A 55377-nucleotide genomic window follows, 5' to 3' on the forward strand; every position below is an offset into this window, starting at 1 on the left:
TGGGCCCCACCCACCCGCCCAGCAGAAACCCGGCCGCCAGCGGCAGCGCCGCGCCCCAGTCGACCGGCCCGAAGATCGCGAACCCGAGCGCCGCCACCGCGTTCGCCAGCCCCGTCATGACGTTCTTCATCGCGTTCACCTTGGGCGCGGACTGGTCGAGCATGGCCGCCAGGACGGCGAACACCAGAATGCCCCCGGCCGCGCCGAAGTACCCCACGTAGATCGTCACGGCGAACAGCCCCACCCGCCCCAGAAACCCGTGCTCGCCGCGCACCCGTCCGGACGGCGGCCGGGCCAGCAGCAATGACGCCATCGCGATCAGCCACGGCGCGATCAGCTCGAACGTCCTGGTAGGGGTCACCAGCAGCAGGAGGGCGCCTGCCGCGCCGCCGAGCGCGGCCACCGGGCCGAGCTTGAGCACCCGGCCGCCCTCGCCGGCGAGTTCGGGCCGCGAGCCGGCGGCCGCGCCGACGCCGGTGAAGACGAGGGCGACGGTGTTGGTGACGTTCGCGGCCAATGGGGGCAGGCCGAAGGCCAGCAGGGCCGGGTAGGAGATGATCGAGGCGAGGCTCACGACCGTGCTCACCACGCCGGCCACGATGCCGACGGCGAGCAGGCCCAGCACCTCTCCGAAGATCACGCGGACATGCTATGTGTCGTCCGATTTGTCCCAGCGGCCGGGGTTACGACGGCACCACGTGGCCGCCGCCGGCGGGGCGCTCGGCGTGTGGGCATAGCTTAGGACGGGTGCAGGTTGAGCAGCTTCACCCATGGCCCTCCACGGTCGCCGAAGCGCAGGCCATTCAAGACCGGCTCCGCGGACACGTCGAGCTCACAGGACCCGGCGCCTTCACGCTGGTGGCGGGCCTGGACGTGCACTACCACGGCCCGGGCGACGGCCTGACGGCCGCGGTGGTCGTCATGGACGCCGCGAGCCTGGCCGTGGTGGAGCAGGTGGCGGTCCATGGGAGAGCGGCGTTTCCGTACGTGCCCGGCCTGTTCGCCTTCCGCGAGCTCCCCGCGCTGGTCGAGGCGCTCGAGCAGCTCACGGTGACGCCGGACCTGCTGGTCTGCGACGGGTACGGGCTCGCGCACCCGCGCGGGTTCGGCCTGGCCTGCCACGTCGGCGTGCTGACGGGACTACCGGCGCTGGGCGTGGCCAAGACGCCGTTCGTCGGCACGCACGAGCCGCCGGGGCCGGAGCGCGGAGCATGGACGCCGATCGTGCACGCGGGGGCCACGGTGGGGCGGGCGCTGCGCACGCAGCGCGGCGTCAAGCCGGTGTACGTCTCCCAAGGACACCGCATCGCCCTGGACACAGCCACGGACCAGGTCCTCCGCCTCGCCCCGCGGTACCGCCTGCCCGAGCCGATCCGGCGCGCCGACCACCTGGCCAGGCACCCGGACTGATCGGCCCTTACGCCGGCCCGCCCTTCATGCTCACGCTTCTTCGCTGAGCTCGATGGCGGCGGCGGGGCAGACCGCGGCTGCCTCGCGGACCAGCGCGTGCTGGTCGGCGCTGGGCTCGGGCTCGAGCAGGATGACGATGCCGTCGTCCTCGCGCTGGTCGAACACCTCCGGCGCGAGCAGCACGCACTGGCCGGCGCCGCAGCACTTGTCCTCGTCGACGATGACTTTCATCTCGGGCTCCCTCCTTGTCGATCAGGATTACCAGCGGACCGGCACGGTACGCAGGCCGCCCACCGCGAGCCCTTCCACCCGCTCCAGCTCCGCCACGGGCACGGCCAGGTCCAAGGTCGGCAGCTTGCGCAGCAGCACCTCGAGCACGACCTGCAGCTCGGTGCGGGCCAGCGCCTGGCCCAGGCAGGAGTGAGCGCCGGCGCCGAAGGCCAGGTGCGGGTTCGGGCTGCGGGTCAGGTCCATCTCGGCGGCGCCGTCGAAGGCGCTCTCGTCGCGGTTGGCCGAGGCCATGCTGCACACCACGGTGGTGCCTCGGGGCAGGACCGCGCCGCTGACCTCGGTCTCGTCGCGCAGGTAGCGCGGCAGGCCGAACCCGGAGTTGGCGTCGAAGCGCAGCGCCTCCTCCACCGCGGTGCGGATCAGCTTCGGGTCGGCCAGCAGCGCATCCCACCTGGAGCGGTCGGCCAGCAGCATGGAGACCATCTTGCCGATCATGTTGGCGGTGGTCTCGTGCCCGGCCACCAGCAGCGCCATGCCGGTGACCAGGATCTGGATGTCGGTCAGCCCGCCGTCCTCGGGGCCGCCGGTCGCGATCAGCTCGCTGAGGATGTCCTCGCCCGGCTGCTCCCGCTTGGCGGCGACGTGGCCGGACATGTACTGGAAGAACTCGGCCTGGGCAGCGTCGATCTCGTCCTTGCTGTAGCGGGTGAGGTTGAGGAACGTGTCGGACCAGTACGAGAACCGCTCCCGGTCCGCGGCCGGCACGCCGAGCATGTCGCAGATGACATACACCGGCAGCGGGAAGCCCAGGCTCGCCTTGAGGTCGCCCGGGGCGCCGCGCTCGACCATGTCGTCGATGAGCTCCTCGGCGATCTGGGCCATCGTGGGACGCAGGGCGGCCATCCGCTTGGCGGTGAACCACTTGCCGACCAGACGCCGCCAATGCTGGTGCTCCTCGCCGCCGTCAGGGATGATCATCGCCATGTCGCTGTTGAACACCCCATCCCCTTCCGCCGATATGCGGGCCGCGTCGGGGGCGTTGAGCTGGCGGGTGAAGCGCGGGTCGGCCAGCACCTGCTTGACGTCGTCGTAGCGGGTCAGCAACGTCGCCTGGTCGCCGCTGGGCAGCTGCACATGGGCCACCGGGCACTTGCCGCGCAACTCGGCCCATTCCGCGGGCGGCTCCAACGCCGCGTCGGCGGGGATCGGGTAGTTCAGGACCTGCTCGTTGAGACTCATTCGACAACTCCTCATGAACGGATGGATGGGTCGCCCGTGAACGGCCGGCTGTTCGCCGCCGTCACGCGGGCGCGAAGGGCTGGGTGGTCTGCCAGCTGCCGAGTGCCTGTTGCCGCAGGACGCGGACCTGCTTGGCCATGTTCCAGCCGAGCACACCGGTGACCTGTCCGCCCTGCCGGTAACGCGCGGCGAATCGGTGCTGCGCCGGGTCGCCCTCGGCGATGTCCACCTCGGCCGCCGCCGACGGCAGGCCGTGGGCCTGGATCTTGACGTCGTACTGGTCGGTCCAGAAGTACGGGATCGGCGTGTACGGGCGATCGGCGCCGAGGATGTTGGCGGCGACCACCTGGGCCTGTTCGGTGGCGTTGGTGCGGTTCTCCAGGCGCAGCCGCCTGCCGAGCCCCTCGTGCTCCCAGGAGGCCACGTCCCCGACGGCGTAGACGCCTTCGGCGGCACGGCAGCGCGAGTCGCACTCGATCCCGTCGGTCATGGTGAGCCCGCTGCCGGCCAGCCAGCCGGTTGCCGGGCGGGAGCCGATGGCCACCACGACCACGTCGGCGGGCAGGAGCTCGCCGGTGGCCAGCCGCACCCCCGTGACCCGTCCGCCGGCGCCGGTCAGACCTTCGACCACGGCGCCGAGCCGCAGCCGTACCCCGCGCTCCGCGTGCGTCCGGGCGAGCATCGTGCCGACCACGTCGCCGAGCTGGTCACCCAGAAGGGTGTGCCCCATTCCGGCAAGGGTGACGTCCAGGCCCATGGTGCGGGCGGTGGCGGCGGTCTCCGCGCCCAGCACGCCCTCCCCCACGACCACGAGCCTTTCGGCGGCGGTCAGGTCCTGGCGCAGGGCGAGCGCGTCGTCCAGGCCGCGTAGCACGTGCACGCCTGCCAGCCCGTCCTGGCCGGGGAGCCGGCAGGGGGTGAGGCCCGTCGCGATGACCAGGGCGTCGCCACGCAGCACGCGGCCGGAGGCGGTGGTGACGGCACGCGCCGCCACGTCCAGCACGACGGCAGGCTCGCCCAGCACGAGCTCGGCCTGGAGGGCCTCCAGCTGCGCGTGGGTGCGGAGCTGCGCGCGGGACGGCTCCCATGCGCCTGCCAGGACCTGCTTCGACAACGGCGGCCGGTCGTAGGGCTGATGGCGTTCGGCGTCCAGCAGCGTCAGCCGGCCCTGGTAGCCGTGCCGCCGCAGCGCCTCCGCCGTGCTCAGGCCGGCGGCCGACGCGCCGACGACCAGGACGCTCCCGGGCGCGGTCACAGGGCGTCGCTCCGCAGGTAGGCGGCGGCCCGGCCGACACGTCTCCGCATATGTCGTGCTCCTTTCGGTCGTCCCGTGCCTTCAGATTACCCTACAGCTGTAGGTAAACCTACGACTGTCGGTTGTAGGTAAACTGAGAGACGTGGCCACGACCAGAAACAGCAACACCCCAGCGGGCGACCGGCGCGTGCGCCGCACCCACGCGGCCCTTGCACGCGGGCTGATCGAGCTCGTCGAGAAGCAGGACCTGTCCAGAATCAGCGTCGCCGACGTCGCCGAACGTGCCGGAGTGAGCCGCTCGACCTTCTACGACCACTACCGTGACGTCCACGAGCTGGCCGAGTCGGCCTGCACCGCGATGATCGACGGCTTGATCGACTCCTTGCCCGTCCCCGGCCCCGACTCGGCGGACCATGCACAGGACGCGGCGCAGTCGCTGGCGGCCTTCTTCGCCAGTCTCGCCGAGCACGCCGGGCTCTACCGGGCCCTGCTGGGGCCGCAAGGCAGCGCCCGCGTCTCCGACCACATCCGCCGCCGCATCACCGCCGCCGTCTACGACCACACACACAGAGCCGCAGACGGCGCACTCCCGGAGCGCGCCTTGTCGTTGGACAGCCCGCACGACGTCCGCGCCGCCTTCACCGCCGGGGCGATCATCGGCGTGGCCGCAGACTGGCTCCAGCGCGGATGCCCGTGTCCCCCCGCCGAGATGGCGGCCCTGACCTGGCCACTCTTCGCGGGGCTTTATCAGGTCGACGCGGGCACGGTCACCTGAGCACGGTCACCTCCTGAGCCCGCCCCGGCCCACCGTGCTCCCCCTCGATCTCCCCGCCCCCGAGCGCGCGCGTCGGTTCAGCGGCGCACCGCCCATACGAGCAGCCACACGCTGAGCCCGAAGAGTCCCATGCCGAGCGGCACGTGCGCGGCCACCGCGCCCGAGCCGCCGAGCATGGACTGGACGAAGCCGAGCAGCAGCACCGCCAGGCTGACCAGGGCGGGCCAGGCCGCGCCGCGTCCCGGCCGCCACAGCAGCACGGCCGCGACGAGCTGCGCCAGGCCCAGCACGTGCACGGCGAGCGCCCCCATGCCATGCATGCCCGGCCCTCCCCCGCTCATCAGCTGGCCGGCCGTCACGGCCTGGACGAGCACGGCCAGCGTGTTGAGCGTGGCGGCGATCTTGAACGCGGTCAGGTACCCGCTTCCCTTGGCGACCTGGGTTACCACGTGGACACTCCTTCGACCTCGCAGGAATGCCTCCAGGATCTTGCCTCAGGGCACGCCGGGCATCCCCCGCCCGTCGACATCGCCGCTACGCCTCAGGGCGTACGCGGGTCGCCGGCCACCCGATCTTCATCGGGCCGGTCTTCAGCGGGGAGGTGGGCGCCGGAGGAGGCCAGCGGGGGCAGGATCGCCTGGGCGTCGGCGCCGCCGAACCAGAGGCCGATCATGAACAGCGCCGTCGCCTCCAGCAGCATCGCCCGGTCGAGTCCGCCGCCGTCCAGCGGCGTGCAGCCGAGATCGGCGACCAGCGTGCGAACGGCCGCCAGTGCCGCCGGATCGTCGCCGCACAGCGGCACGGCGAGCGGCCGCCCGTCGAAGACCGGCGGCGTCATCCGCCACACGTCCACATGGCACAGGTTGAACGCCTTCACCACGTGACCGCCCGTGAGGTCGCGGATCAGGCCGGCGAGCGGGCGCGTTGGGTCGTACTTGGTGAGGTCGGCGGCGTTGGTGACGTCGATGACGGGTTTGCCGCGCAGCGCCGCGCCGCACGCACCGAGCACGTCGACGAGCCCCGCCTCCCTGACCGCCACCGTCACGACCTCACCGAACTCCGCCGCCTCCGCCCATTTCCCCGCGCGGACCGGCTCCCCCCGCCCGGCGGTCATCCGCTCTGCCTGGGCGGCGGTCCTGCGCAGGTCCCTTCCGCTGATCATCACCTCATGTCCTGCCCCGGCCCACTGCGTGCCCAGCGCGTCGGCCATGCCGCCCGCGCCCAGGATCCCGATCCGCATGGACGTCCTCCTCCTGTGAAGGGTTTTACTGATAGGAGGACGGTAGAAAGCTCGTCACACACCATTCGGTGCCTATCGGAGGCTCTCGTTGTTCCTCGCCGACTGCCAGGCCAGACTCGCCTTCGACCTGATCGGCAACACCTGGAGCGCCGTCGTCGTCTGGGCCCTGCGCCACGGCCCCCGGCGGCCGGGGCGGCTGCGGGAGGAGATCGGCGGCATCAGCACCAAAGTCCTCACCGAGACGCTGCGCCGCCTGGAGTTCAACGGCCTGGTGGCGCGCCGCACGTACGCCGAGGCCCCGCCCCGCGTCGAGTACGAGCTCACCGACCTCGGCCGCACCCTCCTGGGGCCGATCGAGAGCTTCGGGGAATGGGCCTTCACCCACGCTGACGAGGTCATGGCCGCACAGGATCGCTGGGACGCGATTCCCTGAAGCACCCGCGACGCCGCAGGTCAGCCGTACAGTTGCTCCAGCACCGCGGCCACGCCGTCCTCGTCGTTGGACAGCGTGCGCCGCTCGATCGCGGCCATCTCGTCCGCCGTGTGGGCCGTCGACAGGGCGAGCAGCTTGACGATGGGCTCGTCCTCGTCGAAGACCGAGCGGACCTCGCGGTAGTACATCAGGTCGTCGGGGGTCCGCCTGGTGTAAGCGGCCTCGGTCAGCACCGCCCAGCCGGTCTCGACCGCCAGCCCCACCCCGGGCAAGGCGTCGGCGAGGGCCTGGGCGTGACCCGTGCTCACATCCGCATCTCCGACGGGAGCCGGGTGGCGGCGTTCATGAGCTCCAGGCCGAGGAGCCGCCCGGAGTCCTCGTAGTCGAGGACGGCGTCGTCCGCCACGACCTGACGTACCGCCTCACCTGGGATTACTTCGTGCTTCATCGCGATATAGGCGATGTCGTGTTCTTTGTCCCAGGTGACGTACACCGTCCGCGCTTGCGGCCCCGACGGGGCGTCGTCCCAGCTCAGCAGCCCTGCCTTGGCCTCGTGCGAGGCCGCCACCGCGGCCCGGGTCATCGCCAGCGCCAGCTCGACCGCACCCAGCGAGTCGAGCGCTGTGACTTTCCTCTCATGTTCCCACCCGTCGAGCCCGTCGATCCGGTAGGGGCACGACCACTCCCCCGTCGGCTCCTCATACGGCACGCCGACCGTGACGACCACGTCACGTGGGGGTTCGCTGCGCAGCACCAGCACCCGATGGGCGATCTCGTACATGTCTGCTGATCTACCCCGGAGGCCACTCCTGGAAGACTGACCAACGGGAACGGTCTCCCTGCTGTTCACTGCGGCGGCCCGTCCCATATGGTCGCCGAAGGAACACGCGAAGGGGCCCTGTGATGAACGAGTCGTTCGGTACGCGCCTGCGAGCCAGGCTCGACGAATGCGGACCGTTGTGTGTGGGCATCGATCCGAGCCCGGCGCTGCTCGACGCCTGGGGGCTGGACGACTCGCCGTCCGGTCTCGAACGCTTCAGCCGCACGGTCGTCGAGACCGTGGCCGACGTGGCGGCCGTGGTCAAGCCGCAGTCGGCGTTCTTCGAGCGGTGGGGCAGCCGCGGCATCGCCGTTCTGGAACGCACCATCGCGGATCTGCGCGAGGCCGGCACCCTGGTGCTGCTGGACGTCAAGCGCGGCGACATCGGCAGCACCATGGAGGCCTACGCCGAGGCGTACCTGGACCGGGGCAGTCCGCTGGCCGTCGACGCCGTGACGCTGAGCCCGTACCTGGGGTTCGGGTCGCTGGAAGGGGCGATCACCTCGGCTGTGGCCAACGACGCGGGCGTGTTCGTGCTGGCCCGCACCTCCAACCCGGAGGCAGCCGGGATGCAGCAGCTCGTGGCCGGCCAGGTGCTGGCCGGCGCGGCCGCGGCCAACGCGGGCCACACGCCGTTCGGGCCCGTCGGGGTGGTCATGGGAGCCACGCTTCCCGAGCTGGAGCACTCGCTGACCGACCTCAACGGGCCCATCCTCGCGCCCGGGCTGGGGGCGCAGGGTGCGACTCCTGCCGACGTGGCCCGGCTGTTCGGGTCGGTACGGCACGCCGTGCTGCCCTCCGTCTCCCGGGCGGTGCTCGCCGACCCCAAGCGGCTGCGTTCCCGTACGCTCCACTACCGGGACGAGTGCGCCGCCTACCTGTCGGGCGACCTCACGGCGGCCCGCCGCAGGTCCTGACCGGAGAGAGCGGTTGACGGCCGCGAGCACCACCCTCGGCTCAACGACCCGCCAGCGCACCACCCGCCCGACACACCAAGCGACCGCGGCCCGGCCTGCGGGGCGCGGGGGTGGGGGTCGGAGGTGTCAACCGGTGGGGCCGGCGTCGGGGCGGGTGACCTCCTCGGCGTCCCGCTGCGGGTCCTCCTGCGAGTCCTTCCCCGCACCCACCCGGGACTCCTCCTGGGTGCCGGCCTGAGATCCGGCCTCAGAGCCCTCCGTCCCTGCGGGCTGGTCCTGTATCTCCGGCGGGTCGGCCGGAACGGGACGACGGGCTCTCGGGGTTTCGGCGCCGGACCGCTCCGCGACGACGTCGCTCTCCCCCTCCACGCCGCCCACGGCTTCCGGCAGTTCTTCGGGGTTCTCATTCATAAGCCACCACCTGCCCCGCCAACCCCCCACGAACCTGCTTGTTATGGTCCGGGGATGATCAATTACGCGCACCGCCCCACTGCCCGCGTCGTCCTCGCCGACCCCAGCGACCGGGTCCTGCTGTTCAGGTTCACCCCACCGGATCCGTGGCCGAAGGAGCCCGCCTGGCACCTGCCCGGCGGCGGCATCGAACCCGGCGAGACCCCGGCGCAGGCGGCGGCGCGGGAGGCGCTGGAGGAGACCGGCCATGTGCTGAGCCCGGCCGACCTGGGAAACCCGGTGGCGGTGAACGAGGGCCCGTGGTCCAACCTGGGCCGCCACTTCTACACGGTGCACACGTACTTCTTCGCCCGCGTCCCGGCTCCCACCGTCGCGCCCACCGCCCTGGAGGACTACGAGCAGGAGGAGTGGCTGCTCGGCAACCGCTGGTGGAGCGTGACGGAGCTGGCCGAGACGACGGAACGAATCTTCCCGCCCGGACTCGCCGGCATCCTGCCCGGCCTGCTGGCCGGGGTGCACACCACCAGCCCGGCCACGCTCCCTTGGACCCACGAGAACTGATCGGGGAATTTCTTCGAGAAGGATGTAGAGAACCCGGATGCGGCTCCGACCCAGTCACGAGAACGACGAAAGACGAAAGACGAAGGAGCACATCATGGGCAAGCTCATCTACTGGGTCCACACCTCCGTCGACGGCTTCATCGAGGGCCCGAACGGCGAGTTCGACTGGCCGGAGATGGGGCCGGAGCTGTCGGCGTATGGGGACGAGATCCAGGCGCCGGTCGGCACCTTCCTGTACGGCCGCGTCGTGTGGGACATGATGTCGAGCTTCTGGCCGGATGCCGAGTCCATCTCGGACCACCCGCACGACCTCAAGTTCGCGCCCATCTGGCGCCGCACCCCGAAGGTCGTCTTCTCCTCGACTCTGAAGGAGGCGGGCTGGAACACCAGGATCGTATCCGGCAACCTCTCCGAGGAGGTCGCGGAGCTGAAGCGCCAGGCGGACCAGGACCTGCTGCTGAACGGCGGCTCTCAGCTGGCGTCCGCCCTCACCGAGCTGAGGCTGATCGACGAGTACCACATCATGGTGCACCCGGTGGTGCTCGGTGGCGGCAAGCCCGTGTTCCCGCCGCAGAAGGACCGGGTCGATCTGCGACTGGTGGACTCGCGGACGTTCGACGCGCGGACGGTGCTGCTGCGTTACGAACGGTCCTGACACCGGGGCGCGGTCAGGGGAGGAAGTCCTCGATCTCCCAGCGCGTGGGCATCGACGTGCTGGCGCCCTCGCGCTGCACCGACAGCGCCGCCGCCGCGGAGGCGAAGCGCAGGGCGTCCGCGACGGGCAGCTGTTCGGCCCTGGCCACGGCCAGCGCGCCCACGAACGTGTCCCCGGCCGCCGTCGTGTCCACCGCCTTCACCTCGACCGCCGGCACCCGCACCCGCTCCCCGGACCGGGATCCGTACAGAGCGCCCTCGGAGCCCAGCGTGATCACGGCCTCCTCGACCCGTTCGAGCAGCGCGTCCAGGGCGGCGTCGGGGGCGGTGGCGCCGGTGATGGCGGCGGCCTCGTGCTCGTTCGGGACGATCAGCGTGACCGCGTCGAGCAACGCGTCCGGGAGCGGCTGGGCGGGCGCCGGGGTGAGGATGACGGGCACGCCCGCGACCTGGCCGGCCTCCGCCGCCGCCACCACGGCCGCCATGGGCAGCTCCAGTTGCAACAGCAGCGCCTCCGAACGCGCGATCAGGGCCAGGTCATCGCCCGAGGGGCCGGTGACGGTGCCGTTCGCGCCGGGCACGACGATGATCGAGTTGCCGCCGGCGTCGTCCACCACGATGTGCGCGATGCCGCTGGGGCCTGGTACCTGGCGCAGGCCGCGTACGTCAACCCCGGCCTCCGACAGCGTGGCCCGCAGCTCCGCCCCGAAGCCGTCGTCGCCGACCGCCCCGAGGAACGCCACCTCCGCACCTGCCCGGGCGGCGGCGATGGCCTGATTGGCTCCCTTACCGCCAGGGATGGTGCGGAAGCGGTGGCCGGTCACCGTTTCACCCCGCTTCGGGGCTTCGGAGACGTAGGCGACCAGGTCCATGTTGGCGCTGCCGAAAACCGAGATCATGGGTGCATCATCTCCTGAGTACGCCGTGCCAGCTCCACGAGGCTCACCCCGTCGAACCCGGTCAGGCTGCTGGCCAGGCTGTCGCGCATCCGCCACTGGTCCGGCACGCCGCCGTTGAGCGCCCCGGCTATGGATCCGGCCGTGGCGGCCGCCGAGTCGGTGTCCCAGCCGCCCGCGACCGCTCCGGCGATCGTGGCGGTGAAGTCGCCCCGGCCGTGGATCAGGGCGGCGGCGACGAGGGCGGCGTTGTTGATCGTGTGGACCCAGTGGAGCGAGCCGTGGCGCTCGTACAGGCGGTCGACGACCCGTTCGAAGTCCTTTTCCGCAGCGGCGTCCTCGGCGGCCAGCCGTACCGCCTCGTGCAGGCGCGAGCCCGCGGGCACGACGGACAGGCCCGCCGCCACGACCTCCTCCGGCGACGTGGCGACCAGCGAGGCGGCGCACATCGCGGCCGCGAACATCGCCCCGTAGATCCCGTTCGCGGTGTGGGTGAGGCGGGCGTCGCGCCAGGCGTACTCGGCCGCCGTGGCTGGATCGCCCGGGTTGACCCAGCCGTAGACGTCCGCCCTGATCAGGGCGCCGATCCATTCGCGGAACGGGTTGCGGTGGGAGGCCGTGTGGGGCGGCTCGACTCCGTCCAGGAGGTTGCGGTAGGCGACGCGCTCGGCGGTGAACGTACGGCCCGCAGGCAGCTCGTCGAGCCACAGCTTGGCCACGTCGTCGGTGGTGAAGGCGCGGCCGTGGCGCTCGAGGACGGTCAGGGCCAGCAGCGGGTAGTTGAGGTCGTCGTCTTCGGGGATGCCGTCGATGTTCTCGGCGAGCGAGTTGACGGCGCTGCGGCGGTTCCAGGGCCAGCGGCGGGCGATGTCGTCCGGCAGGCCCTTGGCGGTGAACCAGCCACGGATGGGCCAGTTGCCGGTGGCCTCGGCGATCTGCCTGATGCCTTCGCGCGGGATCTTCTCGACGGGCTTGCCCAGCACGCATCCGGCCGCCCGCCCGAGCCACGCCCCCAGCACCCGCGCCGGGTCGGCGACCGCGCCGCTCACGGCCGGCACTCCTTGGCCGCCCGCGTCGACGGCTTCCGCCCCAGGGACGGACGGGTGGGTGGGCCGAGCCGGGCAGGCGGCGATGATGGCGGGCAGGTCCGACGGCTCGGCCGATGGCGACGGGACGGCCGCCAGTTCGTCCAGCAGGTCCTGGGCCAAGCCGCGCAGCCGGGCGGCCTCCGGGTCCGAGGCGCCGGCTCGGGGCGGCGCGTCGTGGCCGCCCGCCGCGTGCCATCGATCGGCGATCTCCTGGACGGCCCCGGGGTCACGGCCGTCCTCGGCGGCCTGGCGGAGCTCGTGTCCGATCAGGTCCTCGGGCTGGACCCAGGTGAGGCGGATCATCGGCGGTCGAGGTCGGCGAAGGCGGTCTCGTGGGCGCGGCGCCGTGCCAGGTCGTCGGCGTGCACCCGGCTCGCCACTTCCGCGATCGCGAGCCCAGGAGCCACCAGGTCGGTACGGCTGGCCGCCCCCACCCGCTCGAGCCACTCCGCAGGCACGGCGTTCAGCCCGCCGAGCGCGCCCGCGATGGCCCCGCCCATGGAGGCGATCGAGTCGGCGTCACGACCGTAGTTGACGCCGCCGAGCACGGTGTCGCGGTAGTCGCCCTTCGCGATCATCAGGAGGCCCAGCGCGAGCGGCAGCTCCTCGATACTGTGCAGCCGGCTCGGCCGCCGCGCCCCCAGGCCCTGGTCGCGGTAGGTGTCGGCGACCGTGTCATACGGCCGCACGGCGGCCCGCAGCGCCTCGAAGGACCCGTCCCAGTGCCCGAGCCCGGCCGCGGTCTCGCAGACCGACTCGATGGCGGCCCTGGTGCCGTCCTTGGCCAGCCGCAGGCAGGCGGCGACCACGGAGTCGGCGGTGGCGCCAGGGCGCATGGCCTCGGCGACGGCTGCCGCCATGACGCCGGCGGCCTCGCGGCCGTAGCTGGACTGGTGGGCCCCGGTCAGGTCGATGGCCTCGGCGTAGGCGGCGTCCGGGTCGGCGGCGTTGACGATGCCGACGGGGGCGACGTACATGGCCGCACCGCAGTTCACGATATTTCCGACACCGGCCTCGCGCGGGTCCACGTGCCCGTAGTGCAGCCTGGCCACGATCCACTTCTCGGCCAGGAAGACCCGCTGCAGCGGCAGCGCGTCGCTCTCCAGCTCGGGGATCCAGCGGCGCTCGCCCATGAGCTCGGGCACGAGGTGGTCGGCCATCGCGTACGCGTCGAGGTGGCCGCCGACCTTCTCGTACACGCGGATCAGGGCATGCGTCATCAGCGTGTCGTCGGTGATGTGGCCGTCGCCCTTGTGGTACGGCGCGATGGGGCGGGCGTTGCGCCAGTCCTCGTTGAACGGCGGGACGATGCCTTCGACGCGGCCGCCGTACCGCTCGACGATCTGTTCGGGGGTCCAGCCCTCGGTGGCGCCGCCCAGCGCGTCACCGACCGCCGCCCCCGCCACGCAGCCGGTCGCCCTGTCCTCAAGCGGCGTCATGCGATTCCCTCCGTGAAATGACTCGTCAGTTCGATCAGATCTGTGCCCGCCAGATCGGGCAGGCAACAACCGGCCAGCGTACGGGCCGAGGCGGTCCACCCTTCCGGGATCGCCTCGTACCCGCAGCATGCCCCAGCCAGCGCCCCGGCCAGCGCGGGCGCCGAGTCGGCCAGCGCGGCCAGGCACGCCGCCGCCGGCACGGCACTGGCGAGATCGCCGCCGGCCGCCTCGGCCAGCGCCAGCGCCACGGGAACCGTCTGGGCGGCGCCCACGCCGTAGCTGTAGACGTGGTCGAGCAGCGCCGCGTCCAGCGCGGGCACCGCGGCGAACGCGTCCCCCGCCTTCCGTGCGACGGCCAGTGCCACGCGGGCGTTGTGCCCGATCGCGGTGTCCGGCGGCAGCACGGCCAGCGCCGCCTCCACGGCCTTGCCGACGTCGCCCGACGCCACGGCCTCGGTCACGGCGGCGGCCATGGCCTGGGCGGCGAGGATCCCGTCGGCGGCGTTCGTCACCTCGGCGTCGCGCGTGGGGTCCCTCCCCAGGGCTCCGAACGCGACGGCCCTGATGGCGGCGGCGTCGTCGAAGTGGTGCGGGTTGTCGTGCCCGGACGCGGGCGGCTCGACGCCCTTGGCCAGGTTGTCCAGTGCGGTGGCCACCGAGATGCGCGCCCGCACGCCGTCCCGCGGCAGCTCGCGGAACGCCTCCGCCCGCGGCCGGTCGATCGTGAGCACCGTCCAGGCGAGCCACTCGGCGTCGTCGGACGGGCCGATGGCCAGCGGCGCCGTGGGCTGGTTGAGCGCGAACGGCACCGGCAGCGTGGTGACCTTGTGCTCTTCCGCGAACGCGTCCAGCTCCCTGTGCAGGCGCCGGCTCCAGGGCGCGTGCAGGGCCGCGCGATGCCTGGCCGCGGGCCAGCCCGCGGCGTCACCGACGGCGAGCCCGGCGAAGGCACCCCTGATCCTGTCCCCCGACATCGTGATCTACAGTCCTCTCGCCAGCTCGTCGGCCACGTCCAGCACGTGTCTTCCGGCCAGGACGGGCAGGCACTTGCCCGTCACTGGCCCGATCCTGGCGGCCCACCGCCCCGGCACGCCACCCTCGCCCTGCCGGGCTCCGGCGATGGCCCCCGCTATGGCCCCGATCGTGTCGGCGTCTCTGCCCACGCTCACGCCGAACGTCACGGCCGCCTCGACGTCCCCGTCGCCCACCAAGAACGCCGCGAGTGCCAGCGCCACCGCCTCGGGGGCGATGTCGGTCCATGGGTAGTGCCTGACGACGACAGCCTCGTGCAGCGCCTCGATGAGCTCCAGGTCGGCCGCCGCACGCGTTGCGCCGGACTCCGCCGACCCTCCACTCGCCGCACCGGCGCCGGAGGACTTGGGACCGAACGAAGCACTGCCGCTCACGGACCAGGAGCCCGACGAGCCACCGCCGGTCGCGGGCAGAGAACCGTCGCCCACCTGCGCCTCTGGAGCGCCGGGTCGGCGCGACGTTGCGCGGCGGAGGTCGGCGCCCGTGGGCGGCGACCAGCCGAGCACTTCGCACACCCGCACGATGTTCCTGGCCGTCCACGAGTCGGCCGGGATGACCGAGAGCGCGGCAAGCACCACGTCCCGAACCGATGCCCCGCCCATCGCCGCGGCCACCGCGCCGGCGACGGCGCGACCGCCGAGTATGCCCTCACCGGACCCGCTGACCAGCCCGTCCTGCTCCACCAGCCGAGCCGCCTCCGCCGGGTCGCCAGGGCAGAACACCCCGTACGGCGCGGCGCGCATCGCGAGCCCGTCCGACCATCCATGCGCGTGCACCAGCCCGGTCAGCGGCGGTTCCAGGCCGCGTCGAAGCGCTTCGACGGTGCCCAGCTCGGAGAACCCGGCGCCCCGCATCGGCCCGGCCACCCGCGGAATGATCTCCGTCCGGTACGCCTGCGCCACCAGCTCAGGCGTCAGCCCGTGTCCGTGCCGCACCAGCAGCGACGCGGCGAAGATGGCGTACTCGGTGTCATCCGTCCCCCCGCCCTCGATCTCGGTGAGCATCCCCCACCGTCGCCGGATCTCCGCCGGCGACAGGTTCTCGGCGGGAGCCCCGAGGGCGTCGCCGGCCGCCAGGCCGAGCAGACACCCCCGGGCCCTGTCCCGGTAAGACGTCACCGCTGGTACCGCTCCAGCACCTTGTTGCCCTCGTCGACGAGCCGCTTGGCCGCCTCGTCGATGGTGATCTTGTTGGCGTAGAACTCCTGCAGCACGGGCGTGGCGACCTTGTTCTTCCACTCGTCGAACCCGTTCACCTTGAGGAACGGCGCCACGACGAGGTTCTTGGCGGAGGCGGTGGCCACGTCCCAGCCGTTCTCCTGGGTCGTCATCGCCGGGTCGGCGGCGGCCGCCTGGGAGGTCGGCAGCAGCCAGTCGCCCTTGGCGAGCTTGGCCTGGTTGGGGCCGTTCAGGAAGAAGGCGATGAACTTCATGGCCTCGTCAGGGTGCTTGCTGTCCTGCGCGATCGACAGCGTCTGGGAGACCGCCCCCTGCTGGGCCGAAGTGCCCTTGGGCCCGGGCAGCGTGACCCACTCGAACCCGTCGGGCGCCTGCTCGGCGACCTGCTGGCGGAGGAACACGCCGGCCGGCAGCATGGCGAACTTGCCCTTGTAGAAGGCGGGCAGCGGGTCCGCGGTGCCCTGGCCGAGCGCGGCCGGGTCGGCCGACTTGTCCTTGTAGAGCTGGTCGTGGATGCGCTGGAGCACCTCGCGCTCCTCGGGCCCGACCTTGACCGTGGTCTTGCCGTCGGCGGTCTGGAAGAACGTGCCTCCGTAGGTGAGCGCCAGGTTGAGCGTCTTGTTGACCGGCGACTTCATCGGCCAGGCCACGCCGAACGCATCGCCCTTGGTCATCTTCTTGGCGGCCGCGGAGAACTCGTCCCACGTCCACGGATTGTCCGCGGCGGGAATGCGGACCCCGGAAGCCTCGAGCAGCTTCTTGTTGGCAATGATGACCTGCGACTCCTGCAGGAACGGCACGCCGTAGACGCCCTGCTCGCCCTTGCCGCCGTCGAAGGTGACGGTGTCCCAGGCGGCCTGCGGGATGTCGCTCTTCAGCTCGGCGGGCAGCTTGTCCGTCAAGTCCAGCAGATAGCCGTCGGTGGCGTAGCCGGACAGCGCGGGCGAGTCGTTGTGAATGACGTCGGGCGCGGTGCCGCCGGCGAACTGGGTCACCAGCTGGTCGTTGACGTTGTCCCAGCTGCCCTGGACGTACGTGACCTGAATGTTGGGGTTGGCCTTGTTCCATTCATCCACGAGCTGCTTGTTCGCGGCGACGGATTCCTTCTGCCACGCCAGGCTGAGGAAATTGATCTTGACTGGCTCGCTGGGGGCGGAGGACGACGATCCGCCGCCGCCTCCGCTGCCGCACGCGGCGGTGAGCGCGACGATCGCCGCGGCCGCCAGAGCGGACTTGATTCGCATGTGAGCCTCCTAGCCCTTGACGGCGCCGGCCATCAGGCCGGACTTCAGTCGCCGCTGAATGATTGCGAAGAAGATCAGGCTCGGGATCGTCGCCATGAGCGACGCCGCGGCCAGCGGGCCGAGCCTGGCCACCCCCTCCGGGCCGGTGAACCTCACCAGCGTGAGCGGGAGCGTCATGACGTCGGGGTTCTGCAGGACGACGAGCGCGAACATGAACTCGTTCCAGGACGAGATGAACGCGAACAGCAACGTGGCCACCACGCCCGGCGCGAGCAGCGGCGCCACGACCTTGACGATCGAGCGCAGCCGGGTGGCGCCGTCCACGGCCGCGGCCTCCTCCAGCTCGACCGGCACCGCGCGCACGTAACCCTGCAACATCCACAGCGCGAACGGCAGCGTGAAGGTCACGTGCACGACCACCAGGCCGGGCAGCGTGTTCACCAGCTCCAGATCACGCAGGATCATGAAGAGCGGGATGATGATCAGGATGAACGGGAACACCTGGCTGACCAGCACCCACCCGATCGCGATCTTGTTGACCAGGCCGCGATAGCGGGCCATGGCGTACGCGGCGGGCAGCGAGATCAGCACCGTGATCACACTGCTGGCCAGCGCCACGCCCAGGCTGCGCACGGCCGCGCCCACGAGGTCCTGCTCGCCGAACGCGTCGGTGAAGTTGGCGAGGGTCGGCTCGCGCGGGATCCACGTCGGGTCGGCCAGCGCCATCTCCTGCGGCGTCTTCAGTGCCGTGGACAGCAACCAGACCAGCGGGAAGGCCAGGAAGACGATGTACGCGGCCAGCGCGGCGTACTGCGACGCGCGTCTCATCGGGCCTCCCTCATCTGGCGCCACAGGTACAGGCCGAGCACCGCGAGCACGACGATCGCCATGGCCAGGCCGAGCATCGAGGCGTAGCCGGCGAACCGGTAGCGGAACGCCTCCTCGTAGGCGAACAACATCGGCAGCCGCGTCTGGCCGCCGGGTCCGCCCTGCGTAAGCACGTAGACCAGGCCGAACTGGTTGATGTTCCACACGAAGTCGAGCGAGGTGATCGCCACGATCACCGGGCGCAGCTGCGGCAGGGTGATGTTCCAGAACCGCCGCCAGCGGCTCGCGCCGTCCACCTCGCCGGCCTCGTACAGCTCCTTGGGGATGCTCTGGAGGCCGGCCAGCAGGACGACCGTGGTCTGCGGCATGCCGGTCCAGACGCCGACCACGATGATCGCGGGCAGCGCGAGCGAGAAGTCGGCCAGCCAGTTGATCTCGGTGCCGAGCAGGCTGTTGAGTATGCCCGCGTCGGGGTGGTAGACGAGCCGCCACATCAGGCCGATGACCACCGGCGGCATGGCCCACGGCACCACCGCCAGCACCCGGGCCACGCCCCTGAACCGCAGGTTCTCGTTGAGCAGCAGCGCCAGGCCCAGCGCGGCCAGGAACTGCAGCGCGGTCACCGAGACGGCCCAGATCATGCCGATGCGGAAGGAGGACCAGAAGTCGGCCGCGCTCAGCAGCTCCCAGAGGTTCTCCAGGCCGACGAAGCTCGTCTCGTGGTTGCGGGTGTTGCGGGCGTCGGTGAAGGCCAGGCCGATGCCGTAGAGCAGCGGGCCCACGCTGAACAGCAGCACCGGCACCAGGGCGGGCAGCATGAGCAGCCACATCTCGCGGGTCTTGCGCGAGATTCCCCTGGGCCGCCCGTGCGAGCGGCGCGGCGGCGCGGGCCTGGTCGCGGTCGCCGTCACGCCGCGCCCCCTTCCTCTGGGCGCGTGGAGGCGCGTATGACGAGGCGGGGCGGCACGGTGACCACCCGGGGCTCGCGGTCGCCGCCCTGCAGCCGGTCGAGCAGCAGCTCGGCGGCGGCCTTGCCACGCTCGGCCGAGCCGAGCGACACGCTGGTCAGCGACGGCCAGGACGCCGCGGCCAGGTCGGTGTCGTCCATGCCGACCACCGCCACGTCGTCAGGCACCCGGCGGCCCGCGGCCCGCAGCACGTCCAGCGCGCCGAGGGCGATCAGGTCGTTGGCGCACATCAGCGCGTCCACGTCGGGGACCCGGGCGAGCAGCGCCGCCACCGCGCGGGCCCCTTCCGCGCGGTAGAAGTCGCCGATCTGCACGAGGTCCTCGTCGTAGGGCAGGCCGAGGTCGCCGAGCGCCTCCTGGTACGCGGCCCCGCGGGCGGCGCCGGGCACCGTGTCGAGGGGGCCGTTGATCATGCCGATGCGGCGGCGGCCGAGCTCGTGCAGATGGTCGATGGCGAGCTTGACGCCCGTGCGCGAGTCGGCGCGTACGTTGTCCACCCGCGTACCCTCGGGCACCGAGCCGATGATCACGACGGGGGCCCTGGCGGCGGCCAGCATCTCCAGGTGGGCCTCGGTGACCCGCAGCGGGCTCATGATCAGCCCGTCCACGTACCGCTCGCCCAGGCTGTGCAGCACGTCGATCTCGTCGGCCACGACGGCGTCGGTGGAGTGCAGCACGAGCCGGTATCCGGCGGCCTTCAAGACCGGCTGGATCTCGCGCAACATCGCCAGGTAGGCGGGGTTGCCCACGTCGGCCATGGCGAAGGCCACCTGGTGGGTACGGCGGGACTTGAGCGACCTGGCCACGGCGTTGCGCACATAGCCGAGCTCGTCGGCGGCCGCCATCACCTTGCGCACCGTCTCCTGCCTGGTCGGCAGGCCGTTCAGCACCCGCGAGACGGAGGCGATCGAGACTCCGGCACGCTCGGCGATCGTGTTGATCGTGGGTCCGTCGCCCAAGGTAGTCCCTTCCATCGGTGTAAACGTTTACAGTGCCTTTCCTGTAAACGTTTACGGCGTGGCCATATGAAATCTGGATGTAACTTGCAGGTCAAGTCACGATCGCATAACACCAGGTCATCGCCCTCAAAGGCAAACCGCCACCCCCGGGACGGCAGCCGGCCCCATTTCCCGCACGCCGCCACGTGCCCTCTGCCCCTCGCCGCTCGCCGCACGTCGGCGGCGGTCGTCGTGGGAAGGGACCGAAGAACACGGTGAGCGGCAGCACGTGCGGGAAACCGATCGAGTGGCACGCTGGGGGTGGCGCGAGCAAGGGATCAGTCGCGGACCGGCTCGGGGACGGGAGTGGCGGGGATCGAGAGGCGGAGCAGGGAGCGGATGGCGGGCATGCCGGCGAGCGTCACCACGGCGGCCAGCACCGCGGGGATGATCAAGGCGACCGGCAGCGACGACGCCTCCGCCACGTACCCCAGCACGGCCGGCCCCAACAGGAGCCCGGAATACCCGAAGGCCGTCACCATGGCCAGGGCCCGCCCGACCCGGCCGCCGGCCGCGCCCACCGCGCTGAACAGCACCGGCACCACGGTGGCCAGTCCTACCCCGGCCAGTGCCCACCCGGTCCACGCGCACGCCACCCGCAGCGTCTCCCCGGTCAGCGGCGCGACGAGGACGAGCACGTACCCGACGGTGGCGAACAGCCCGGCCAGCTGGATGGTGCGCACGGAGCCGAGCCGCGCCCTGATCGGGTCACCCAGCAGCCGCACGGTCGTCATGGCCACGGAGAAGATCGTGTACGCCAGCGGCGCCGCGGCCGGATCGGTCTCCAGCACCCACCGGGCATGCAGCGCCGCCCAGTCGATGGCCGCGCCCTCGCTCAGGTGCCCGGCGAAGGCGGCCAGCCCGAGCAGCGCGATGAGCCCCCACCCCAGCGACGAGCCCCCCTGCTCGACGCCGGACTCGGCCGAGGCCTGCTCGGGCGCGTCGGGCAGCAGCAGCCATGCCGCGGGAACGTACAGGAACGGCACCACCACCGCCGCCACCACCAGCAGCACCTGGGCATCCACCCCTGCTTGCAGGATCAGCGAGGTCAGCGCGCCCCCGGCGGCACCGCCCAGGCTCCACGTCCCGTGGAAGGCGGAGATGATCGGCCGCCCGTAGCGGCGCTCGACTTCGACGGAATGGGCGTTCATACCGACCTCGGTCACCCCCAGCCCGATCCCGAACACGACCGCGAGCACCGCCAGGGCCCAGTACGACGACGCGAGCGCCGGCCCGAGCAGCACCAGGCCGGAGAAGGGCCCGGCGATCCAGCACACGCGCCGGCTCGACCACCGGTCCACCAGCGGCCCGGCCGCCAGCATCGACACCAGCGCCCCACCCGAGATCAGCAGCAGGACGCTGCCGAGCCGGGCCGGGCCGAGGTCGAGCCGGTCGTTCAGCGAGGGCAGTCCGGCCGCCCACAGACCCATGACCAAACCGGCAAGGAAGAAGAACCCGAAAATTCCGACACGTGCACGTCTGGCGTCAATGATGCTTTTGTTCACGGCTAGAGCATAAACTGTGTTCCGTGAGTGGAGCTACAACCAGTGGCGAACTACGCGCGCACAACCGGGTCAGGCTGATGCGTGCCGTGCACGACTGCGGCGCCACGCGCACCAGGTCCCAGCTGACCCGCGACCTGCGGCTCGCGAGAGGGACGGCGTCCGTGCTGGTCGCGGGGCTGGTGGAGGACGAGCTAGTGCATGAGGAGCCGGCCCCGGAGCATGCTCGGGGCCGGCCGACGCAGGTGCCGGGCCCGCATCCGCGCGGCCCTCTCGCCCTGGCCGTGGACGTGCGCGAGGACGCCTGGGAGCTGGCGGCGTGCGAGCTGGGCGGGCGCGTGACGGTCCTGGCCGTACGCCCGCACGACGGCACGCCGGAGAACGCGCTCGGCCTCCTGGGCGAGGCCATCGCCGCCGAGCGGGAGCGGCTCGGGCACCGGGTGATCGGGGTCGGGGTCGCGCTCGCGGGCCCGGTCCGCCACGGCGGCCTGGTGGACATCGCCCACCTGAGCTGGCGCTCGGTCGACGTGCCCGGCCTCCTCGGCCTCACCCCACGGCCCGCCCCCGAAGTCCGCGGCCCTTCGGCGGCGGATGAGCGGAAAGGCGCCCCTTCGGCGGCGCCCGAGGCGCGGGCGGGCGGGGTGGCGCTCGTCGTCGGTAACGACACCGCGTTCGCGGCGCTCGCCGAGGCGCGGCGCGGGCGACTCCAGGGGGTGCGGGTCGGGCTGCACCTGCACGTCGACTTCGACCTGGGCGGCGTGCTCGTCGTGGACGGCCGGCCCCTGGGCGGCGCGAGCGGCGCCGGCGCCGAGTTCGGGCACATGCCGCTCACCGGCGGCGGCCGCCCCTGCATGTGCGGCGCCGTCGGCTGCTGGAGCATGGACGTCGGCGCGAACGCCCTGCTGCGCCACGTCGGCCTGGCCTACGGCGGCGGCCGGGGCCGCGAGCAGGCCGAGCACGTGCTGGCCACGAGCGGGGAGGCGGTGGCCGCGAACGCCCGCGCCCTGGGCCGCGGCATCGCCGCCCTCGTCAACGCCCACGACCCCGAGGCGGTCACCCTGTCGGGCCACGGCGTCGAGCTGTACGAGCGGGCCGGGGACGCCCTCATGGCGGCCTGCCGGCCGGGCCTGATGGCGATCCGCCGCGACCACCCGCCGCGCATCGAGGGCTCGCCCCTGGCCTGGCGCGGCTCGCTTCTGGGTGCCATGGAGTCGGTCTTCGACGCGTTCCTCACCCCGGAAGGCCTCGGCCTGTGGCGCGCGGACACCCTGACCAGGGCCGCGACACGCCCGACCGGCGAAATGTGATGAATTCCACGTTGCCGGGGAAAGCCCGCCATAACACACCTCATCACCCTCTCGCTGAGCGATCTTGCCGGGGCGCGTCGCGGGCCTGTACCCATGGAAGGGTCCGATGCGCGAAAGAATCATGACCGAGGGACGAAACGCGTGAATCTTGAGCTCGCGCTCCGCATGACCGAGGCGGCCGTGAGGCAGGCCACCAGGGAGGGCGCGTCGATCTCCGTCGCGGTCGTGGACGAGGGCGGAAATCTGGTGTCTTTCCAGCGTATGGACGGTGCGGAGATCTCGGGACCGGCGCTCGCGCCGGGCAAGGCGTACACCTCGGTGGCCCTGCGCAGGGACACCGCCGACGTGGCCAGGCACATGGCCCGCGGAGGGGAGCTGGCGGGCCTGCCGGGAGAGGGATTTGTCGGCATAGGAGGTGGCATCCCGCTGTGGGCGGACTACGGTGAGGGAGAACGCGTGGTCGGCGGCGTAGGAGTCAGCGGAGGCACGGTCGCGCAGGACGTGGCGTGCGCCGAAGCGGCCTCGGTGGTGTGGCGGACACGTTGAGCGAGCGCTTTCCGCAACACACACCGCTGGTATCCGCCATGATTAGCCACTGCACCACGGGTAACAGAATCCCGATCGTTAACTCCCCGAGGAGAGACAGAGATGGCACTTCCCACTCTCACCCCCGAGCAGCGTCAAGCGGCTCTGGCCAAGGCCGCTGAGGCCCGCGCCGCCCGCACCGCCCTGCTGGCGAAGGTCAAGGCCGGCGAGCTGACGTTCTCGCAGCTGCTGGAGCGCGACGACGACATCGCGAAGAAGATCAAGGTGTCGCAGGCGCTGCGTGCCGTCAAGGGCGTCGGTCCGGCCAAGGCCACCGCGCTGATGGAGGAGGCGGGCGTCGACGAGAAGCGCCGCCTCGGCGGCCTGGGCGCCCAGCAGCGCAAGAAGCTGGTCGAAGCGCTCGGCTGATGCCGGGCGGCCAGGTCCGCGCGCGGAGCCGCGCGGACCGGCCGGCGACCCTCGACAGGTCAGGAGGGGCCGGAGAGCGGCGAGCCGCCCCGCTCATCCGGCGGGCCGAACCGAGGGACCCCCGCTTTCAGTCAGGAACGCAGGTAGGTCAGCACGGCCAGAACCCGGCGATGCTGGTCGCCGTCCTCCGCGTAGAGACCGAGCTTGTTGAAGATGCTCCTGATGTGCTTCTCCACGGCTCCGTCACTGATCACGAGTTGCCGCCCGATGGCCGGATTGGACTTCCCCTCGGCCATCAGCCCGAGCACCTCGCGCTCGCGCGGCGTCAGCTGCGCCAACGGGTCGTCCCTGCGCCTGCGCACCATCAACTGGGACACCACCTGCGGGTCGAACACGGTCCCGCCTGCGGCCACCCGCCGCAGGCCCTCCAGGAATTCGTCGACGTCCACGACCCGGTCCTTCAGCAGGTAGCCCACCGCGCCCCGGGCGTCGGCGAGCAGGTCGTCGGCGTAGGAGACCTCGACGTACTGCGACAGGATCAGCACGGGCGCTCCCGGCACCCTGCGCCGCGCCTCGACCGCCGCTTTGAGCCCCTCGTCGGTGAACGACGGCGGCATCCGCACGTCGACCACCGACACGTCGGGCTTGTGCTCGTCGATCGCCGCGACGAGGGCGTCGCCGTCCCCGACGGTCGCGACCACCTCGCAGCCGAATTCCTCCAGGAGCCTGACCAGGCCCTCCCTGATCAGGACCGCATCATCGGCCACGACTACCCGCACGGCACCTCCGCCACGATCAGTGTCGGCCCGCCGTCCGGCGACTGCACGGTCAGCTCCCCGTCCACGGCGCGGAGCCGGTCGGCCAGCCCGGCGAGTCCATGTCCCTTGGCGACGTGCGCGCCGCCGACCCCATCATCCCCGATCGTGAGCATGAGCACGCCACCGATGCGCTGCAGCTGGACCGTGCAGATAGTGGCGCGGCTGTGTTTGGCCACGTTGGTGAGGGTCTCGGCGCAGACGAAGTAGATGGCGTTCTCGGTGGCGGCCTGGTAGCGCTCGACGGTCTGCACGTCCAGGTCGACGGGTACGGTGCAGCGCCCCGCCAGGGCGGCCAGCGCGGGCGCGAGCCCGCGGTCGGACAGGATGGGCGGGGCGATGCCGCGTGAGAGCGCCCGCAGCTCGTCGAGCGTTTCGCGGGTGGCGCTGATCGCCGACTTGATCGTGGCCTGCGCTGCCTCCGGGTCCTTGGCCAGCTGCCGCTGCGCCCTGGACAGCTCCATGGCCAGCGACACCAGCCGCTGTTGCGGCCCGTCGTGGATGTCGCGCTCCAGCTTGCGCAGCGCGTTGGCCTCGGCGGACACGGCGGCGGCGCGGCCTTCGGCCAGGTCGTCGATGCGCTCCTGCAGCTCGGCCACCCCGGTCAGCAGCGCCCGCCCGAGCCCGGCCCTGATCAGTGCGGCCCCGCGCACCATGACCGGCATGAGCAGCGTGGAGACCAGGCCGATGGAGAGGTAGAAGACCGAGTTGACGACGTAGCCGTCGCCGAGGCCGAGCAGTTCGGGCAGCTCCGTGTTGCCGGGGATCCGCATGGTGATGAACCCGTACACCGGCCACGTCAGCCCGGCCAGAGGGATCGCCCAGAACACGACCGTGAGCACGAACGACAGGATCGCGAACGGGAAGTTCAGGATGCCGTGCAGCAGGTCGAGCCAGGACTGGCCGCTCGTCAGCGGGTTGATCAGCCGGCGGAAGCGGCCCGCGCCGGGCGGGGCGGGCTTGTAGCGCGGCCGGACGGGGGGCCGCTTGAGCACGTCGGACAGCCAGCCGCGCTCCGCGTCCGCGAAGCCGCGGGCGACCATCAGCGTGCCGGCCAGCAGCGGCACGCCGATCCACACGACCGCGGTGCCCACGCCGGCCGAGAAGCCGGCGATCATGAGGACGAAGCCGATGACGGCCGTGGGAAAGCCGACCAGCGTGTAGCGGGTGTCGAGGAGGACACGCCTTGTCAGGGAGCGCATGACCTTCACGGTAGGGCTTCGCCTGGGACGTGACGAGAAGGTGCACCGGTCTGTGGGGGTAGGGCCAGCCCTACCCCGCCCAGTGGTGCGATCCGACTGCGAGACGGCAGCTTGCGTCACTGTGCCGCGGCCCCTCCGGCGAGAGCCTTGAGCCATCCGCTCCCCCCGAATCGAGGCTCCCCATGACCGTCCTGCTGGACCGCCCCGTAGCCGTGGCCGCGGAACCGCGCGCCAAGCCGGCTGCGACGCGGGACCCGTTCATCGATCTGCTGCGCGTGCTGGGCATGGCGCTCATCGTGTTCCAGCACTGGACGATTCCCGTGTTGTCCTATGACGGTGTCCGGCTGACCACGGGGAACGCGCTGGCGACCCCGGGCGTGTGGGTGGTGACCTGGCTCAGCCAGGTGATGCCGCTGGTGTTCTTCGCGGGCGGCGCGGCGAACGCGATCAGCTTCGGCCGCTCGGCCGCGGGCGCTCCGCTGTGGGTGGCGGCGCGGCTGCGACGGCTGGCCTGGCCGCTGCTGCCGCTGGCGGCCGTGTGGATTCCGCTCCCCCACGTGCTGCTCACCTTGGGGGTGCCCGAGCAGCCGCTGGAGGTGGGAGCGCGGCTGACCGGCCAGCTGCTGTGGTTCCTCGCCGTTTATCTGATCGCCGTCCTGGCCACGCCGTACGCGCTGCGCCTGCACGAGCGGCACGGCTGGCGGGTGCCCGCGGCGCTGGCGGCCGGGGCGGTCGTGACGGACGTGGCGCGGTTCTCGGCCGGGTTCGAGGCTGTGGGCTTCATGAACGTGGTGTTCGTGTGGCTGGCCGTGCACCAGCTGGGCTTCTTCTACGCCGACGGGCGGCTGCGCCATGCATGGGCGCTGGCCGCGGGCGGGTTCGGGGCGGCGGCGCTGCTGGTGGCGTACGGGCCGTACCCGGGAAGCATGATCGGGCTGCCGGGGGCCGAGGTGTCGAACATGGCGCCGCCCACCCTGGCCATGCTGGCCGTGGGCGCCGGGCAGGTCGGCCTTGCCGTGCTGCTGCGGCCGTGGCTGGTGCGGCTGCGCACCCGCCGGCTGCTGGCCTGGGCAGGGCCGCGGATCATGACGGTGTACCTGTGGCACATGCCGGCCCTGTTCGTGGTGACCGGTCTGGTGGTGGTGCTGACAGGGATCGACACGCCGGCGCCGGGCAGCACGTTCTGGTGGGCCGGGTGGCCGCTCTGGTTCGGGCTGCTGTGCCTGGTCATGTGGCCGCTGACGAAGGTGTTCGCCAGGTTCGAGACGCCGCCCGCGCTGCCGTACGGTGCGGCCGGGTGGGGCGGTACGCTCGCGGCGGCGACGCTGGTCGGCGGCGGGGTGCTGACGCTGACGGTCGGCGGGTTCGCACCCGGCGGCGGACCGTTCCTGGCCGTGCTGGCCGTGCTGGGTGGGCTCCTCCTGACGGCACCGAGAGCCCGGGTGTAAGAGAACCGGGTTCGACCACCGTGCAATCTTCGGCAGGATAGATACGTGAGCCTTCTCGTTGACCGCCTGCCCGAAGAGATCGATGCCGATCCCGACGCCATCTTCGACGCGTTCGTCGCCTGGAACGCCGAGCGGGGGCTCACGCTCTATCCCGCCCAGGAGGAGGCGCTCATCGAGGTCGTCTCCGGCAGCAACCTGATCCTGGCCACGCCGACGGGCTCGGGCAAGTCGCTGGTCGCCGCGGGCGCCCACTTCGCCGCGCTGACGCGGGACATGCGCACGTTCTACACCGCGCCGATCAAGGCGCTGGTGTCGGAGAAGTTCTTCGACCTGGTCGCGATCTTCGGCACCGAGAACGTCGGCATGATGACCGGCGACGCCAGCGTCAACCCGGGCGCGCCGATCATCTGCTGCACCGCCGAGATCCTGGCCAACGTGGCGCTGCGCGACGGCGCCGCCGCCGACATCGGCCAGGTCGTGATGGACGAGTTCCACTTCTACGCCGAGCCCGACCGCGGGTGGGCGTGGCAGGTGCCGCTGCTGGAGCTGCCCAACGTGCAGTTCATCCTGATGTCGGCCACGCTCGGCGACATGTCGATGTTCGAGCGTGACCTGACCCGGCGCACGGGGCGGCCGACGTCCGTGGTCAAGCACGCCGAGAGGCCCGTGCCGCTGGTCTACTCCTACCGGATGACCCCGCTGCACGAGACGCTGGAGGAGATGCTCAAGACCGGGCAGGCGCCGGTCTACGTCGTGCACTTCACCCAAGCCGCCGCCATGGAGCGGGCCCAGTCCCTGATGTCGATCAACATGGCGACAAAGGCCGAGAAAGAGGCGATCGCCACGTTGATCGGCGGGTTCCGCTTCACGACCAGGTTCGGGCGGGCGCTGTCGCGGCTGGTCCGCCACGGCATCGGCGTGCACCACGCGGGCATGCTGCCGAAATACCGCCGCCTGGTGGAGCGGCTGGCCCAGGCGGGCCTGCTGAAGGTCATCTGCGGCACCGACACGCTGGGCGTGGGCGTCAACGTGCCGATCAGGACGGTGTTGTTCACGGCGCTGTCCAAATACGACGGCAACAAGGTGCGCCGGTTGCGGGCCCGCGAGTTCCACCAGATCGCCGGGCGGGCCGGCCGGGCCGGCTTCGACACGATCGGCTACGTGGCCTGCCAGGCCCCCGAGCACGACGTCGAGAACGCCAAGGCCCTCGCCAAGATCGGCGACGACCCGAAGCGGCGGCGCGGCTACGCCCGCAAGAAGCCGCCGGAGGGTTTCGTCGGGTGGAGCGAGGACACGTTCCAGAAGTTGCAGGAGGCCGAGCCCGAGCCGCTCGCCTCGCGTTTCAAGGTCACCAACGCGATGTTGCTGGCGGTCATCAACCGGCCGGGCGACTGCTTCCAGGCGATGAAGCACCTGCTGACCGACAACCACGAGGACCGCAAGTGGCAGCGCCGGCACATCAGCCAGGCCATCGCCATCTACCGGTCGCTGCTGGCCGGCGGCATCGTGCAGCAGTTCAAGGAGCCGGACGAGCAGGGGCGCAGGGCCCGGCTGACGATCGAGCTGCAGGAGGACTTCGCGCTCAACCAGGCGCTGTCGACGTTCGCGCTGGCGGCGTTCGACCTGCTGGATCGCGAGTCGCCGTCGTACGCGCTCGACATGGTCTCGATCGTGGAGTCCATCCTCGACGACCCACGGCAGATCCTGTCGGCCCAGCTGAAGAAGGCCAGGGGCGAGGCCGTCGCGCAGATGAAGGCCGACGGCATCGAGTACGAGGAGCGGATGGAGCAGCTGGCCGAGGTCATGTACCCGATGCCGCTGGAGGATCTGCTGCTCGGCGCGTACGAGACCTACCGGCGCGGGCATCCGTGGGTGGGCGACTACACCGTCAGCCCGAAGTCCGTGATCCGCGACATGTACGAGCGGGCGATGACGTTCGGCGAGTACATCCAGTTCTACGAGCTGGCCCGCTCCGAGGGCACGGTGCTGCGTTACCTGGCCGACGCCTACCGGACGCTGTCGCGCACGGTGCCCGAGCACCTCAAGACCGACGACCTGGTGGACCTGATCGAGTGGCTGGGCGAGCTGGTGCGGCAGGTCGACTCGTCGCTGATCGACGAGTGGGAGAAGCTGGCCAACCCGGCCGAGGCGCTGGAGAAGCAGGAGCAGCTCGAGGCCAAGGTACGCCCGGTCACGGCCAACCCGAGGGCCTTCCGCGTGCTGGTGCGCAACGCCATGTTCCGGCTGGTCGAGCTGTGCGCGCTGGAGAAGGAGGAGGAGCTGGAGGAGCTCGCTCCGGACGTGGACTGGGGCGCGGCGCTGGACGCGTACTACGCCGACCACGAGGAGATCTTCACCGACGCCGACGCGCGCGGGCCCGCGCTGCTGCGGATCGAGGAGGAGAGCGGGTTCTGGAAGCTACGCCAGACGATCAAGGACCCGGCCGGCGATGGGGACTGGGGCATCGACGCCCAGGTGGACCTGGCCGCGTCGGATGAGGAAGGCCGGGCCGTCCTGCACGTGCAGGGGCTCAACCGGCTCTAGATGTGACAAGCCGTGTGCCGGAACGGACTGGCAAGGGCGCCCCGGCACACGCCTGTCAATTCAGTGTCTTCCGGCCAACGTCGGTGTCATGTCATGGCAATGTCGCAAGATCGAGACATTTCCCGCGGTCAGCAGTCGGCGACAGTGCAGATCTTGGCGAGGATCCGTGTGGCGTCCTTCGTCTGCTGCTTGAAGTCGGAGGCGGCGGGCTTGCCCCACTCGCCGGACACGGTGTAGACGATCAGGGCGTTGGCGCGGCGGGCGACGACGGCCCGCTCGCCGCCGATGGCCGCCTTCTTCCCCTGGTAGGCCTGGCCGGTCACCTTCAGCGCCTTGTCGCCGAGGCTCACGGACGTGGCGGAGTAGCGGTAGCTCTTGGTACCGCAGACGCGCAGGGCGGCCTCCAGGTCCCGCAGGGCCTTGCCCGCGGCCGCCGCCGACGCGTAGAGGACCACCTGCTCCGACTTGGCGTAGTCGGGCACCGCCGTGTAGGTGAGCGTCCTGGCCGCCGTGCGCCCGCTCTGTCCGAGCTTGGCTTTCTGGCACGGGTTGACGACTAACCTGGCCGACTTCTTGCTGCTGGCGGACCAGCTGGTCTCGGGGTCGTCGTCCTTTGTCGCGGCGGCCTTCTCGTACAGGAGGAAGTTGTTCGGGATGGCGACCGCGGCCGCCAGGATGAGTGCTGAGATCATGGGACAAAATGGTAGGGGTGAGCGACGAAGAGATCAGGCGCGTCCTCGGGCTGCTCTACCAGGACGACACGTTACGGGCCTTCGCCTCCCTCGTGCTCGGCGACAGCGAAGGGCTCTCCCCCAAGGCGCTCCACAAGCTGGCCGGCGGCGGACTGGCGGTCTGTGACGAGAGCGGCAAGTGGCGGGCGAGGCCCGAGCGGTTCAGGGAGCTGCTGCGGGCACGCGCCGAGCCGGCCGCGGAGTTGACCGCCGAGGAGCGGGTGTTGCGCACGTTCCTGGTGGACGGGCGGCTGACGACCCTGGCGATGCGGCGCGACAAGCGCCTTGTCGTGCTGCGCTACATCGCCATGGTGTTCGAGCCGGGGGTGCGTTACCCCGAGAAGGACGTGAACGTGGCGCTGCGGGCCTTCCACGACGACCACGCTGCCCTGCGACGCTATCTGGTGGACGAGGGGCTGCTGTCCAGGGAGGACAACGTCTACTGGCGCAGCGGCGGCCCCGTTCACCTTTAGAGCGTGCGGAGGTTGCTGGTCCAGGCGTCGAGCTTGGCCTGCCACCCCTCCGGGTCCTCGGGCCGTCCCGGCACGCCCGGCCGCCGCTGCCAGGGGAGCGGGCCGGCGGCGCGCCGGTACTCCACGCCGATGGCCTCCAGCCGGGGCAGGTGCGCGGCCAGCCGCTCGCGGAAGCCGGCCAGGTCGCGCTCGGCTGGGCTCCACACGGTCTCGGCGAAGGCGGCGAGCCGGGGGAAGGCCATGTAGTCGACGTGCCGGCTGGAGTCGATCAGCTCGGTCCAGATCCCGCACTGGGCGCCGAGGACCCGGGCGGCGGCCGGGTCGCCGCGCAGTTCCTCGGGGACGGGCTCGAAGGCGTAGACGTCCTCCAAGGTCAGCACCGTCCCGAACGGAGCGGGCTCCTCCTCCCCCGGCCCCTGCCGGTAGTCCAGGTAGAGGCTCGTGTTGGAGCAGTTGATCACGTCGTGCCCGCTCCTGGCGGCGGCCACCGCGCCCAGCTCGCCGCGCCAGGAGGCGACCACCGCGCCGGGCGCCAGGCCACCCTCGAGGATCTCGTCCCAGCCGACCAGCCTGCGGCCGCGCTCGGTCAGGTAGTCGTCGAACCGGTGAATGAACCAGCTCTGCAGCTCCTCCTCGTCCCGCAGCCCCAGCTCGGCCATCCGCCGCTGCGCGGCCGGGCCGGCCTGCCACTGGTCCTTGCGGCACTCGTCGCCGCCGAGCACGACGTACGGGCTGGGGAACAGCTCCAGCACCTCGTCGAGCACGTTCTGGAAGAACTCGATCGTGGTGTCCTCGACGTTGAGCACGTTCACGCCGACGCCCCAGGTGGTCCGCACCTCCAGCGGCGTGCCGAGATTGCCGAGCTCCGGGTAGGCGGCGATGGCGGCCTGCGTGTGCCCCGGCAGGTCGATCTCGGGGACGACCGTGACGTGCCGCCGCGCGGCGTAGGCGACGATCTCCCTGATGTCGTCCTGGGTGTAGTAGCCGCCGTGCGGGCGGCCGTCCATCGCGCCGTTCCAGCCGGTCTGGCTCTCCCTGCGCCAGGCCCCGACCTCGGTCAGCCGGGGGTAGCGCTTGATCTCGATCCGCCAGCCCTGGTCGTCGGTGAGGTGCAGGTGCAGCACGTTGAGCTTGTGCAGGGCCAGCAGGTCGATGAAGCGCAGCACGTCATGCTTGGTCATGAAATGCCGGGCGACGTCGAGGAGGCAGCCGCGCCACGGGAACCGCGGCGCGTCCTCCACATACGCGCCGGGCGCCGTGAAGGGGCCGGTCGCGGCCTTCCTGAAGGCGGCGGGAGGCAGCAGCTGCCGGAACGTCTGCGCCCCGTAGAACGCCCCTGCGGGCCCGCCCGCGACGATCTCGGCCCGTGGCCCGACGGTCAGCCGGTACGCCTCCGGCGGCAGATCGCCGAGCGTGAGAGTGATCGTCCCCGAGCCGGGCAGCAGCTCGCCGCCTGTGACGGGGGCCAGCTCGCCTCGTAGCCAGGCCGCCACCTCGGCGAGCGCCGGATCGGCGTTGAGCGTGGCCCGGCTGTCGAGGACGAACGAGCCCGGCCTGGACTCGTGCTGCACCGGCTTGGGAACGATCATCAACTCTCCTTGCTACTTGCAGGTGATGGTGGCGTCGGCGAAGTCGGCGTGGTCGGAGGTGGCGTTGTCGCCGCCGTTGGTCGCGACCAGCCGGATGAAGCGGGCGCCCTCGATGGACGCGGTGACCTTGCGGGCGGGCATGGCCCCGGTGACCAGGCCCGAGTAGGCCACCCTGCCCCCGTCGGCCCAGACCTCGAACCCGGCGGAGCCGGCCGCGCCGACCTCGTCGTCGATCCCGGCCTGGAACTCGACCGTCGAGCAGCGCCCGCCGGCGTAGTACTCGATCTCGGCGGGCGAGTGGGTGCCGAGGCCCTTGGCGTACGTGGCGCCCTCGATGGTGATCGGCCGGCCGTCGCCGGCTGCCCGCTCGCCGTTGCTGGTGTCCTTCTCGACCGGGCCGAAGTAGTTCTTGGCGCTGGTCCAGGTCAGGTCGCTCAGGTATGTCCGCCCCGATCCCGGCGCCTTGGCGACGGTCACGACGGCTGTCGCGCTCTGGCCGCCCGTGGCGAAGGTCAGGTCGTGGTTCTGGAGCGCGGCGTCGGCAGGCGGGGTGACGGCCCATGTCACGGTGAACGTCTCGCCGCCGTCGAGCCGGCTCGTCCGGGCCGGCGTGCGGGCGGCGACCTGCCATCCCGCCGGCGCGGATGCCGTCACCTCGACGTCGCGCAGCCGGCCGGTGGCGCCCGTGTTCGTGACCCGGGTGACGATCTCGCCGGTCCGGCCGGGCTCCAGCACCGACGGCCGGTCCTGGCCGAGGAAGGCGGGCGGGTCGGCCTCGAACGTCACCAGCGGCGGCGCCTGCTCGCGGCTCTCGGCCACCCGGTAGAGCACGGCCCCGTGCGCGGGCACCTGGCCCGATAGCTCGCCGGCCGACGAGGTGACCGCGCCGGTCCACAACTCCTCGACCCGGTAGCGGGAGCCGCCGAGCCGGGTGGAGATCGTAGCGGCGCGGTCGCTCTCGTTGAACAGCGCGATCGCCCGGTCGCCGTTCGCGAGGGGCTTGGACAGCACGTGGTACCAGCCGTCGCTCTTGACGAGCCGGCCGTGGGCGCCGAGCGAGTCCTGGTCGACGGCGATCACCTTGGGGTTGGCGACGATCGCGGCGGGCGCCTTGGCCGGGTCGGCCTGCAGGATGAGCGGGGCGGCGCCCATGGCCCAGAGCGTGACCTGGGTGCGGTATTCGGTGTCGGTCATTCCGCCGCGCCCGGCCTGGACGAGGTCGGGGTCTGCCCAGCTGCCGGGTCCCGCGTACTCGGCCCTGAGCTGGTTGAACTCCCAGATGTCGACCATGGTGGCGTACGCGTCGGCGATCGGCCGGTTGTAGACGTTGGTACGCCAGGTCGTGGCGCCCGCGTCCTTGCCCCAGAGCCACGGGACGGTGCTGCCGTCCTCGTTGTTCATGGCGAACACGACGTCGCCGCCGAGGGTCTGGCGCATGCGCGGGAAGAGGGCCTGGGCGATCTGCTGCACGTTCTGGCCGGGGAAGTCGGCCGTGGGGATGGAGCACCAGTCGTACTTGACGTAGTCGACGCCCCACTCCTTGACCTGGGCGGCGTCGGCGGCCTCGCTCTTGTAAGAGCCGGGGCCGCCGCCGGAGCAGGCCTTGGTGCCGGCCGACAGGCTGAGGCCGAGCTTCAAGCCCTTGCCGTGCAGGTAGTCGGCGAGCGCCTTGACGCCGCCGGGGAAGCGGGCGGGGTCCGGGACGAGTGCGCCGGCCGCGCGCTGCGGGGCGAGCCAGCAGTCGTCGACGATGACGTACCGATAGCCGAGCGGGGCGAGGGGCGCGAGGGCGTCGGCGGCCTGCCGCATCGACGACTCCGAAACCGAGCAGCCGAGCGAGCGGCTGCTCCAGCCCATCGGCGGCCGAGCTCCGGCGACAGCGGCTTCGGCGGCGCTGGATAAGGGGACGAAGGGCAGGGCGAGGAGGGCCGCCGCGGCGGCGGCCGTGATGGTGCGCATGGCGGTCCTTTCAGGCGGGGTTGAGTCGGGGGTTGCCCGGCTCGACGACGAACGAGCCGGAGGTGTAGGCCGGGGCGTACGGCTCGGTGATGCGCGACAGCGAGCGGAAGTCCACCTTCATCTCCTGCTGCGTGATCGTGGTCCGGACGTAGCCGCGGCGGCCGTTGAAGAACTTCACGTGCGGGTTCTCATCCAGCAGGATCTGCGTGTTGGGGTACTCGTCCAGGCCGTTGCCCGCGCTCGTCACCGAGGTCGTGACCAGCTCGACGGCGACGGACTTCGACTCGGGGTCCTGGTGGTCGCGCTTGATCTCGCCGGCCCAGTGGGAGTGCACGTCGCCGGTGAGCACGACGGCGTTGCGCTGGTAGGCGTCGAAGGCGGCGGTCAGGCGGTTGCGGGAGGCGACGTAGCCGTCCCAGCCCTCGTTCGAGTAGCCCTTGCCAGGGCCGTTGGCCCAGTCCATCTCCATGAAGAAGACCTGCTGGCCGAGCAGGTCCCAGGTGGCGCGCGAACGTTTCAGCTCGCCGTCGAGCCAGGCCTCCTGGTCGCGGCCGAGCAGCGTCCTGTTGGGCTCTAAGCGGTCCAGGCAGTCGGGGCCGACCGTGCCGCTCCTGCCGGTGCAGGCGTACAGGTCGCGGTATTGGCGGGTGTCGAGCAGGTGCAGGTTGGCGACCGCGCCCCAGCGGATGCTGCGGTAGAGCTTGAGCGCCGCGCCGTCCGGCTTCTGGGCGCGGCGCAGCGGCATGTTCTCGTAGTACGCCTGGAAGGCGTCGGCGCGGCGCTTGAGGAACGGCGGGTCCGGCTGCTCGGGTACGTCGGCGGCCCAGGCGTTCTCGATGTCGTGGTCGTCCCACACCACGACCCACGGCGCGATGGCGTGCGCCAGCTGGGACTCCGGGTCGGCCTTGTGCTGGGCGTGACGCACCCGGTAGCCGGCCAGGTCGAGGCACTCTCCACCGGCCTGGTCGCGGACCGGGTACTTGTAGTCGCCGTACTCGTAGATGTAGTCGCCGAGGAAGGCGATCAGGTCGGGCTGGTCCTCGGCCATCCTGCGGTACGGGGTGAACCAGCCGGTCTGGTAGTCGGCGCACGAGGTGAACGACAGGTTCAGCGGCCGGCTGCGGGTGCCGGGGGCGGGAGCGGTGAGGGTGCGGCCGGCCGGGCTGATCTCCTTCTCGGCCTTGAAGCGGTAGAAGTACTCGGCGCCAGGCGCGAGGCCCTCGAGCTCGACGTGCACGCTGTGGGCGGCGTCGGGGCGGGCGAGCTCGACGCCGCGACGTACGACATGCCGGAACTTTTCGTCTTTGGCGAGCTCCCACTGGACGGGGACCGCACGGCTCGGCATGCCGCCGAGGCCGTCGAGCGCGATCGGGTCCATGGCGAGCCGGGTCCAGAGCACCACGCCGTCGGGCGTGGGCTCGCCCGAGGCGACGCCAAGCTGAAAGGGGTCGGACAGAGGGGCGCGGCGGGCCGCCGCACGCACGGGTTCTGCACCCAGTGCGGCGGAAATGCCCAGGCTTGCGCCCCCGGCGAAAAGTGAACGCCGGGTGATCATGGGGGTCCTTACTCGAGGGTGGCGTTACCTGCGGCGACAGCCTGGTCTGCGGCTTCTTGCGGAGAGAGTTTGCCGAGGTACATCTCGTTGAATATCTGATTAAGCTTCGTCTCGAAGCCCGTGAAGCCGGTGGTGACCGGCAGGGGGAAGGTGGACCCCTCCGCCTCCTCGACGAACGGCGAGACGTCGACCTTCTTGGCCTTCCAGTAGTCGACGTAGCCCTGGGAGAGGCCGTTGAGTGCCGGGAAGACGTAGCCGCCGTCGGCCATGATCTTCTGCGGCTCCTCGGTGCCGAGGTAGGCGGCCAGCTTCATGGCCTCCTGCGGGTGCTCGCTCTTGGCGTAGACGGCCTCGGCCAGGCCGTTGAGGTTGACCGAGCGGCCTGCCGGGCCTTCCGGCATGAGCGCGACGCCCACCTCGAACGTCGCCTCGGGGGCCACGAACGGCAGCAGCGCGTTGTTGGCGGGGAACATCGCGATCTGGCCTGCCTTGAACATGTCGGTGACCTTGCCGGTGGGCGGGTTCGTCTGGGTGGCCGGCGGGGACACGTGGTGCTTGTTGACCAGGTCCACGCCGAACTGCAGGGCCTGCACCGAGGCCGGGTCGTTGAAGACGTACTTGCCGAAGGGCTTGTCGACGAGCTTGCCGCCGTTGGAGCCGACCCAGTTCATCCACTGGGTCTGGTAGTGGTTCCAGGAGGCGAAGCCGTACGTCTTGACCTTGGCGGGGTCGAAGCCGGCCTCGCCGGGGTGCTTGCCGGCCTCGTCCGCGGTGAGCTTGCGTGCCGTGTCGAGCAGGGTGCCGGTGCCGTCGGCCGTCCAGGTGAGCTTGTCCGGCATCTCCACGCCGGCCTGCTTGAACAGGTCCTTGTTGTAGAGCAGGCCGACGATCCCCCAGTCCTTCGGGACGCCGTACAGTTTGCTTTCGTAGGTGAAGGAGCCGACGACGGTCTGGTGGTACTTCGCCGTGTCCACCTGGACCGGCGACAGGACGCCCTTGGTGACGAACTCGGGGAACTGGGTGGGCGTCATCCAGAACACGTCCGGCGCGGTGCCCGCGACCACGTCGGCGGTGAGCTTCGTCCAGTACTGGTCGTACGGCAGCAGCTCGATCGTGACGTCGATGCCGGGGTTGGCCTTCTCGAAGGCCGCCATGACCTTCTCGTAGCCGGCCTTCTGCTGGTCGTCCCAGAGCCGGTACGTCAACGTGACCTTGTCCGTCCCGCCTCCTTCTCCTGACGAGCAGCCGGTGAGGGTGGGTCCAGTGGTAAGCAGGGCGGCGCCGAGCAGCGCCCCGGCCCAGCGAATCCGGGGGGATTTCAACATTCGCTGACCTCTTCTTACTTGAGGCCTGTGAGGACCACAGACCTGACGATGTGCTTCTGGAAGAAGATGAAGACGGCCACCATCGGCGCCAGCGCGATCAGGCTGCCGGCCATCATGAGGTGGTAGTCGACGCCTATGCCGTCCTTGAGGGTGGCGATCGCGACGGTGATCACCCTGGTGTCGTCGCCGCTGGTGATGATCAGTGGCCAGAGGAAGCTGTTCCACGACGAGATCACCGTGATGATCGCCAGGGTGCCGAGCGCGGGCCGGCAGAGCGGCAGCAGGACGCGCAGGAGGACCGTCATCGGCCCCGCCCCGTCGATCCTGGCCGCCTCCTCCAGCCCGGAGGGCAGGCTCTTGAAGAACTGCCGCATGAGGAAGATCCCGTACGGGGTGCCGAGGATGTACGGGGCGAGCAGGCCGTACCAGGTGTTGACCAGGTCCAGCTCCCGCATGATGAGGAACAGCGGAATCATGGTGACGGCGCTCGGCACCATCATCGTGGCCACGTACAACCAGAACAGGACGTCCCTGCCCGTGAACCGCAGCCGGGCGAACGCGTACGCGGCGAACGTCGTGAACACCAGCTGCCCCGCCGTGAGCAGCGCCGTCATCAGGGCCGTGTTGAGCAGGTAGCGCGGGAAGTCCCCGCCGAGCATCTTGGCCATGTTGTCCGTGGTCGGCGGCCACCCGGGCAGCCACGGCGGGGTGGAGCTCAGCTGCGCCTGCGTCTTGACAGCGGTCAGCACGACCAGCAGGTACGGGAAGACCGAGAGGAAGGCGCCGGCCGCGAGCGCGGCGTACAGCAGGATGCGCTTGGTCATGGGTCACTCAGCTCAGGTCGTAGGTGGTGCGCTTGCCGAAGAACCTGACCTGCGCCACCGTCACCAGGAAGATGACCGCGAACAGCAGGGTGGACAGCGTGGCCGCGTAGCCGAAGTCGAACTCCTTGAACGCGGTCTCGAAGATCCGGAAGTTCAGCACCTCGGTGCTGCGGCTCGGCCCGCCGTTCGTCATCGCGTAGACCGTGTCGAAGACCTGGAACGCGCCGATGAGGTTGGTCACCGTGACGAAGAACATCGTCGGGTTGAGCAGCGGCAACGTCACCCGCCAGAACCGCTGGGCGGAGGTGGCGCCGTCGGTGGACGCCGCGTCGTGCAGCTCCTTCGGGATGCCCTGGAGGCCGGCCAGGAAGAACAACATGTTGTAGCCGGTGTGCTGCCAGACACTGACCAGAGCGACGGCCGGCAGCGCCCAGTCCGCGTCGGACAGCCAGTCGGGGCCGGTGACGCCGACGAGGGCGAGGGCACTGTTGATCGCGCCGTCACGCGGGTCGAAGATCCAGTTCCAGATGAGGGCGAGGACGATCGGCGTGGCCATCCACGGGATCACGAAGAGCGAGCGGTAGAACCTGACGCCTTTCACGCGCTGGTTGAGCAGCATCGCCAGGGCCAGGGCCAGGACGGTCTGCAGCGGGATGCAGAGCAGGACGTAGCCGGCCGTGACCCCCAGCGAGTGCCAGGTCTCGCCGTCGGCGGCCAGGCGGCGGTAGTTGTCCAGACCGACGAACTCGGGGGCGGACAGCAACTCCCAGTCGAACAGGCTCAGGACGAGGACGATCATCATGGGAAGCAGCAGGAACCCCAGGACGCCTAACAAGCTCGGGGCGATGAACAGGTATGCGTGCCACCCGCTCCCCCACCGCCTCCCGCCCGGCCGGCCGCGTACGGCCCGCAACGGGAGAGGGGCGCCGGCGGCGCGGCCGGTCACGACGGCTCCGTGGCGGTCGGGACCATCAGGCGCCGGGTCGTCTCCAGTCCCCACTCGTCCAGCGCCGCGATCGGATCGCTCGCGCCGCGCAGCCCGCCCGTGCCGGCGATGTGCGCCGCCCATTCCTCCCTGGCCTCGACCTCGGGCCGCAGGATGATGCAGTCGGGATCGTTCACCCACCATCGGGCGTGCAGGAACTCCCTGGCGGCCCCCGTGAGCCGGGCCCCAAGCTGCGACGGCTGGCTGATGTCCCCGGACCTGGGCAGCAGGGTCGGCGCGATGTCCGGGCTGACCCGCATGATGTCGACCAGCCCGATGCTGGGCAACATCGGCGCGCCGCACCCGTGCAAGGTGGCCTCGGCGCCGCCGCCTTCGCGGATCAGCTCCAGCCCGCGTCGGTACGCGGCGATCGGGTCCAGGTCCTCGTGCCGCCCGCCCGCCAGCGCCCCCGCGTACAGGTAGTCGAGCTTGAAGTGGGTGATCCCCATGGCGCGGAACGTGCGGAAGACGTTCACCAGGTGCTCGGCCGCGCCGGGGTGGGTGACGTCGAGCACGGCCAGGTCCTGGTTCCACATGCGGCCGGCGTAGGCGTCGTCGACCAGCCACTCGGGGTGCTCGCGGAAGACCCGGCCGCGGTGCCCGACCAGGAACGGCGCGGTCCAGATCCCGGCCCGCCGGCCGGTCGCCGTGATCGCGTCCACGGCCCGCTCCAGCGATCCGAACCCGGGCCGTCCCTCCAGCCAGTCGCCGATCTCGGCCTCGTAGCCGTCGTCGATGAGGAACATGTCGGCGGGCAACCTGTGACGGGAAGCCAGCTCCAGGTTCTCGATGACGTCCGCTTCGGTGACCTTGTCCCAGTAGCCGTACCAGGTGCACCACATGGGCGGGACCGCGGGGAACGTCCTGGGCGCCGCCATGGTGTCCGCCCAGTCACGCAGCGCTCGGGCCAGGCCGCCCTCGGCGCGGTGGTGGCGTACCGGGCCGTCGGCGGAGATCACCAGACGGCCGCGCTCCGCCTCTCGCGCCCTGATCGACGGCACCTTGAGCGGGCTCGGTGCCGACCAGAGCTCCACGGACCCGTCGCCCGGCTCGACCGCCAGCAAGCCCTCCCCCTGGAACACACCGTCGGGGGCCGGGGTCTCGGGGCGGTAGCAGAGGATCTGGATCGTCTCGTCGGCGGGCCGGGGCGGGGCGGCTCCCAGGCCGTAGGCGCCCGTGGGGCTCCACGACTGCCAGCCGTGCTCGAACACCCGCGCCCGGCCGGGAACGCACGTGATCTCGCCGATGTCCGCGAACGACATCAGTCCTCATTTCTCTTCACTTACGCAGGAGCCCTTCATTAGTAGCACCGGCCCCATGGAGGGGTCAACGGCCGATTCCTCGACAGGGACGGGACGTGTACACCGGTCAAGCACTGGCATAATCTCTGATTACAGAGGAGAGCTACATTAAGGACGGCGGATGGCGGACCTACGCGGCGGCGACCTGTCACGGCTGCGGCAGCTCAACTCGCTGACCGCCATCCGGGCACTGCGCAGGGCGGGCCCGCTCACCCTGTCGGCACTCGCCGAGCGCACCGGCCTGTCGCGGCCGTCCATGAAAGAGGTCACCGACGAGCTCATGTCGCTGGGCTGGGTGGAGGAGGTGCCGCCGAGCCAGGGCACGATGGGCCGGCCTGCCCGCCGCTACCGCTTCCGCGCCGACAGCGGCTACCTGGTCGGCGTCGACATAGGAGGTCACAACATCCGCGCCGCCCTGTCCGACCTGGACGGCGAGATCCTCGCGGAGACCCGGCAGCCGGTGCTGCCCGACGCCCCGCTCGAAGAGCGCCTGGCTGCGATCGAGCGGGCGGTCAGCGGGTGCCTGGCGCTCAGCCGTACGACGGTCGCGGACGTGTGGAGCATCTCGGTCGGCACGATCGGCGTGATCGACATCGAGGGGCGCGTGATCTATTCGGCCGCCGTGCCCGCCTGGCGCGACCTTGACCTGGCGGGCAAGCTGCGCGAGATGTTCCCCTGCCAGGTGCTCATCGAGAACGACAGCCGCCTGGCCGCCATGGCCGAAGCCCGCCGCGGCGTCGCCCGGGGAGCCAGGGACGTGGTGTTCCTGCACGTCGGCCGGCGCATGGGCGCGGGCCTGATCATCGGCGGGAAGGTGCACAGGGGCTTCGGCGCGGCGGCCGGCGAGATCTCCATGCTGCCCGAGGCCCGATGGTTCGACGCGCCCGAGCACCTGAACACGTGCGCGTGCGTGCCCGAAGGCACCGCACTCGAGGACGCGGCCGGCTACACCCTCGCGGCCGCCAGGAACGGCGACCCGGTCGCGATCGAGGCCGTCGAGCGGTACGTCGACGACCTCGCGGTGGGCACGGCCGCGATGGTCCTCATCCTGGACCCGCAGATGGTGGTGCTGGGGGGCGGCTTCTCCCGCTCGTCCGACGTGCTGCTCGATCGCCTGCGGAAGCGGCTGGAGCGGGTGTGCATGCGCATGCCGGAGGTACGCGCGTCCACCCTGGGCGACGAGTGCGTGGTGGTCGGCGCCATCGACTACGCTGTCGACCACCTGGACGACCAGCTCTTCACCCCCGACAAGGGCCCCCTCCCCCTCACCCGCTGACAGAGATGAGCGGCGGGCGGGTCAGGGCTGGGGGCGGAGGCGGGCACGGTAGTCGCGGGGCGGGAACCCGTACTCGCGTTTGAAGGCACGGCTGAAGTGGAACGGGCTGACGAACCCCGACGCCGCCGCCACCTGCCCGACGTCCAGGTCGGTCACTTCCAGCAGCCCGGCCGCGTGCCGTACCCGGGCCTGCCGGACGGCCTGCATCGGGGTGCGGCCGGTCTCGGCCGTGAACAGGTGGGCGAGCCGGGAGGGTGAGAGCGCGACCGCGCGGGCGAGCGAGGCGACAGAGTGCGGGGCGCCCGGCTCGGCGGCGATGATCGCCAGGACGCGCCGCACCCGTTCGTCGCCTTCGTCGGACTGCCTCGCCCCCTCAGGCCGGGCGGCGGCGGTGGCCAGCACCAGCGCCTCCTCGACGGCGCCCAGCACCAGCTCCCGTGCGGGCCCGCCCACGACGACCGCAGGCACCGGCTCGGCACCACGCCCCACCGCCTGCTCGGCGCCAAGCCCGAGTTCTGGCACGGTAGCGGCCTGGTCGGCGGTCCTGCCGGGCAGGGCGCGGGACGGGGTCGGCGGCACCCATCTGGCGTCCCGGAGCGCCCGCCCGAAAGCCAAGTCGATGCGCTCGTGCAGCCCTTCCGGCACCCGCGGGACGACGTGACACCCGCCGCCCCGCCCGTACGGCCCCAGCCACGCCGCCCACGACGCGCGCGGCTGGAAGTGGACCCACCAGAACCGCCACCGCGAGGCCCCCTGCGCCACCTGGTAGTGCTGCGCGACCCCCGACCCGAGCACCACCAGATCCCCCGCCCGCACCTCGAACGCCGCCCCGCCCTGCGCGACCAGCCCCGCGCCCGCCTGCGTCCACAGCAGCAGCCAGCTGGGCGACCCCGCCGGCCGCCGCGTCCCGTACCCGGGGAGCTTGTCGTAGTGGCCCACGATCATCAGCTCGGCAGCAGGAACGGACAAGTCCTCAGCAATCACAGGCATACCGTTACCCGATCCGGGTCCTTAGCGTGAAATACATGAGGATCGACGATTTCCACGAGCAGGGATACGTGCTGGTGCCCGGCCTCCTGGCCCCCGAAGAGGTGGCAGGGCTGCGCGACGAGTTCATGGCGATGCACGCCAGAGGCCCTATCCCGGGCCACTTCTCGCCCCAGCCGCAGGAGCCCGGCCGGCCGTACGACATCCTGCGCGAATACCCGCGCATCATGCATCCCCACGAGGTGAACGACCTCGCCCTGCGCTATCTGCTCGACGCGCGCATCGCCGCGATACTCCGCGACATACTCGGCGAGGAGCCGATAGCAGCCCAGAGCATGTTCTACTTCAAGCCGCCGGGCGCGAGGGGGCAGGCGCTGCACCAGGACAACTTCTACCTCCGGGTCGAGCCGGGCACCTGCGTGGCCGCGTGGGTGGCGCTCGACCGGGTGGACCGGGCGAACGGCGGCCTGGAGGTCGTGCCGGGCACTCATCTGATGGACCTGTTCTGCCCGGAGGAGGCCGACCAGGACGTCTCGTTCACCAGGGAGTACGTGCCGCCGCCGCCCGGCCTGAAGAAGGTGCCGGTCGACATGGACCCCGGGGACGTGTTGTTCTTCAACGGCAGCCTGGTGCACGGCTCCGAGCCGAACAGCACGGCCGACCGCTTCAGGCGCAGCTTCATCTGCCACTACACAGGCCGCTCGGCAGAACGCATCGCCGAGTACTACCCCACGCTCACGATGTCCGGCGAGCGTATCCAGTTGGAGCCCGCCGTGGGCGGCGGCCCCTGCGGCACCGAGGTCACCGGGCCTCACTAACCCTTAGCCGCCGGAAATATCGGATTCGGCGTCTTCAGGGACCACGCAGTCCCACGGGTCGTCCAGCCACCCGTCGGGAAGAAGCACCTTGGACCGCTCACCCGACTTACCCCGGGGCGTGTCGGTGTTCGCCGGCCACGGCTGGTCGTGCTCCAGCTTCGCCAGCCCCTCGCGCAGCCCGTCGAGCGACTCGGCCGTGCCCAGCTCCCGCCGCACCTCGCTCCCGACCATGAACCCCTTCAGGTACCAGCCGACGTGCTTGCGGAAGTCCGCCACCGCGTACCGCTCGATGTCAAAGCACCCGGCCAGCCCTTCGGCGTGCCTGGCCATCACCTCGGCCACCTCGCCGAGCGTCGGCCGGGCCCGCTCGGGGCTGCCGTTGAACGCGTTCTCCAGGTCCTTGAACAACCACGGCCGTCCCAGGCAGCCGCGCCCGACCACCACGCCGTCGCACCCGGTCCGTGCCACCATCCGCAGCGCGTCGTCGGCGCACCAGATGTCGCCGTTCCCCAGCACGGGGATCTCCGGCACGGCCTCCTTCAGCCGGGCGATGGCCTCCCAGTCGGCGACCCCGCCGTAGTGCTGCCTGGCCGTACGGGCGTGCAACGCGACCGCCGCGACACCCTCCTCGACGGCGATCCGCCCCGCGTCCAGATAGGTCAAGTGATCGTCGTCGATCCCCTTGCGCATCTTCATCGTCACGGGCAACGACCCCGCGTTGGCGACCGCCTCCCGCAGGATCCGCCGCAGCAGATTCCGCTTGTACGGCAGCGCGGACCCGCCCCCGCGCCTGGTCACCTTGGGGACCGGGCACCCGAAGTTGAGATCGATGTGATCGGCCAGGTCCTCCTCGGCGATCATCCTGGCCGCCCGCCCCACGACGCCGGGGTCCACCCCGTAAAGCTGGATGCTCCTAGGCTGCTCGGACTCGGCGAATCTGATCATCCTGAGCGTCTTGGGATTACGCTCCACCAGCCCACGCGTCGTGATCATCTCGCATACGAACAGCCCGGCGCCCTGCTCCCTGCACAACACCCGGAACGGCGCGTTCGTGATGCCCGCCATCGGCGCCAGCACCACCGGCGGCCAAACCCCAATCGGCCCAATCTTCACTTCGTCAGTTGTAGCGCAGGTCAGGTTGCGAGCGGTATTCGCGGATAGGGTGAGAAGCAGCATCTTCGGCGGATGGGGGATAGATGCTACTTCGCATGCGCGTTGAACTGCCCGACAGGCCGGGTTCCCTCGCGCAGGTCACCAAGGTGCTGGGGGTGGTGGGGGCCGACATCACCCAGGTGATCGTCCTCGACCGGGGCGCGGGTGCGGCCGTCGACGACATCACGATCTTCTGTCCGGACAGCACGCCCCGGCAGGCCCTGGTCAAGAGCCTGGAGGGGGTCGAAGGGGTGCGGATCGAGGGCATCTGGCCCACCCGTGAGGCGCCCGGGACGTACCCGGAGCTGGAGATACTCAAATACATCACGACGGCGGGAGACCGGGCCCTGACCACGCTCGTCGACTCGCTCCCCGTGCTCTTCAGCGCCGACTGGGCCGCGACGACCGCCGAGAACCGCGTGCTGTACGCCAGCTGGCGCGCCCCGCAGGAGCTGACCATCCCGGACGAGGCGCCCGCGCGCCCGGCTGCCATGACGCTCGACGACGGCCTGCACGTCATCCACGCCCCGCTGCCGCCGCTCGCGATCGCGCTCATCCTGGCCCGCTCGGAAGGCCCCGCCTTCCACCGCATCGAGGTCCACCGCCTCACCAGGATCCTGGAGATCTTCCTCAGCCTGCCTGCCACCGAGCGAAGCGTGGCCCGCCAACTGCGCAAGTAACCATTCGGGCGGAAAACCCGCTAGAGTTACTTGAGCAATGCGGAAGTGGCTCAGTGGTAGAGCATCACCTTGCCAAGGTGAGGGTCGCGGGTTCGAATCCCGTCTTCCGCTCGGAGATCTGGCCCGGTGGCGTGGCCGAGAGGCGAGGCAGCGGCCTGCAAAGCCGTCCACACGGGTTCAAATCCCGTCGCCACCTCACTGGACGATTAGCTCAGCGGGAGAGCGCTTCCCTGACACGGAAGAGGTCACTGGTTCAATCCCAGTATCGTCCACCGCAGAAACCCCAGGTCAACGGCCTGGGGTTTCTTGTTTCTCCGGTTACGGATCAAGGAATCGGGAGCAAAACGGGGGCGGGGCGCCCTCAGGCGTGTCGCTTGTTGAGGGGGATGGGCCGCCCACCACGCGGTTGACCTCCTCGAGTGCTGCCGCTGATCTTCAGATTCAGCGGGAGCTTCAGGTCGAGCAGAGGGACAGGAGGGCGATCGGCCGTGCGCCCCCCCCGGCTTGCCCCGACCACTCAGCCGTGATCTGACCGCGCTCGTTACGTCTGTGCCAATGCGTATGGGGAGCCAGGTTGCGGACCAGTGCCCTCGTGGGCGGCGATCCATGAGTCGTGGAGCCACATCTGGGTGCCGCGCCGTCCCTGGCTGGAGTCCCAGTTGATGTCTCGTTCGTAGGTCAGGATGGAGTCGTCGGCCCCGACGATGACCCAGGTGTACAGGCCGCTGTCGTGCTGCATCTTCACTTTCATTCCAGAGATGGTGGCTGTGGTGCCATCGGGTCGGGTCACCTTCTCATCGTGTTGGTCAACCCATTCGACACGGAGCCCGGAGACGTGCTTGGGTGCCACGCGTCGCAGGAAATCCAGGGCGATCTGTTCGCTGGCAGCGGCGTTGGGGAGTATTGCCTTGTCGTCTTGCTCGGCCAGGCGCGTGTAGCCGAGGATGGCGCCGTCGCCGTCCAGGACGAGGCTGGCGTGCGGACCGCCGAGGCGGTAGACGTCAGGTTGGTGACGGATCACGGTGACCGGGCGGTCGTCGTGTTGCTCCTGCCGTACGTTGACGACCTCCCACTCGGCCGGGATGGTCAGCCCGGTGCCGCGCAGGGCCTCGGCCGCCAGTCGTTGCGCGCTGCTGACGTTGGGACGAGAGCCGGTGGGGGTTGGCACTGCTGTGGTCTCTCCCGGCTGGGTGAAGGATGGCTGGACGGTGGCCGTCTCGGTCTCGGCGCTGGCGTTTAAGGCAACAGCTGTTCCCGTGATCGCCAGAACCGCGAACGCGATGCCGGGAAGGACGACTTTTCTCAGGCGTGCCATGGAGTTACTCCCTTTCAGCGAATGGATGAAGTGCGGTGCGTGGTGAAGACGACGAATCCGGCGGCGAGGTAGAGGACGGCGAGGATGAGGAGAGCGGTGGTGAAGCCGCCCGGAAGCGCGGTGGCGTAGGAGCCCAGACCGGCGCCGAGGAAGAGCACGAACCCGTTGACGGCCATCCCGATCCCCCGGGCGGAGCGGGCAGCGTCGCCCCAGATAGTGATCATGCTCGGCACGAGGATGGCGACTCCGGCGACGAAGCCGATGCTGGCCACGGTGAGTGCGACGAGGTTCCCGCCGAGCATCGCCTCGCCCGCCAGACTCACGGCGGCCAGGGCGAATCCGACCAGTGCGGAACGTGCCACGCCTAACCAAGTCGACAATGGGCCGGCAAGGAGCGAACAGAACATCGCGGGCAGCGCAGCAGCGCGGACAAGCATGGTCTCGGTGGGGGTGAGTCCGGCGTCCGCCAGGTGCGGCCCGAGCAGGGTGTACATCCCGACGAAGCCGCCCAGGACGACAAGGTGCCCGGCGCAGAGGAAGAGCGAGCTGGGCCGGATGGTGAAACGAATCAGGCTTGCGTACCGGCTCAGGAGAGGCTGGCGAGGCCGGTCCACGTCGGGTTCGCGGATCACCACGGCAGAGACCAACGTGGCGACCGCCAGCGCGATACCGCTGAGGAAGAAGGTCCAGCGCCATCCTGCGATGGTGCTGATCGCCGTGGCTCCCAACTGTCCGAGGATCCCCGCGGTGAGGAAGGCAACCGAGATCGCACCGATCGCCGCCGCGCGGCGCCGCGGCGGCAAGGCTTCTGCGAGATAGGCGAGAGCCGTCGGTGCGAAGGTTGCGGCCGCCGCGCCCTGGATTGCCCGACATATCCCCAGAACGGTCATCGACGGCGCCAACCCGACCGCGATGGTGGCGAGGGTGAGCAGCGCGAGGCCGTACACCAGGACGCGGCGGCGTCCGAAGTGATCCGACAGCGGCCCGTAGACCAGGAAGCCCACGGCGTAGAAGAACGAGTAGCCCACTGCGAGCGCTGCCGTCGCGCCGGGCGCACCCAGCTCGCTGCCCACGATCTGGTGGAGGGGAATGGACACGTAGAGCTGCATCAGCACGATCAAGGCGGTGATGACGAGCAGCGAAACAGCAGTGCCGCCGGCCACTTGCCGCGTGATCACGGGCGTGTATGGGGCGTTCGTGATCGGCATGACCCTCCCAAATTCCAACGGATGCGTTGGAATTTGAGTCTATGACACCTCGCGGCAATCTCCAACGCGAGCGTTGGATAAGCTGGCCGGCATGGCCTGGAACACCGAGGAGACCAAGCGCAAGCTCAAAGAGGCGGCGGTTGCCGAGTTCGCCGAACACGGCCTCGGCGGCACGACCATGGAACGCATCGCCCGCCGCGCCGGGGTCAACAAGGAACGGCTGTACACCTACTTCGGTGACAAATCCCAGTTGTTCTCCACCGTGCTGGCCGACGAGCTCAACAAAGTGGCCGCCGCCGTACCGCTCCAGCACCTAGACAGCCCGGAGAGCGTGGCCGAATACGCCGGCGCGGTGTACGACTACCACGCCGACCACCCCGAACTGACCAGGCTCCTGCTTTGGGAAGGACTGCTGGATCTTCCGGAGGTGCCCGATGAGGCCACCCGCACCGACTACTACCGCACCAAGGTCGCGGCGTTCGCCGACGCTCAACGGGCCAACGTCATCACTGATGCCGTCCCAGCGGCTGACCTCGCGTTCCTCGTCCTGGCTCTGGCGGGCTGGTGGTACGCCGTACCTCAGATGGCACGCATGATGCATGCGGACAGCTCAAGCACACCCGCGACGGCCAAGGCTGCGCTTATGCAGGCGGCCTTGCGACTTGCGGCTCCAACGACACAGGCCACCGCCACTGACCGACGGCAGTAAGGTACCCGCGCCGCCATCGGGCAAGCCGGATCCGCAGCTCCAATACCTGGTCTTTCGACGCGCTTGTCATCGATGTTGCTGAGCGTGTCGAGCCACTCGCAGACTTCCGGCTCCAGCTTGGAACCTGGAGATCGAGGCAATCACGGACCTCGACGTCGTGCTTGGCAGCAGACTCGCGCGTGATTCGCGCGACTTTCTGGATCACCCGACGCCTGAAGGAGATCGAAGACGTAGGGCACGGGTCAGCGAGCACATGACCGCCCCGACGCAGACCGCCCTTTCCCGGCGACCTTCACACCGTTGACAATGCTGAGCTGGATCTCGTCAAGAGTTCGGCTGCGCCACTGTGGAGTCGGGCATCGAGGGCCAGGCCACGCCGGAGGCCCTCGGACGGTACCCGAGGTCCTCCGGCGCCTGCAGGCTGTTCGGTCAGCTGATGGTGGCAGGTTGGGCGGATAGGAGAGTTTGGGTCCAGCCTTCGGTGCCAACGGCGCTCTGGCTGCTGAGGTCGTCGCCCCGGCCGTCGTAGGGGTTCTGGTCGGCGTAGCGGAGGAGGGAGCCGTCGTTCCGGTGGCCGTAGTACACGCCCCCGCCGGGCGACAGGAGATGGTCGAAGACCTGCCAGGTGGTGTCGCGAAGCTGGTACCTCTGCCAGGAGCCGGGGCCGTCGATCCGGTAGGAGATCAGCTTGCCGTCGGCCGTTGTGCCGAGGATCCAGCCAGGGCCGGTCGCGGTCAGGGTCTTGAGGGTGAAGCCGTCGCCGATGGCGGTGTTGCCGATGATGTTGTCGATCGTGGGCTTGACCGCGTTGACGGTGTAGCGGCGCAGGGTCCCGCCGGCGATGCCGAACAGGTGGCCGTTGCCGTCGTAGGCGAGGAGGTCGTGGGTGTAACCGCTGCCGAGATAGACCGGCTTCTCGAAGGTGAGGCTGTCACGATTGCTCTGGATATCGACCCGGTAGAGCCGGCCCTCCGGCCCCTTCTCGGTGACCAGGAGGGTATTGAAGTCCAGCGTCGCCATCGCCTTGGGAGTGAAACCCAGAGTGGCCGTGGACACAAAGGCGCCACGCGTGCGCTGTCCGGTAGCGGCATCAATGGCGGTGTAGGTCAACTTCCCGTCCGGCAGCGCCCCGTAAACCGAGGCGCTCTCCACGGAGGAGGAGGCGGGGTTCTGCGCGTGGGTGAGGGTCTCCCAGCCCAGGAAGTGCGACACTCCCGTGGGGCGTTTCTGCTCGACCCACTGCTTGGCGTACGGCATGTCGTAGCCGAGGCGGTCGTGCAGGGCGTTGTAGCCGACCTCGAAGTGGTCCCCGAGGTTGCGGGTGACCTTTCCCTTGCACAGCCACGACGGGACCGTCCCGGCCAGTTGCCATTTGGCGTGGAAGTCCATCGCGAACCGCAGCCGATGCTTGGCCTTGGCGTACAGGTCGATGCCCTGGATGCGGGCGGTCTCCGCGACGTGGGAGATGGCCGCGATGCCCCATCCGGTGTGCCAGAAGTCGCGGCAGGTCTCCTGGGCCAGGCCGTCTACGAACGTGGTCTGCCCCTTCCAGTAGTCGATGATCTCGGCCTTGGTGTCGTGCTCGCTGCCCGGCGGCGCCTTGGGGTATGAGCCGTCCGTCGTCAGGTAGATGTAGGCAGGCAGCCTGCCGCGCCAGGTCGCGACAGCTCGGTCGAACGAGTCCCGGTCGTCCAGGTGCACGGCGATGCCGATGGCGGCATCGGTCATGATCAGTTCCCAGTTGCCGTTGCTGTTCGGCCGCCCGGCGATCAGGGTCGGGAGGTACACGGTGCGCAGCTTGCCGGCGAACCGGCCGGCCTGGCTCCAGCCGCCGTAGGTGTGCTTGATGAGCTCGGCGGCACGGGAGAAGTTGGCCCCCGCCCAGCCGGTCTGCAGCGGCGCGTTGTCCCCGGTGTGCTTGGTGATCACAGCTGACCAGGCGTCCATGATCTGGATCGCCTTCTTCGCGTAGCGGGCGTCCTTGGTGAGGTACCACTGCAGGGCGTGCGTGTAGGCCGCCATGGCGTCCTCGCGCTCGTCCGAGCAGCCATTGTCGGGAATGGAATTCCCGCCGCAGTTCACGTCGGCGCGGGGCTTGGCCGTGTAGGACAGCGAGGCGTAGGAGTGGCGTTGCAGTTTGCTCCAGGCGGCTCGCCACGGCTCCTTGTCCAGGTTGGCTCTGACGAAGTCGAGCTGAGCCCGGCTGACCAGGACCCCTGGATGCTTGAACACAGCAGCCTGCGCGGGTTGCGGGACAGCTAGCGCGGCGGCCACGAGCATTGTGGCAGCAACAGGACGAGCGAGACGCAAGGGATTCCTTCCCAAAGGGGGCTGGCTGGACAGTGATCGGCGTGGCTGGGGCTTACGGGTGGTCGGAGTCAGACGGCCTTGGAGGTGACGAAAGCGGCGGTCCTGCGGAGCGCTAAGGCCGACCGTGCCGATTACAGGAGCGCCGACCCGGTTCGTTCCTCACCTTGCTCGTGCGCCTCTGCGGACGCGGAGCGATGGTAGTTCAGCCTGGTATGTCGGCGGTATGTCGTTGCTTTCGCGCAGCGCGTGGAGTTCGCCGCGCTGCAAGAACCGTCGCGGCGAAGATCGTCAACTGCCCCGAGCGCCGCCGTAACCGCAGGCCAGCCGGCGGGAGCGTGCCCTGGTGCTTGCCCTCGAACGTGCCGGTGCAGGCGACGCCGCCCCTCGTCGACGCCCCACCCGCCCTGCGCGCGGGCGCCGAGGGGGTAGGCCTTGACCATGCGGCGCGCGACCGGGTCGATTTCCGCCAGGTACGCCGGGGCGCCGCTGACCACCAGCCACATCCGGGACGATCCGTCCGGCATCCGGGCGGTGGCGCCGCCGGCCGTCGTGGTCGCGGTGAGCGGGATCTGACCGACGTCCTCGATCGTGGGCGCCTGCGCGGACGTACTCAGCAGCAGGGCAGCAACCAGTGCCTTCGTTAACTTGCGGTGTCTCAGTCTCCTCGGGGGTCAGCCGGCCGTGACGCGGTACAGGACGTGGTCGTCGGAGATGAAGATGCGGCCGTCGGGGTGGACGGCCAGGTGCTGGGCCTTCTGGTCGACGACCAGCTGGCTGGTGCGCGTGGCTGGGGCGAACGAGAACACCAGGTGGTTCTGGACCAGGGCGTAGATCCGGCCGCTGCGGTCGCGGGCGAGCTCGCCTGCGGTGCTGCCGGTGTCGGGGGCGAGCTGCACCCGGTGCACGATCTGCCGGGTGGCGACGTCGAAGGCGAAGAGCTGCCCGTCTGCGAGCCCCCACACGAGGCCGGCGGAGTCCACGACGAGGCCCGGGATCGCCTCGGCGCCCGGCACCGGTGTCACCTCGAAGGCCTTGCCGCTGGAGACCGCCCACCCGAACAGGCGGGCCTCGGACTGCGTCGGGCTCGGCACCGTGTAGCCGCCGTGAATCGACGTGCCGCCGATGATCAGGCCTCCCGCGTAGGCCAGGCTCACAACGGACTGGTCGGTGACAACCGGCAGGTGCACGGTCGCCTGCAGGGTGGCCTTGTCGACGGTGACCAAGCTGGTCAGCGTCTTACCGGTTGCGGGGTCGACCGAGTTGAGCCGGGCGGGCTCGCCGGACGAGGCGGACCACAGGACCGGCTTCCCGTACGGTCCTCGGGCGACCGTGCCACCGATGAGCAGGACGTCCTTGAGGGGCGAGCCGAGAGCGTCGACGACCGGGGCGGCAGCGGCGGCGGTGCCCGGCCACATTATCGGGCCGGCCAGCGCCGCGACCGAGGCCGTGGCGGAGACCGCGAGTAACCGGCGACGTGTGAGCATGACAAGATCCTCCAGCAGTTACGGTCCTATCCGTTATTTGAAGAATCACGCTAAGCTTCGTGACGCCGCCAACAAGAGGATTACGGTCTCCACCGATATTCGGTCCACAGGCGCTCCAGGACCACTGCCACCCCCGTCCTCATGGTTGGCCAGGGTGCGCCGGTCGATCGCGGACAGCACCAGCGGGTGGGCGTTGGCCATGGCGTATCCGGCCCGCCACACGACAGGCAGGACGACCAAGTCGTTGGGCATGTCGCCGAAGGCCACGCAGAAGGCCCCGGCAGGCCGGGGCCTTCGCGACCTCTCAGGTGACGGTGTCGGGGTTGGCCGACAGCAGCACCTGCGTCCAGCCCTCGGTGTCCACCACGCCCTGCCCGGTCAGGTCATCACCCTGGCCGTCGTGCGGGTTCTCATCGAAGTAGCGGTGCACCGACCCCTCGGCGTTCCTGTGGCCGTAGTAGACACCGCCGCCCGGCGACAGCAACTGGTCGAACACCTGCCAGGTCGTGTCACGCAGTTGGTAGCGCTGCCACGACTCCGCACCATTGATCTTGTACGAGATCAGCGCACCCGCCGAGGTCGTGCCCAGAATCCAGCTCGGACCCGTCGCGGTCAGCGTCTTCAGCGTGAACCCATTCCCGATCAGCGTGTTACCCGTGATATCCGCCAACGCCGGCTTGTCGGCCGTCAGCTTGTACCGGCGCAACGCACCATCCGCGATACCGAACAGATAAGACGACCCGTCATACGCCAGCAGATCGTGCGTCCACCCCGTTCCCAAGAACACCGGCTTCTCGAAAATCACCGTGTCCCTCACCGTGATGACGTCGACCCGATACAACCGGCCATCCGGACCGTCCTCGGTCACCAGCAGCGTGTTGTGATTCAGCGTCGCTATCGCCTTCGGCTTGAACCCCAGCGACACCTCCGACACCTCGGCACCCGACGTCCGCTTACCGGTCGCCGCGTCGATCGACGTGTACGTCAACAGACCGTTCGACAGCACCCCGTACACCGAGGCCACACCGTTGGGGCCGTCGATGTAGGGCCAGATGGCGTTGACGATGATCTGTGCGTCACTGGCCTCGACCTGGTACCGGTCGGGGTAGGCCGAGACCTGGACGGCTTGGCAGACTTCGCCGATCGGCGCGGTCTGCCAGCTGTCGTTCGGGTAGACGCGGAGCATCTTGTCGAGGAAGGCATTGGTGGCCCACGTCGGGTTCAGGCGCTGGGTCCTGCTGCCCCAGGAGGCTCGCTGCTGGAACAGGCCAAGGCTGTCGTGGTCGACTTCCTCGCTGATGTTCTGGATGCTGGACTCCACGATCGTCGTGGCGATCGCGATGGCGGCGGCCCGCTTCGTCAGCCCGCGGTCGTGCACGGCCTTGATCACCATGCGGGCGCAGGAGACGCGGTAGGCGGTCATGTAGCCGCGCATCTTGTCGTCGAGCGCGCTGTTGAGCTGGGTGGCCAGGGCCGCGTCCGTCGAGGTGGTGCCGCCAGGGTCGCAGGCGACCGTGGCGTAGGCGGCGGTGATGTCCGACGCGTCCATCGGCGGGTCCGTCGGGTCGGCCATCGCGGGGTGGGATAACCCGATCAGGCCGATCACGGCCGTGGCCGCGACGGCGGCGCGTGCTGTCAGGCCCTTCACGAGCTGGTCACGGTGTCGGGGTTGGCCGACAGCAGCACCTGCGTCCAGCCCTCGGTGTCCACCACACCCTGCCCGGTCAGGTCATCACCCTGGCCGTCGTGCGGGTTCTCATCGAAGTAGCGGTGCACCGACCCCTCGGCGTTCCTGTGGCCGTAGTAGACACCGCCACCCGGCGACAGCAACTGGTCGAACACCTGCCAGGTCGTGTCACGCAGTTGGTAGCGCTGCCACGACTCCGCACCATTGATCTTGTACGAGATCAGCGCACCCGCTGACGTCGTGCCCAGAATCCAGCTCGGACCCGTCGCGGTCAGCGTCTTCAGCGTGAACCCATTCCCGATCAGCGTGTTACCCGTGATATCCGCCAACGCCGGCTTGTCGGCCGTCAGCTTGTACCGGCGCAACGCACCATCCGCGATACCGAACAGATAAGACGACCCGTCATACGCCAGCAGATCGTGCGTCCACCCCGTTCCCAAGAACACTGGCGTCGCGAACGTCACCGTACCCTGCACCGTGCCGATATCGACCCGATACAACCGGCCGCCCGTGCCGTCCTCGGTCACCAGCAGCGTGTTGTGATTCAGCGTCGCTATCGCCTTCGGCTTGAACCCCAGCGACACCTCCGACACCTCGGCACCCGACGTCCGCTTACCGGTCGCCGCGTCGATCGACGTGTACGTCAACAGACCGTTGGACAGGACGCCGTAAACGGACGCGTCGCCCTTGGGAGACACCGGGCCGCAGTTGCGGCTCTCGACGTTGTCCCACTCCATGCCGTTGGCCTGGCCGTAGGTGACGCCGTTGAAGATCGGCTTGATGCGTTCGGAACCGGCGAACCCCCAAGAGGCGTCCCCATCGCCGTTGGCGTCGTAGGCGAGCTCGAAGTGCAGGTGGGGGTGGTCGTTGGACTCCCCCCCGGTCCTGCCGACCTTGCCGATCACCGTTCCCCGCTCCACCTTGTCCCCGGCCGAGACGGCGCGGGACTGCAGGTGGATGTAGGTGGTGAAGTAGCCGCCGCCGTGATCGATCTGCACGACGTTGCCGCCGTTGTCATGCCAGAAGGACTTGTCCACAGTCCCGCCGGCGGCCGCTAGCAGGGTGGCGCCTTCGGTGCCGTGCTGGTCGGGCTCCTTGACCATGTCGAGGGCGGGTGCGTGGGCCCAGCTGTTCAGCTGCCACTTCTGGCCGCACGGGAAGGGAAGCTGGAAGTTCGGTACGGCCAGCGCCGGGCTCGCCAGGCCGACGACGCAGAACGCGGCGGTGAACAATGTGGCGATGAACCCGCGTAATATTGCGGATCGCGACATGAGATTCCTCCAGGTGAATTCCGAGTGGACGGGAAATGCTCAGACAAGCGATTCACATTCCCACTGACTTCTCCTGTGCGGAACCGATCATAGGAGGCGGCGGTATATCGCGGGTATGTTTACAGGATTGTCGCGTGCCGTTCCAGAAGGGGGTAAACATCTCGTCCACTGGCACATGCGCTGGCCCCCGATGGCGCCCTGCTCGTCGGTGGGGAACTCGATGCCGTCGTTCTCGTAGGCCTTGTAGATGATGCCGCCTGGCACGCCACCCCCAACGAGAGCCTCAGGAATGGGATGAGGGCGCGTCCAGGTCGACCAGGTTGCGATTAGGCTCGCAGCCGAGTGATCC

The 55377-nt window shown here is 70.3% G+C and carries 56 protein-coding genes and 3 tRNA genes (1 of these 59 only partly in view); 20 read left to right on the forward strand and 39 right to left on the reverse strand.

The genetic code is table 11. The features are described from left to right. The coding region (locus ACTWPT_RS53915) for a sulfite exporter TauE/SafE family protein (RefSeq protein ID WP_443185346.1) at positions 1 to 640 on the reverse strand (640 nt) is incomplete at its 3' end. Positions 641 to 747: 107 nt separating this feature from the next. Between ACTWPT_RS53915 and ACTWPT_RS53920 the strand changes: the two genes are divergently transcribed. Beyond that, the gene (locus ACTWPT_RS53920; protein WP_443185347.1) at positions 748 to 1410 is read left to right on the forward strand and encodes an endonuclease V; all 663 of its coding nucleotides are present in this window, start codon (positions 748 to 750) and stop codon (positions 1408 to 1410) included. A gap of 30 nt (positions 1411 to 1440) precedes the next feature. On the opposite strand, the gene ACTWPT_RS53925 is transcribed toward ACTWPT_RS53920, so the two are convergent. The 3 genes from ACTWPT_RS53925 to ACTWPT_RS53935 form a co-directional block, all read right to left on the reverse strand. After that, on the reverse strand, positions 1441 to 1641 hold the full coding sequence (locus ACTWPT_RS53925) for a ferredoxin (protein ID WP_443185348.1): 201 nt from the start codon (positions 1639 to 1641) through the stop codon (positions 1441 to 1443). Between the two features lie 27 nt (positions 1642 to 1668). After that, on the reverse strand, positions 1669 to 2880 hold the full coding sequence (locus tag ACTWPT_RS53930; RefSeq protein WP_443185349.1) for a cytochrome P450: 1212 nt from the start codon (positions 2878 to 2880) through the stop codon (positions 1669 to 1671). Between the two features lie 61 nt (positions 2881 to 2941). Next, entirely contained in the window at positions 2942 to 4135 is a 1194-nt protein-coding gene (locus tag ACTWPT_RS53935; protein WP_443185350.1) for an NAD(P)/FAD-dependent oxidoreductase, read from the reverse strand. Positions 4136 to 4277: 142 nt separating this feature from the next. Here ACTWPT_RS53935 and ACTWPT_RS53940 point away from each other — a divergent pair, with 142 nt between their 5' ends. After that, a complete protein-coding gene (locus ACTWPT_RS53940; protein WP_443185351.1) occupies positions 4278 to 4910 on the forward strand; it encodes a TetR/AcrR family transcriptional regulator in 633 nt (210 codons plus the stop codon). A gap of 77 nt (positions 4911 to 4987) precedes the next feature. Here ACTWPT_RS53940 and ACTWPT_RS53945 read toward each other — a convergent pair whose 3' ends face one another. Next, positions 4988 to 5359 (reverse strand): hypothetical protein, encoded by a 372-nt coding sequence (locus ACTWPT_RS53945; RefSeq protein ID WP_443185352.1) that lies wholly within the window; start codon positions 5357 to 5359, stop codon positions 4988 to 4990. 92 nt (positions 5360 to 5451) lie between these two features. After that, positions 5452 to 6150 carry an NADPH-dependent F420 reductase gene (locus ACTWPT_RS53950; RefSeq protein WP_443185353.1) on the reverse strand — a complete coding sequence of 233 codons (699 nt, stop codon included), beginning with the start codon at positions 6148 to 6150 and terminating at the stop codon, positions 5452 to 5454. Between the two features lie 88 nt (positions 6151 to 6238). Here ACTWPT_RS53950 and ACTWPT_RS53955 point away from each other — a divergent pair, with 88 nt between their 5' ends. Next, positions 6239 to 6583, forward strand: a complete 345-nt coding sequence (locus ACTWPT_RS53955; protein WP_443185354.1) for a winged helix-turn-helix transcriptional regulator — start codon at positions 6239 to 6241, stop codon at positions 6581 to 6583. A gap of 20 nt (positions 6584 to 6603) precedes the next feature. Here the strand turns inward: ACTWPT_RS53955 and ACTWPT_RS53960 are convergent, their stop codons facing one another. Both ACTWPT_RS53960 and ACTWPT_RS53965 read right to left on the reverse strand, forming a co-directional pair. Beyond that, the gene (locus ACTWPT_RS53960) at positions 6604 to 6891 is read right to left on the reverse strand and encodes a hypothetical protein (protein ID WP_443185355.1); all 288 of its coding nucleotides are present in this window, start codon (positions 6889 to 6891) and stop codon (positions 6604 to 6606) included. After that, positions 6888 to 7364 carry a DUF2283 domain-containing protein gene (locus ACTWPT_RS53965; RefSeq protein WP_443185356.1) on the reverse strand — a complete coding sequence of 159 codons (477 nt, stop codon included), beginning with the start codon at positions 7362 to 7364 and terminating at the stop codon, positions 6888 to 6890. The genes ACTWPT_RS53960 and ACTWPT_RS53965 overlap by 4 nt, the downstream gene beginning before the upstream one ends. 122 nt (positions 7365 to 7486) lie before the next feature. Here ACTWPT_RS53965 and pyrF point away from each other — a divergent pair, with 122 nt between their 5' ends. Continuing rightward, positions 7487 to 8320, forward strand: coding sequence for an orotidine-5'-phosphate decarboxylase (gene pyrF / locus ACTWPT_RS53970; RefSeq protein ID WP_443185357.1), 834 nt, complete (start codon positions 7487 to 7489; stop codon positions 8318 to 8320). A gap of 126 nt (positions 8321 to 8446) precedes the next feature. Here pyrF and ACTWPT_RS53975 read toward each other — a convergent pair whose 3' ends face one another. Next, positions 8447 to 8731 (reverse strand): hypothetical protein, encoded by a 285-nt coding sequence (locus ACTWPT_RS53975; protein ID WP_305921572.1) that lies wholly within the window; start codon positions 8729 to 8731, stop codon positions 8447 to 8449. A 54-nt stretch (positions 8732 to 8785) separates the two neighbouring features. On the opposite strand from ACTWPT_RS53975, the gene ACTWPT_RS53980 reads away from it, so the two are divergent. Next, the gene (locus tag ACTWPT_RS53980; protein WP_443185358.1) at positions 8786 to 9292 is read left to right on the forward strand and encodes an NUDIX hydrolase; all 507 of its coding nucleotides are present in this window, start codon (positions 8786 to 8788) and stop codon (positions 9290 to 9292) included. 94 nt (positions 9293 to 9386) lie between these two features. Then, on the forward strand, positions 9387 to 9947 hold the full coding sequence (locus ACTWPT_RS53985; RefSeq protein WP_443185359.1) for a dihydrofolate reductase family protein: 561 nt from the start codon (positions 9387 to 9389) through the stop codon (positions 9945 to 9947). A 13-nt stretch (positions 9948 to 9960) separates the two neighbouring features. On the opposite strand, the gene rbsK is transcribed toward ACTWPT_RS53985, so the two are convergent. The 10 genes from rbsK to ACTWPT_RS54035 form a co-directional block, all read right to left on the reverse strand. Then, positions 9961 to 10845: a ribokinase gene (gene rbsK, locus ACTWPT_RS53990; RefSeq protein WP_443185360.1), complete on the reverse strand. Its 885-nt coding sequence runs from the start codon at positions 10843 to 10845 to the stop codon at positions 9961 to 9963. After that, complete coding sequence (locus ACTWPT_RS53995; protein ID WP_443185361.1) at positions 10842 to 12233, reverse strand: ADP-ribosylglycohydrolase family protein; 1392 nt, start codon at positions 12231 to 12233, stop codon at positions 10842 to 10844. Before ACTWPT_RS53995 ends, rbsK begins: the two co-directional genes overlap by 4 nt. Further along, a complete protein-coding gene (locus tag ACTWPT_RS54000) occupies positions 12230 to 13369 on the reverse strand; it encodes an ADP-ribosylglycohydrolase family protein (RefSeq protein ID WP_443185362.1) in 1140 nt (379 codons plus the stop codon). Before ACTWPT_RS54000 ends, ACTWPT_RS53995 begins: the two co-directional genes overlap by 4 nt. Next, on the reverse strand, positions 13366 to 14343 hold the full coding sequence (locus ACTWPT_RS54005; RefSeq protein WP_443185363.1) for an ADP-ribosylglycohydrolase family protein: 978 nt from the start codon (positions 14341 to 14343) through the stop codon (positions 13366 to 13368). The genes ACTWPT_RS54000 and ACTWPT_RS54005 overlap by 4 nt, the downstream gene beginning before the upstream one ends. Before the next feature lie 6 nt (positions 14344 to 14349). Then, positions 14350 to 15519: an ADP-ribosylglycohydrolase family protein gene (locus tag ACTWPT_RS54010; RefSeq protein ID WP_443185364.1), complete on the reverse strand. Its 1170-nt coding sequence runs from the start codon at positions 15517 to 15519 to the stop codon at positions 14350 to 14352. Further along, positions 15516 to 16823 carry an ABC transporter substrate-binding protein gene (locus tag ACTWPT_RS54015; protein ID WP_443185365.1) on the reverse strand — a complete coding sequence of 436 codons (1308 nt, stop codon included), beginning with the start codon at positions 16821 to 16823 and terminating at the stop codon, positions 15516 to 15518. Before ACTWPT_RS54015 ends, ACTWPT_RS54010 begins: the two co-directional genes overlap by 4 nt. A 9-nt stretch (positions 16824 to 16832) precedes the next feature. Next, positions 16833 to 17651 carry a carbohydrate ABC transporter permease gene (locus ACTWPT_RS54020; protein WP_443185366.1) on the reverse strand — a complete coding sequence of 273 codons (819 nt, stop codon included), beginning with the start codon at positions 17649 to 17651 and terminating at the stop codon, positions 16833 to 16835. After that, positions 17648 to 18562, reverse strand: coding sequence for a carbohydrate ABC transporter permease (locus ACTWPT_RS54025; RefSeq protein WP_443185367.1), 915 nt, complete (start codon positions 18560 to 18562; stop codon positions 17648 to 17650). Before ACTWPT_RS54025 ends, ACTWPT_RS54020 begins: the two co-directional genes overlap by 4 nt. Further along, positions 18559 to 19593: a LacI family DNA-binding transcriptional regulator gene (locus ACTWPT_RS54030; protein ID WP_443185368.1), complete on the reverse strand. Its 1035-nt coding sequence runs from the start codon at positions 19591 to 19593 to the stop codon at positions 18559 to 18561. Before ACTWPT_RS54030 ends, ACTWPT_RS54025 begins: the two co-directional genes overlap by 4 nt. Positions 19594 to 19895: 302 nt before the next feature. Then, positions 19896 to 21122 carry an MFS transporter gene (locus ACTWPT_RS54035; protein ID WP_443185369.1) on the reverse strand — a complete coding sequence of 409 codons (1227 nt, stop codon included), beginning with the start codon at positions 21120 to 21122 and terminating at the stop codon, positions 19896 to 19898. A 23-nt stretch (positions 21123 to 21145) separates the two neighbouring features. On the opposite strand from ACTWPT_RS54035, the gene ACTWPT_RS54040 reads away from it, so the two are divergent. The 3 genes from ACTWPT_RS54040 (at position 21146) to mihF (ending at position 23380) form a co-directional block, all read left to right on the forward strand. Then, complete coding sequence (locus ACTWPT_RS54040; RefSeq protein ID WP_443185370.1) at positions 21146 to 22426, forward strand: ROK family protein; 1281 nt, start codon at positions 21146 to 21148, stop codon at positions 22424 to 22426. A gap of 141 nt (positions 22427 to 22567) precedes the next feature. After that, entirely contained in the window at positions 22568 to 22972 is a 405-nt protein-coding gene (locus ACTWPT_RS54045) for a GlcG/HbpS family heme-binding protein (protein ID WP_443185371.1), read from the forward strand. Between the two features lie 102 nt (positions 22973 to 23074). Further along, positions 23075 to 23380, forward strand: coding sequence for an integration host factor, actinobacterial type (gene mihF / locus ACTWPT_RS54050; RefSeq protein ID WP_020547234.1), 306 nt, complete (start codon positions 23075 to 23077; stop codon positions 23378 to 23380). A 131-nt stretch (positions 23381 to 23511) separates the two neighbouring features. Here the strand turns inward: mihF and ACTWPT_RS54055 are convergent, their stop codons facing one another. Both ACTWPT_RS54055 and ACTWPT_RS54060 read right to left on the reverse strand, forming a co-directional pair. Next, a complete protein-coding gene (locus ACTWPT_RS54055; RefSeq protein WP_443185372.1) occupies positions 23512 to 24159 on the reverse strand; it encodes a response regulator transcription factor in 648 nt (215 codons plus the stop codon). Further along, a complete protein-coding gene (locus ACTWPT_RS54060; protein ID WP_443185373.1) occupies positions 24150 to 25397 on the reverse strand; it encodes a sensor histidine kinase in 1248 nt (415 codons plus the stop codon). The genes ACTWPT_RS54055 and ACTWPT_RS54060 overlap by 10 nt, the downstream gene beginning before the upstream one ends. Before the next feature lie 182 nt (positions 25398 to 25579). On the opposite strand from ACTWPT_RS54060, the gene ACTWPT_RS54065 reads away from it, so the two are divergent. Together ACTWPT_RS54065 and ACTWPT_RS54070 are read left to right on the forward strand one after the other, a co-directional pair. Then, entirely contained in the window at positions 25580 to 26845 is a 1266-nt protein-coding gene (locus ACTWPT_RS54065; RefSeq protein ID WP_443185374.1) for an acyltransferase family protein, read from the forward strand. A 45-nt stretch (positions 26846 to 26890) separates the two neighbouring features. Further along, on the forward strand, positions 26891 to 29389 hold the full coding sequence (locus ACTWPT_RS54070) for a DEAD/DEAH box helicase (RefSeq protein ID WP_443185375.1): 2499 nt from the start codon (positions 26891 to 26893) through the stop codon (positions 29387 to 29389). A gap of 128 nt (positions 29390 to 29517) precedes the next feature. Here ACTWPT_RS54070 and ACTWPT_RS54075 read toward each other — a convergent pair whose 3' ends face one another. Continuing rightward, entirely contained in the window at positions 29518 to 30081 is a 564-nt protein-coding gene (locus ACTWPT_RS54075) for a sensor domain-containing protein (RefSeq protein WP_443185376.1), read from the reverse strand. 8 nt (positions 30082 to 30089) lie between these two features. Here ACTWPT_RS54075 and ACTWPT_RS54080 point away from each other — a divergent pair, with 8 nt between their 5' ends. After that, positions 30090 to 30593 carry a DUF2087 domain-containing protein gene (locus tag ACTWPT_RS54080; protein WP_443185377.1) on the forward strand — a complete coding sequence of 168 codons (504 nt, stop codon included), beginning with the start codon at positions 30090 to 30092 and terminating at the stop codon, positions 30591 to 30593. Here the strand turns inward: ACTWPT_RS54080 and ACTWPT_RS54085 are convergent. The 7 genes from ACTWPT_RS54085 to ACTWPT_RS54115 form a co-directional block, all read right to left on the reverse strand. Next, positions 30590 to 32182, reverse strand: a complete 1593-nt coding sequence (locus ACTWPT_RS54085) for a beta-N-acetylhexosaminidase (RefSeq protein ID WP_443185378.1) — start codon at positions 32180 to 32182, stop codon at positions 30590 to 30592. The genes ACTWPT_RS54080 and ACTWPT_RS54085 overlap by 4 nt on opposite strands. A gap of 12 nt (positions 32183 to 32194) precedes the next feature. Then, a complete protein-coding gene (locus ACTWPT_RS54090) occupies positions 32195 to 34141 on the reverse strand; it encodes an NPCBM/NEW2 domain-containing protein (RefSeq protein WP_443185379.1) in 1947 nt (648 codons plus the stop codon). A 10-nt stretch (positions 34142 to 34151) separates the two neighbouring features. Further along, positions 34152 to 35624 carry an alkaline phosphatase D family protein gene (locus tag ACTWPT_RS54095; RefSeq protein WP_443185380.1) on the reverse strand — a complete coding sequence of 491 codons (1473 nt, stop codon included), beginning with the start codon at positions 35622 to 35624 and terminating at the stop codon, positions 34152 to 34154. An 80-nt stretch (positions 35625 to 35704) separates the two neighbouring features. Further along, the gene (locus tag ACTWPT_RS54100) at positions 35705 to 37021 is read right to left on the reverse strand and encodes an ABC transporter substrate-binding protein (protein WP_443185381.1); all 1317 of its coding nucleotides are present in this window, start codon (positions 37019 to 37021) and stop codon (positions 35705 to 35707) included. Between the two features lie 14 nt (positions 37022 to 37035). Beyond that, positions 37036 to 37845 carry a carbohydrate ABC transporter permease gene (locus ACTWPT_RS54105; RefSeq protein WP_443185382.1) on the reverse strand — a complete coding sequence of 270 codons (810 nt, stop codon included), beginning with the start codon at positions 37843 to 37845 and terminating at the stop codon, positions 37036 to 37038. Positions 37846 to 37852: 7 nt separating this feature from the next. Then, entirely contained in the window at positions 37853 to 38791 is a 939-nt protein-coding gene (locus ACTWPT_RS54110; RefSeq protein WP_443185383.1) for a carbohydrate ABC transporter permease, read from the reverse strand. After that, positions 38788 to 40092, reverse strand: coding sequence for a glycoside hydrolase family 36 protein (locus ACTWPT_RS54115; protein WP_443185384.1), 1305 nt, complete (start codon positions 40090 to 40092; stop codon positions 38788 to 38790). Before ACTWPT_RS54115 ends, ACTWPT_RS54110 begins: the two co-directional genes overlap by 4 nt. A 160-nt stretch (positions 40093 to 40252) precedes the next feature. On the opposite strand from ACTWPT_RS54115, the gene ACTWPT_RS54120 reads away from it, so the two are divergent. Next, positions 40253 to 41407: an ROK family protein gene (locus ACTWPT_RS54120; protein WP_443185385.1), complete on the forward strand. Its 1155-nt coding sequence runs from the start codon at positions 40253 to 40255 to the stop codon at positions 41405 to 41407. A 21-nt stretch (positions 41408 to 41428) separates the two neighbouring features. On the opposite strand, the gene ACTWPT_RS54125 is transcribed toward ACTWPT_RS54120, so the two are convergent. Then, entirely contained in the window at positions 41429 to 42391 is a 963-nt protein-coding gene (locus ACTWPT_RS54125) for a helix-turn-helix domain-containing protein (protein WP_443185386.1), read from the reverse strand. 41 nt (positions 42392 to 42432) lie between these two features. On the opposite strand from ACTWPT_RS54125, the gene ACTWPT_RS54130 reads away from it, so the two are divergent. After that, positions 42433 to 43212 (forward strand): phytanoyl-CoA dioxygenase family protein, encoded by a 780-nt coding sequence (locus ACTWPT_RS54130; RefSeq protein WP_443185387.1) that lies wholly within the window; start codon positions 42433 to 42435, stop codon positions 43210 to 43212. Between the two features lie 3 nt (positions 43213 to 43215). Here ACTWPT_RS54130 and dusB read toward each other — a convergent pair whose 3' ends face one another. Next, entirely contained in the window at positions 43216 to 44325 is a 1110-nt protein-coding gene (gene dusB, locus ACTWPT_RS54135; protein ID WP_443185388.1) for a tRNA dihydrouridine synthase DusB, read from the reverse strand. A 95-nt stretch (positions 44326 to 44420) separates the two neighbouring features. On the opposite strand from dusB, the gene ACTWPT_RS54140 reads away from it, so the two are divergent. The 4 genes from ACTWPT_RS54140 (at position 44421) to ACTWPT_RS54155 (ending at position 45316) form a co-directional block, all read left to right on the forward strand. Beyond that, positions 44421 to 45044 (forward strand): amino acid-binding protein, encoded by a 624-nt coding sequence (locus ACTWPT_RS54140; protein ID WP_443185389.1) that lies wholly within the window; start codon positions 44421 to 44423, stop codon positions 45042 to 45044. Positions 45045 to 45083: 39 nt separating this feature from the next. After that, positions 45084 to 45155 (forward strand) — tRNA-Gly (locus ACTWPT_RS54145). Positions 45156 to 45169: 14 nt separating this feature from the next. After that, positions 45170 to 45240 (forward strand) — tRNA-Cys (locus tag ACTWPT_RS54150). 4 nt (positions 45241 to 45244) lie between these two features. Next, positions 45245 to 45316, forward strand: a tRNA-Val gene (locus tag ACTWPT_RS54155). 269 nt (positions 45317 to 45585) lie between these two features. Here ACTWPT_RS54155 and ACTWPT_RS54160 read toward each other — a convergent pair. Next, positions 45586 to 46359: a hypothetical protein gene (locus ACTWPT_RS54160; protein ID WP_443185390.1), complete on the reverse strand. Its 774-nt coding sequence runs from the start codon at positions 46357 to 46359 to the stop codon at positions 45586 to 45588. 14 nt (positions 46360 to 46373) lie between these two features. Beyond that, positions 46374 to 47522: an MFS transporter gene (locus ACTWPT_RS54165; protein WP_443185391.1), complete on the reverse strand. Its 1149-nt coding sequence runs from the start codon at positions 47520 to 47522 to the stop codon at positions 46374 to 46376. A gap of 136 nt (positions 47523 to 47658) precedes the next feature. On the opposite strand from ACTWPT_RS54165, the gene ACTWPT_RS54170 reads away from it, so the two are divergent. Next, a complete protein-coding gene (locus ACTWPT_RS54170) occupies positions 47659 to 48276 on the forward strand; it encodes a TetR family transcriptional regulator (protein ID WP_443185392.1) in 618 nt (205 codons plus the stop codon). Between the two features lie 429 nt (positions 48277 to 48705). Here the strand turns inward: ACTWPT_RS54170 and ACTWPT_RS54175 are convergent, their stop codons facing one another. Further along, a complete protein-coding gene (locus ACTWPT_RS54175) occupies positions 48706 to 50508 on the reverse strand; it encodes an alginate lyase family protein (protein ID WP_443185393.1) in 1803 nt (600 codons plus the stop codon). Between the two features lie 516 nt (positions 50509 to 51024). Here ACTWPT_RS54175 and ACTWPT_RS54180 point away from each other — a divergent pair. Then, positions 51025 to 51159, forward strand: coding sequence for a hypothetical protein (locus ACTWPT_RS54180; protein WP_443185394.1), 135 nt, complete (start codon positions 51025 to 51027; stop codon positions 51157 to 51159). 98 nt (positions 51160 to 51257) lie between these two features. Here ACTWPT_RS54180 and ACTWPT_RS54185 read toward each other — a convergent pair whose 3' ends face one another. The 5 genes from ACTWPT_RS54185 to ACTWPT_RS54205 all read right to left on the reverse strand — a co-directional run. Continuing rightward, positions 51258 to 52070 (reverse strand): hypothetical protein, encoded by an 813-nt coding sequence (locus ACTWPT_RS54185; protein WP_443185395.1) that lies wholly within the window; start codon positions 52068 to 52070, stop codon positions 51258 to 51260. A gap of 45 nt (positions 52071 to 52115) precedes the next feature. Next, positions 52116 to 52322, reverse strand: coding sequence for a hypothetical protein (locus ACTWPT_RS54190; protein ID WP_443185396.1), 207 nt, complete (start codon positions 52320 to 52322; stop codon positions 52116 to 52118). 52 nt (positions 52323 to 52374) lie between these two features. After that, positions 52375 to 53718, reverse strand: a complete 1344-nt coding sequence (locus tag ACTWPT_RS54195; protein ID WP_443185397.1) for a hypothetical protein — start codon at positions 53716 to 53718, stop codon at positions 52375 to 52377. After that, positions 53715 to 55028: a M23 family metallopeptidase gene (locus ACTWPT_RS54200; protein ID WP_443185398.1), complete on the reverse strand. Its 1314-nt coding sequence runs from the start codon at positions 55026 to 55028 to the stop codon at positions 53715 to 53717. Before ACTWPT_RS54200 ends, ACTWPT_RS54195 begins: the two co-directional genes overlap by 4 nt. A gap of 326 nt (positions 55029 to 55354) precedes the next feature. Further along, a protein-coding gene (locus ACTWPT_RS54205; protein ID WP_443185399.1) for a DUF3592 domain-containing protein crosses the window boundary here: on the reverse strand, positions 55355 to 55377 show its 3' portion. The gene runs 442 nt beyond the window's last position; 23 of the gene's 465 nt are visible here — the last part of the coding sequence; its start codon lies beyond the right edge, outside the window; it ends in the stop codon at positions 55355 to 55357.

It is taken from the genome of Nonomuraea sp. 3N208, from assembly GCF_052245935.1.
Lineage (GTDB): Bacteria > Actinomycetota > Actinomycetes > Streptosporangiales > Streptosporangiaceae > Nonomuraea.

Excerpts from the sequence above, each read along its gene's own strand:
- ACTWPT_RS53925 (WP_443185348.1), bottom strand. The coding sequence starts at position 1,641 with ATGAAAGTCATCGTCGACGAGGACAAGTGCTGCGGCGCCGGCCAGTGC.
- ACTWPT_RS53930 (WP_443185349.1), bottom strand. The coding sequence starts at position 2,880 with ATGAGTCTCAACGAGCAGGTCCTGAACTACCCGATCCCCGCCGACGCG.
- ACTWPT_RS53950 (WP_443185353.1), bottom strand. The coding sequence starts at position 6,150 with ATGCGGATCGGGATCCTGGGCGCGGGCGGCATGGCCGACGCGCTGGGC.
- ACTWPT_RS53965 (WP_443185356.1), bottom strand. The coding sequence starts at position 7,364 with ATGTACGAGATCGCCCATCGGGTGCTGGTGCTGCGCAGCGAACCCCCA.
- pyrF (WP_443185357.1), top strand. The coding sequence starts at position 7,487 with ATGAACGAGTCGTTCGGTACGCGCCTGCGAGCCAGGCTCGACGAATGC.
- ACTWPT_RS53975 (WP_305921572.1), bottom strand. The coding sequence starts at position 8,731 with ATGAATGAGAACCCCGAAGAACTGCCGGAAGCCGTGGGCGGCGTGGAG.
- ACTWPT_RS53980 (WP_443185358.1), top strand. The coding sequence starts at position 8,786 with ATGATCAATTACGCGCACCGCCCCACTGCCCGCGTCGTCCTCGCCGAC.
- ACTWPT_RS53985 (WP_443185359.1), top strand. The coding sequence starts at position 9,387 with ATGGGCAAGCTCATCTACTGGGTCCACACCTCCGTCGACGGCTTCATC.
- rbsK (WP_443185360.1), bottom strand. The coding sequence starts at position 10,845 with ATGATCTCGGTTTTCGGCAGCGCCAACATGGACCTGGTCGCCTACGTC.
- ACTWPT_RS53995 (WP_443185361.1), bottom strand. The coding sequence starts at position 12,233 with ATGATCCGCCTCACCTGGGTCCAGCCCGAGGACCTGATCGGACACGAG.
- ACTWPT_RS54000 (WP_443185362.1), bottom strand. The coding sequence starts at position 13,369 with ATGACGCCGCTTGAGGACAGGGCGACCGGCTGCGTGGCGGGGGCGGCG.
- ACTWPT_RS54005 (WP_443185363.1), bottom strand. The coding sequence starts at position 14,343 with ATGTCGGGGGACAGGATCAGGGGTGCCTTCGCCGGGCTCGCCGTCGGT.
- ACTWPT_RS54015 (WP_443185365.1), bottom strand. The coding sequence starts at position 16,823 with ATGCGAATCAAGTCCGCTCTGGCGGCCGCGGCGATCGTCGCGCTCACC.
- ACTWPT_RS54020 (WP_443185366.1), bottom strand. The coding sequence starts at position 17,651 with ATGAGACGCGCGTCGCAGTACGCCGCGCTGGCCGCGTACATCGTCTTC.
- ACTWPT_RS54030 (WP_443185368.1), bottom strand. The coding sequence starts at position 19,593 with ATGGAAGGGACTACCTTGGGCGACGGACCCACGATCAACACGATCGCC.
- mihF (WP_020547234.1), top strand. The coding sequence starts at position 23,075 with ATGGCACTTCCCACTCTCACCCCCGAGCAGCGTCAAGCGGCTCTGGCC.
- ACTWPT_RS54060 (WP_443185373.1), bottom strand. The coding sequence starts at position 25,397 with ATGCGCTCCCTGACAAGGCGTGTCCTCCTCGACACCCGCTACACGCTG.
- ACTWPT_RS54065 (WP_443185374.1), top strand. The coding sequence starts at position 25,580 with ATGACCGTCCTGCTGGACCGCCCCGTAGCCGTGGCCGCGGAACCGCGC.
- ACTWPT_RS54075 (WP_443185376.1), bottom strand. The coding sequence starts at position 30,081 with ATGATCTCAGCACTCATCCTGGCGGCCGCGGTCGCCATCCCGAACAAC.
- ACTWPT_RS54080 (WP_443185377.1), top strand. The coding sequence starts at position 30,090 with ATGGTAGGGGTGAGCGACGAAGAGATCAGGCGCGTCCTCGGGCTGCTC.
- ACTWPT_RS54085 (WP_443185378.1), bottom strand. The coding sequence starts at position 32,182 with ATGATCGTTCCCAAGCCGGTGCAGCACGAGTCCAGGCCGGGCTCGTTC.
- ACTWPT_RS54090 (WP_443185379.1), bottom strand. The coding sequence starts at position 34,141 with ATGCGCACCATCACGGCCGCCGCCGCGGCGGCCCTCCTCGCCCTGCCC.
- ACTWPT_RS54100 (WP_443185381.1), bottom strand. The coding sequence starts at position 37,021 with ATGTTGAAATCCCCCCGGATTCGCTGGGCCGGGGCGCTGCTCGGCGCC.
- ACTWPT_RS54105 (WP_443185382.1), bottom strand. The coding sequence starts at position 37,845 with ATGACCAAGCGCATCCTGCTGTACGCCGCGCTCGCGGCCGGCGCCTTC.
- ACTWPT_RS54115 (WP_443185384.1), bottom strand. The coding sequence starts at position 40,092 with ATGTCGTTCGCGGACATCGGCGAGATCACGTGCGTTCCCGGCCGGGCG.
- ACTWPT_RS54120 (WP_443185385.1), top strand. The coding sequence starts at position 40,253 with ATGGCGGACCTACGCGGCGGCGACCTGTCACGGCTGCGGCAGCTCAAC.
- ACTWPT_RS54130 (WP_443185387.1), top strand. The coding sequence starts at position 42,433 with ATGAGGATCGACGATTTCCACGAGCAGGGATACGTGCTGGTGCCCGGC.
- ACTWPT_RS54140 (WP_443185389.1), top strand. The coding sequence starts at position 44,421 with ATGCGCGTTGAACTGCCCGACAGGCCGGGTTCCCTCGCGCAGGTCACC.
- ACTWPT_RS54160 (WP_443185390.1), bottom strand. The coding sequence starts at position 46,359 with ATGGCACGCCTGAGAAAAGTCGTCCTTCCCGGCATCGCGTTCGCGGTT.
- ACTWPT_RS54170 (WP_443185392.1), top strand. The coding sequence starts at position 47,659 with ATGGCCTGGAACACCGAGGAGACCAAGCGCAAGCTCAAAGAGGCGGCG.
- ACTWPT_RS54180 (WP_443185394.1), top strand. The coding sequence starts at position 51,025 with ATGCGGCGCGCGACCGGGTCGATTTCCGCCAGGTACGCCGGGGCGCCG.
- ACTWPT_RS54185 (WP_443185395.1), bottom strand. The coding sequence starts at position 52,070 with ATGCTCACACGTCGCCGGTTACTCGCGGTCTCCGCCACGGCCTCGGTC.
- ACTWPT_RS54190 (WP_443185396.1), bottom strand. The coding sequence starts at position 52,322 with ATGCCCAACGACTTGGTCGTCCTGCCTGTCGTGTGGCGGGCCGGATAC.
- ACTWPT_RS54200 (WP_443185398.1), bottom strand. The coding sequence starts at position 55,028 with ATGTCGCGATCCGCAATATTACGCGGGTTCATCGCCACATTGTTCACC.